Annotated in this window: 54 protein-coding genes and 1 tRNA gene; 23 read left to right on the top strand and 32 right to left on the bottom strand. The window is 36.5% G+C overall.

The genetic code is table 11. From position 1 onward, the window contains the following. The first annotated feature begins 3 nt into the window (after positions 1–3). Entirely contained in the window at positions 4–531 is a 528-nt protein-coding gene (scpB, locus tag ABDH28_06450) for an SMC-Scp complex subunit ScpB (GenBank protein MEN2998656.1), read from the top strand. A gap of 11 nt (positions 532–542) precedes the next feature. Here scpB and ABDH28_06445 read toward each other — a convergent pair whose 3' ends face one another. The 3 genes from ABDH28_06445 to thiS form a co-directional block, all read right to left on the bottom strand. Next, the gene (locus tag ABDH28_06445; GenBank protein ID MEN2998655.1) at positions 543–1,724 is read right to left on the bottom strand and encodes a pyridoxal phosphate-dependent aminotransferase; all 1,182 of its coding nucleotides are present in this window, start codon (positions 1,722–1,724) and stop codon (positions 543–545) included. Between the two features lie 90 nt (positions 1,725–1,814). After that, positions 1,815–2,594, bottom strand: coding sequence for a thiazole synthase (locus ABDH28_06440; protein ID MEN2998654.1), 780 nt, complete (start codon positions 2,592–2,594; stop codon positions 1,815–1,817). Then, positions 2,591–2,788 (bottom strand): sulfur carrier protein ThiS, encoded by a 198-nt coding sequence (thiS, locus tag ABDH28_06435; GenBank protein MEN2998653.1) that lies wholly within the window; start codon positions 2,786–2,788, stop codon positions 2,591–2,593. The genes ABDH28_06440 and thiS overlap by 4 nt, the downstream gene beginning before the upstream one ends. 542 nt (positions 2,789–3,330) lie before the next feature. Here thiS and coaBC point away from each other — a divergent pair. Next, positions 3,331–4,536 (top strand): bifunctional phosphopantothenoylcysteine decarboxylase/phosphopantothenate--cysteine ligase CoaBC, encoded by a 1,206-nt coding sequence (gene coaBC, locus ABDH28_06430; protein MEN2998652.1) that lies wholly within the window; start codon positions 3,331–3,333, stop codon positions 4,534–4,536. A gap of 334 nt (positions 4,537–4,870) precedes the next feature. Then, positions 4,871–5,389 carry a thermonuclease family protein gene (locus ABDH28_06425; GenBank protein ID MEN2998651.1) on the top strand — a complete coding sequence of 173 codons (519 nt, stop codon included), beginning with the start codon at positions 4,871–4,873 and terminating at the stop codon, positions 5,387–5,389. Positions 5,390–5,392: 3 nt separating this feature from the next. Here the strand turns inward: ABDH28_06425 and rodA are convergent, their stop codons facing one another. From rodA to ABDH28_06410, 3 genes are read right to left on the bottom strand one after another with little or no spacing between them, the layout of a single operon-like run. Beyond that, positions 5,393–6,700 carry a rod shape-determining protein RodA gene (gene rodA, locus ABDH28_06420; protein MEN2998650.1) on the bottom strand — a complete coding sequence of 436 codons (1,308 nt, stop codon included), beginning with the start codon at positions 6,698–6,700 and terminating at the stop codon, positions 5,393–5,395. A gap of 27 nt (positions 6,701–6,727) precedes the next feature. Further along, on the bottom strand, positions 6,728–7,537 hold the full coding sequence (locus ABDH28_06415; GenBank protein MEN2998649.1) for a hypothetical protein: 810 nt from the start codon (positions 7,535–7,537) through the stop codon (positions 6,728–6,730). Positions 7,538–7,540: 3 nt separating this feature from the next. Beyond that, positions 7,541–8,728: a PilZ domain-containing protein gene (locus ABDH28_06410; GenBank protein ID MEN2998648.1), complete on the bottom strand. Its 1,188-nt coding sequence runs from the start codon at positions 8,726–8,728 to the stop codon at positions 7,541–7,543. A 234-nt stretch (positions 8,729–8,962) separates the two neighbouring features. Between ABDH28_06410 and ABDH28_06405 the strand changes: the two genes are divergently transcribed. From ABDH28_06405 to ABDH28_06375, 7 genes are all read left to right on the top strand, one after another. Further along, positions 8,963–9,457, top strand: a complete 495-nt coding sequence (locus ABDH28_06405) for a sigma-70 family RNA polymerase sigma factor (protein MEN2998647.1) — start codon at positions 8,963–8,965, stop codon at positions 9,455–9,457. Then, entirely contained in the window at positions 9,447–10,028 is a 582-nt protein-coding gene (locus ABDH28_06400; protein MEN2998646.1) for a hypothetical protein, read from the top strand. Before ABDH28_06405 ends, ABDH28_06400 begins: the two co-directional genes overlap by 11 nt. 95 nt (positions 10,029–10,123) lie before the next feature. Then, positions 10,124–10,642, top strand: coding sequence for a Spy/CpxP family protein refolding chaperone (locus tag ABDH28_06395; GenBank protein MEN2998645.1), 519 nt, complete (start codon positions 10,124–10,126; stop codon positions 10,640–10,642). A gap of 259 nt (positions 10,643–10,901) precedes the next feature. Beyond that, complete coding sequence (gene dut / locus ABDH28_06390) at positions 10,902–11,366, top strand: dUTP diphosphatase (GenBank protein MEN2998644.1); 465 nt, start codon at positions 10,902–10,904, stop codon at positions 11,364–11,366. Beyond that, the gene (locus ABDH28_06385; GenBank protein MEN2998643.1) at positions 11,311–12,666 is read left to right on the top strand and encodes a hypothetical protein; all 1,356 of its coding nucleotides are present in this window, start codon (positions 11,311–11,313) and stop codon (positions 12,664–12,666) included. The genes dut and ABDH28_06385 overlap by 56 nt, the downstream gene beginning before the upstream one ends. 106 nt (positions 12,667–12,772) lie before the next feature. Continuing rightward, on the top strand, positions 12,773–14,509 hold the full coding sequence (gene lysS, locus ABDH28_06380) for a lysine--tRNA ligase (GenBank protein ID MEN2998642.1): 1,737 nt from the start codon (positions 12,773–12,775) through the stop codon (positions 14,507–14,509). Beyond that, positions 14,506–15,141 carry a hypothetical protein gene (locus ABDH28_06375; protein MEN2998641.1) on the top strand — a complete coding sequence of 212 codons (636 nt, stop codon included), beginning with the start codon at positions 14,506–14,508 and terminating at the stop codon, positions 15,139–15,141. Before lysS ends, ABDH28_06375 begins: the two co-directional genes overlap by 4 nt. A 272-nt stretch (positions 15,142–15,413) precedes the next feature. On the opposite strand, the gene ABDH28_06370 is transcribed toward ABDH28_06375, so the two are convergent. Further along, a tRNA-Cys gene (locus ABDH28_06370) sits at positions 15,414–15,487 on the bottom strand. Between the two features lie 62 nt (positions 15,488–15,549). Next, complete coding sequence (locus ABDH28_06365) at positions 15,550–15,672, bottom strand: hypothetical protein (protein ID MEN2998640.1); 123 nt, start codon at positions 15,670–15,672, stop codon at positions 15,550–15,552. Between the two features lie 20 nt (positions 15,673–15,692). Between ABDH28_06365 and ABDH28_06360 the strand changes: the two genes are divergently transcribed. Together ABDH28_06360 and ABDH28_06355 are read left to right on the top strand one after the other, a co-directional pair. Then, positions 15,693–16,976: an O-antigen ligase family protein gene (locus tag ABDH28_06360; protein ID MEN2998639.1), complete on the top strand. Its 1,284-nt coding sequence runs from the start codon at positions 15,693–15,695 to the stop codon at positions 16,974–16,976. A 189-nt stretch (positions 16,977–17,165) separates the two neighbouring features. Further along, a complete protein-coding gene (locus ABDH28_06355) occupies positions 17,166–17,609 on the top strand; it encodes a hypothetical protein (GenBank protein MEN2998638.1) in 444 nt (147 codons plus the stop codon). A 1-nt stretch (position 17,610) separates the two neighbouring features. Here the strand turns inward: ABDH28_06355 and ABDH28_06350 are convergent, their stop codons facing one another. From ABDH28_06350 to ABDH28_06305, 10 genes are all read right to left on the bottom strand, one after another. After that, positions 17,611–18,807 (bottom strand): type II secretion system F family protein, encoded by a 1,197-nt coding sequence (locus tag ABDH28_06350; protein MEN2998637.1) that lies wholly within the window; start codon positions 18,805–18,807, stop codon positions 17,611–17,613. A 339-nt stretch (positions 18,808–19,146) separates the two neighbouring features. Continuing rightward, entirely contained in the window at positions 19,147–20,034 is an 888-nt protein-coding gene (locus ABDH28_06345; protein ID MEN2998636.1) for a dihydroorotate dehydrogenase, read from the bottom strand. Between the two features lie 3 nt (positions 20,035–20,037). After that, a complete protein-coding gene (locus ABDH28_06340; GenBank protein ID MEN2998635.1) occupies positions 20,038–20,673 on the bottom strand; it encodes an outer-membrane lipoprotein carrier protein LolA in 636 nt (211 codons plus the stop codon). Between the two features lie 285 nt (positions 20,674–20,958). Then, positions 20,959–22,887, bottom strand: a complete 1,929-nt coding sequence (gene dnaK / locus ABDH28_06335; GenBank protein MEN2998634.1) for a molecular chaperone DnaK — start codon at positions 22,885–22,887, stop codon at positions 20,959–20,961. Between the two features lie 33 nt (positions 22,888–22,920). Continuing rightward, positions 22,921–23,724 carry a nucleotide exchange factor GrpE gene (locus ABDH28_06330; GenBank protein ID MEN2998633.1) on the bottom strand — a complete coding sequence of 268 codons (804 nt, stop codon included), beginning with the start codon at positions 23,722–23,724 and terminating at the stop codon, positions 22,921–22,923. 263 nt (positions 23,725–23,987) lie between these two features. Beyond that, complete coding sequence (locus ABDH28_06325; GenBank protein MEN2998632.1) at positions 23,988–24,698, bottom strand: HEAT repeat domain-containing protein; 711 nt, start codon at positions 24,696–24,698, stop codon at positions 23,988–23,990. A gap of 135 nt (positions 24,699–24,833) precedes the next feature. Further along, positions 24,834–26,897, bottom strand: a complete 2,064-nt coding sequence (locus ABDH28_06320; GenBank protein ID MEN2998631.1) for a MutS2/Smr-associated SH3 domain-containing protein — start codon at positions 26,895–26,897, stop codon at positions 24,834–24,836. Between the two features lie 9 nt (positions 26,898–26,906). Continuing rightward, positions 26,907–27,530: a Crp/Fnr family transcriptional regulator gene (locus tag ABDH28_06315; protein ID MEN2998630.1), complete on the bottom strand. Its 624-nt coding sequence runs from the start codon at positions 27,528–27,530 to the stop codon at positions 26,907–26,909. A gap of 1 nt (position 27,531) precedes the next feature. Then, positions 27,532–28,029 carry a hypothetical protein gene (locus ABDH28_06310; protein ID MEN2998629.1) on the bottom strand — a complete coding sequence of 166 codons (498 nt, stop codon included), beginning with the start codon at positions 28,027–28,029 and terminating at the stop codon, positions 27,532–27,534. A 1-nt stretch (position 28,030) separates the two neighbouring features. Then, the gene (locus tag ABDH28_06305; GenBank protein MEN2998628.1) at positions 28,031–29,185 is read right to left on the bottom strand and encodes a PilZ domain-containing protein; all 1,155 of its coding nucleotides are present in this window, start codon (positions 29,183–29,185) and stop codon (positions 28,031–28,033) included. Between the two features lie 105 nt (positions 29,186–29,290). Here ABDH28_06305 and ABDH28_06300 point away from each other — a divergent pair, with 105 nt between their 5' ends. After that, a complete protein-coding gene (locus tag ABDH28_06300) occupies positions 29,291–29,686 on the top strand; it encodes a CBS domain-containing protein (protein MEN2998627.1) in 396 nt (131 codons plus the stop codon). Here ABDH28_06300 and ABDH28_06295 read toward each other — a convergent pair. Both ABDH28_06295 and ABDH28_06290 read right to left on the bottom strand, forming a co-directional pair. Further along, positions 29,678–30,106, bottom strand: a complete 429-nt coding sequence (locus ABDH28_06295) for an ATP-binding protein (GenBank protein ID MEN2998626.1) — start codon at positions 30,104–30,106, stop codon at positions 29,678–29,680. The two genes, ABDH28_06300 and ABDH28_06295, sit on opposite strands and share 9 nt — an antisense overlap. 15 nt (positions 30,107–30,121) lie before the next feature. Beyond that, positions 30,122–30,463 (bottom strand): STAS domain-containing protein, encoded by a 342-nt coding sequence (locus ABDH28_06290; protein ID MEN2998625.1) that lies wholly within the window; start codon positions 30,461–30,463, stop codon positions 30,122–30,124. 402 nt (positions 30,464–30,865) lie between these two features. Between ABDH28_06290 and ABDH28_06285 the strand changes: the two genes are divergently transcribed. The 4 genes from ABDH28_06285 to aroB all read left to right on the top strand — a co-directional run bounded on the left by ABDH28_06285 (position 30,866) and on the right by aroB (position 36,991). Next, positions 30,866–31,507, top strand: a complete 642-nt coding sequence (locus tag ABDH28_06285; GenBank protein MEN2998624.1) for a LytR C-terminal domain-containing protein — start codon at positions 30,866–30,868, stop codon at positions 31,505–31,507. 200 nt (positions 31,508–31,707) lie between these two features. Beyond that, positions 31,708–35,262 carry a reverse gyrase gene (gene rgy / locus ABDH28_06280; GenBank protein MEN2998623.1) on the top strand — a complete coding sequence of 1,185 codons (3,555 nt, stop codon included), beginning with the start codon at positions 31,708–31,710 and terminating at the stop codon, positions 35,260–35,262. A gap of 107 nt (positions 35,263–35,369) precedes the next feature. Continuing rightward, positions 35,370–35,870 (top strand): acetolactate synthase small subunit, encoded by a 501-nt coding sequence (ilvN, locus tag ABDH28_06275; protein MEN2998622.1) that lies wholly within the window; start codon positions 35,370–35,372, stop codon positions 35,868–35,870. A 2-nt stretch (positions 35,871–35,872) separates the two neighbouring features. Then, positions 35,873–36,991: a 3-dehydroquinate synthase gene (gene aroB, locus ABDH28_06270; GenBank protein MEN2998621.1), complete on the top strand. Its 1,119-nt coding sequence runs from the start codon at positions 35,873–35,875 to the stop codon at positions 36,989–36,991. On the opposite strand, the gene ABDH28_06265 is transcribed toward aroB, so the two are convergent. Continuing rightward, positions 36,978–37,319: a hypothetical protein gene (locus ABDH28_06265; protein MEN2998620.1), complete on the bottom strand. Its 342-nt coding sequence runs from the start codon at positions 37,317–37,319 to the stop codon at positions 36,978–36,980. The genes aroB and ABDH28_06265 overlap by 14 nt on opposite strands. Before the next feature lie 232 nt (positions 37,320–37,551). Between ABDH28_06265 and ABDH28_06260 the strand changes: the two genes are divergently transcribed. From ABDH28_06260 to ABDH28_06250, 3 genes are all read left to right on the top strand, one after another. After that, positions 37,552–38,340, top strand: a complete 789-nt coding sequence (locus ABDH28_06260; protein MEN2998619.1) for a FlgD immunoglobulin-like domain containing protein — start codon at positions 37,552–37,554, stop codon at positions 38,338–38,340. Position 38,341: 1 nt separating this feature from the next. After that, positions 38,342–39,868 carry a BatA domain-containing protein gene (locus ABDH28_06255; protein MEN2998618.1) on the top strand — a complete coding sequence of 509 codons (1,527 nt, stop codon included), beginning with the start codon at positions 38,342–38,344 and terminating at the stop codon, positions 39,866–39,868. A gap of 217 nt (positions 39,869–40,085) precedes the next feature. Next, positions 40,086–40,961 (top strand): DUF2225 domain-containing protein, encoded by an 876-nt coding sequence (locus tag ABDH28_06250; protein MEN2998617.1) that lies wholly within the window; start codon positions 40,086–40,088, stop codon positions 40,959–40,961. Here the strand turns inward: ABDH28_06250 and ABDH28_06245 are convergent. Together ABDH28_06245 and ABDH28_06240 are read right to left on the bottom strand one after the other, a co-directional pair. Beyond that, positions 40,948–41,709 (bottom strand): TatD family hydrolase, encoded by a 762-nt coding sequence (locus tag ABDH28_06245; GenBank protein MEN2998616.1) that lies wholly within the window; start codon positions 41,707–41,709, stop codon positions 40,948–40,950. The genes ABDH28_06250 and ABDH28_06245 overlap by 14 nt on opposite strands. Positions 41,710–41,724: 15 nt before the next feature. Beyond that, complete coding sequence (locus tag ABDH28_06240) at positions 41,725–42,924, bottom strand: aminotransferase class I/II-fold pyridoxal phosphate-dependent enzyme (protein MEN2998615.1); 1,200 nt, start codon at positions 42,922–42,924, stop codon at positions 41,725–41,727. 447 nt (positions 42,925–43,371) lie between these two features. Between ABDH28_06240 and ABDH28_06235 the strand changes: the two genes are divergently transcribed. The 3 genes from ABDH28_06235 to mrdA are packed head-to-tail and all read left to right on the top strand — an operon-like array spanning position 43,372 to position 47,116. After that, the gene (locus ABDH28_06235; GenBank protein ID MEN2998614.1) at positions 43,372–44,313 is read left to right on the top strand and encodes a hypothetical protein; all 942 of its coding nucleotides are present in this window, start codon (positions 43,372–43,374) and stop codon (positions 44,311–44,313) included. Further along, positions 44,310–45,293 carry a phosphoribosylformylglycinamidine cyclo-ligase gene (gene purM, locus ABDH28_06230; protein ID MEN2998613.1) on the top strand — a complete coding sequence of 328 codons (984 nt, stop codon included), beginning with the start codon at positions 44,310–44,312 and terminating at the stop codon, positions 45,291–45,293. The genes ABDH28_06235 and purM overlap by 4 nt, the downstream gene beginning before the upstream one ends. Continuing rightward, positions 45,290–47,116 (top strand): penicillin-binding protein 2, encoded by a 1,827-nt coding sequence (gene mrdA, locus ABDH28_06225; protein ID MEN2998612.1) that lies wholly within the window; start codon positions 45,290–45,292, stop codon positions 47,114–47,116. The genes purM and mrdA overlap by 4 nt, the downstream gene beginning before the upstream one ends. Positions 47,117–47,126: 10 nt before the next feature. On the opposite strand, the gene ABDH28_06220 is transcribed toward mrdA, so the two are convergent. The 9 genes from ABDH28_06220 to rho form a co-directional block, all read right to left on the bottom strand. Beyond that, positions 47,127–47,558, bottom strand: coding sequence for a glycogen-binding domain-containing protein (locus ABDH28_06220; protein ID MEN2998611.1), 432 nt, complete (start codon positions 47,556–47,558; stop codon positions 47,127–47,129). Positions 47,559–47,581: 23 nt separating this feature from the next. Next, positions 47,582–49,360: a hypothetical protein gene (locus ABDH28_06215; protein MEN2998610.1), complete on the bottom strand. Its 1,779-nt coding sequence runs from the start codon at positions 49,358–49,360 to the stop codon at positions 47,582–47,584. Positions 49,361–49,372: 12 nt separating this feature from the next. Continuing rightward, on the bottom strand, positions 49,373–51,199 hold the full coding sequence (locus tag ABDH28_06210; GenBank protein ID MEN2998609.1) for a hypothetical protein: 1,827 nt from the start codon (positions 51,197–51,199) through the stop codon (positions 49,373–49,375). Positions 51,200–51,216: 17 nt separating this feature from the next. Continuing rightward, positions 51,217–52,932 carry a hypothetical protein gene (locus ABDH28_06205; GenBank protein MEN2998608.1) on the bottom strand — a complete coding sequence of 572 codons (1,716 nt, stop codon included), beginning with the start codon at positions 52,930–52,932 and terminating at the stop codon, positions 51,217–51,219. Between the two features lie 16 nt (positions 52,933–52,948). Beyond that, positions 52,949–53,851 carry a hypothetical protein gene (locus tag ABDH28_06200; protein MEN2998607.1) on the bottom strand — a complete coding sequence of 301 codons (903 nt, stop codon included), beginning with the start codon at positions 53,849–53,851 and terminating at the stop codon, positions 52,949–52,951. Positions 53,852–53,863: 12 nt separating this feature from the next. Beyond that, a complete protein-coding gene (locus tag ABDH28_06195; GenBank protein ID MEN2998606.1) occupies positions 53,864–55,288 on the bottom strand; it encodes a hypothetical protein in 1,425 nt (474 codons plus the stop codon). 305 nt (positions 55,289–55,593) lie between these two features. Continuing rightward, the gene (gene ybeY, locus ABDH28_06190; GenBank protein ID MEN2998605.1) at positions 55,594–56,064 is read right to left on the bottom strand and encodes an rRNA maturation RNase YbeY; all 471 of its coding nucleotides are present in this window, start codon (positions 56,062–56,064) and stop codon (positions 55,594–55,596) included. After that, positions 56,061–56,999 (bottom strand): homoserine kinase, encoded by a 939-nt coding sequence (thrB, locus tag ABDH28_06185; protein ID MEN2998604.1) that lies wholly within the window; start codon positions 56,997–56,999, stop codon positions 56,061–56,063. The genes ybeY and thrB overlap by 4 nt, the downstream gene beginning before the upstream one ends. Before the next feature lie 7 nt (positions 57,000–57,006). Then, the coding region (rho, locus tag ABDH28_06180) for a transcription termination factor Rho (protein MEN2998603.1) at positions 57,007–57,671 on the bottom strand (665 nt) is incomplete at its 5' end.

The raw sequence follows: 57,671 nt of genomic DNA, 5'->3' as shown, positions 1-57,671 counted from the left end.
GTAATGAATCCTGAAGGACTTGTAGAATCAGTCCTATTTTTAAGCGGTAAAAAGGTAAAAAAAGAATTTCTAGACTCCTTACTAAAAAAGCACTTTGGAGTTGCTGATATAGAAAACACTATAAGGAATCTAAACACTCGCTATCAAAATCTACACTCAGGTTTAGAAATAATATCAACTGATAACTACGTTGAAATGGTGACATCAAAGCTTTACCACAACATTCTAAAGGAAATCTTCCCTCCACAAGACGATGACACTGAATTGACAGATGCTCTGCTTGAAACTCTAACGATAATAGCTTACAAACAGCCCATTGAGAAAACGGAAATAGACAGAATAAGAGGTGTTTCCTCAAGTAGAGCAATATCAACCCTTCTGGAAAAAGGATTTATAAAGCCTGTAAGCAATTCTAACATCTCTGATAGAATTAGCTACATTACCACAGATAGATTTTTAGATTACTTTGGTATAAAGAGCATCTCTGAACTACCTGATATTGAGGAAATAAAATCTTCCTTATCAAAGTGAATACTAACAAGCTAAAGCGAGTTAATAAATTCCTTCAATCTCCTTATTCCTTCCTTTATTGAGTCCATACTAGCGGAAAAAGAAAGCCTTACAAACTTATCATCACCAAAGGCTATTCCGGGAACAACTGATAGAAGCTTTTTCTCTAAAAGTTCCGAACAAAAAGTCACAGAGTTTTTGATCTTGTCGTTAAAACACTTTGAAACATCTATGAAGTAATAGAACGCTCCCTGAGGAACAAAAATTCTTATCTTATTTTCTGACATAAGCTCATCTCTTATGTAATTTCTTCTTGCCGTAAACTCCCTCTGAATCACAGAAACATCTTCCTCATAATGCTCAAGAAAACCTAGTAACGCATACTGCACAATAGAGGAAGTTCCAGAAGATATATGACTCTGGATAGAATCCATAGCACTGACAATCTCTTCTGAGGCACAAACATATCCTATCCTCCAACCAGTTATTGAATGAGACTTTGAAAATCCATTTACTGTTATGGTCACCTCTTTAGCATCGGGGGAAAGCGATGCCAAGCTTACGAACTTACCTTCATACACATAGTTCTCGTATATCTCATCGGAAATTATATAAAACCTCTTCCGAATTGCTAAGCTTAGTAACTTTTCAAGTATATCCTGAGGATATAGAGCACCAGTAGGATTACACGGACTGTTTACGATTATAGCCTTCGTTTTAGGTCCTATGAGTTGCTCAAGTTCCTTCAAACTAGGAATGAAACCATCATCTATTCTTGTTTCAAGAATAACAGGCTTTGCACCCACTAACTTTATCTGCTCAACGTAGCTTACCCAGTAAGGAGAAATCAATATAACCTCATCTCCCTCGTTACACACAGATGCTAGGGCCAAGTAGATAGCCTGCTTCGCACCTATGGATATTACAACATTTTTGTAAGAATAGTCAACGTTGTTATACTTTCTATACTTCTCCGCAATTTCCTTCCTCAGCTCAGTTATTCCCGCAGTAGGCTTATAAGTGTTTGAGCCGTTTATTCTGATACATTTCTCAAGATTCTTAAGGACCCACTCAGGAACAGGCAGATCAGACTCTCCCGCCGTCAGGTTTATTACATCCAGACCCTTAGATATCAGTTCTTTCGTTTTTGCACCAATTGATAGAGTAGGCGAAGGCTCTATTTCTATAGCTCTTTTTGACAGAGAAAAACTCATCTTCCCCCCCTAGCTTTAGAAAATTTTAAATGAGGGTAGACAACAATTCAAAATAACTCCAGAAACCGTAAGATCACAAATCCCTCAAACCTACTTTCTCAAAAAACCCGTTAGATACTCATCCACTGGAGATGAAGGCTCTGCAAAAGTTTTTTCCAGTGGCAAACCTATTAGGAAAGCTTCCCTTCCAGCTTGAATTGCTTTCGCAAAAGCTACTGCCATCCCAACAGGATCTTTTGCAGTCGCTATAGCAGTATTTACTAATACTGCATCTACTCCTATCTCCATAGCCTCAGCAGCATGAGAAGGTCTTCCAATCCCAGCATCAACAATAACCGGAACATCAAGTTCATTTTTCAACATTTCAATAAAATACCTTGTAAGCAAACCTTTGTTGGTTCCAATAGGTGCTCCAAGAGGCATTATACAGACTGCCCCAGCTTGCACCATATACCTAGCAGACACTAAGTCTGGCATAACATAAGGAAAAGGCTTAAACCCCTCATTTGCTAAAAGTTCACATGCTCTTATAACTTCCCTATTATCCGGCATCAAATACTTAGTATCAGGTATTATTTCAACTTTCACAAGATCACTCCCTAGAAGTTCCCTTCCTATCCTTGCTATCTTCAGCGCCTCTTCAGAATTCCTCGCTCCCGAAGTATTCACCAACACCTTTACCCCCTTAGGAATATAATCCTTAAGCGGTTTTTGGATACCGTCTTTCGCCCTCCTAACCGCCACTGTAACCATCTCACATCCCGTCTTCTCCACTATATCAGGAATATAGGCATAATCACTAAACTTACCTGTGCCTATTATTAACCTACTCTTCAACCTCAATCCCGCTATCAGCAACTCGTCCATCAACCTCCCCCCATTATGGTCAGTATCTCAATATCATCATTCTCTTTAAGAGTAATCTCCGCTACCCTACTTTTAGGAATAATCTCATTATTGACCACCACAACATACCTATTCACATCAAATCCTAACTCTTCAACCAGCTCTCTCAAATTTGTAACACCAACTTCCCGCTCCTGACCATTTACTATCACCTTCATCAGGTAAATTTAACTAAACTTATCAACTTTTTCAAGTTCTCACCCGAGGCAACAATAAAGCTTACTCTCATCAAGTAGACAGAAATTTTACTACCCTCTCCAATTGATCCCGATTGTCAACGCAAACTTTCCGAAACTATCTTAGAAACAAGCACATCTTCCACTTCCATCACAGTTACTAGAAACTAGATAAGCTCTCACACAGCAAGAGAAGTAATCAGGTAAAGCCAGTTCCCAATCACTTGCTAACAAAACTAAACTTCAATGCAACTAAACAACAAATTACAATTTCCATCAGGTGAGTAGATGAGTTTAACCTTTGTCCACCTACATTATTTGGTTCTGGACAGCGTCTATCAATCACAGAACTTCACCTTATACCAAGTCTCTCGGGTACTTATCAAGAAGGGTGTTCACTTAGCTCCAACAGAGACCACGAGAACAGTAAAAAGAAAGGTTACATCCTAGGCGCAGATTTTGGAACTTATTGAAGATAAAAAATTAAGTAGAGATTTAGGTAGATGGAATATTAAATTTTTTCTATGAGGATAGTCATAGGTGTCACAAGTAGCGTAAGCATATACAAAGTGCTGAATGTGATAAGGGGGCTTATAAAAAGAGGTAATGAAGTCAAAGTAGTTATGAGTCACAATGCTACAAAACTCATCTCTCCATTGCTTTTTCAAACTATATCCCAAAACAAGGTATATGTTGACAATTTCAACAATGACGATCCTTTAATCCATATAACTTTAGCAAAATGGGGAGATGTCTTTGTAGTTGTGCCTGCTACTGCCAATATCATAGGCAAAATTGCAAATGGTATAGCCGATGATCTAGTCAGCACTATCGCATTAGCTTTTCCTTACTCCAAAAAGAGAATGATAGTTCCCGCAATGAATAAAGAAATGTGGATAAATCCTATAAACCAGAAAAACATAACAAAACTTAAAGAATACAACTGGGACATTGTAGAACCTGAGGAAGGACTCTTTGCTTCACCTCTAGAAGGCAAAGGGAAAGGAAGACTACCAAACGAGAAGACAATAGTATACTCTATACTAAGAAAAAACAACGGTATTTTAAAAGATAAGAAAGTAATAGTAACTGCTGGAGCTACAAAGGAATACATTGATAATGTAAGATTTATATCTAACGACTCATCGGGCCTTATGGGGCTATCATTGGCTCTAGTCTCCTATTTAGAGGGAGCAGATGTTTGCTTAATATATGGCGAGATGAAATATACTCCTCCTAAATTCATAAAATCTATCAAAGTTGTCTCCACTCATGATATGCTGGAGCAGGTGGAAAAGGAATTTATAAACTCCGACATTCTTCTTATGCCTGCTGCAGTATCAGACTTCAAACCTAGTAAGAAATTCTCAGGAAAACTTTCAAAGGACCAATTACTAGAAATAAAGTTAGAAAAAACCCCAGATATACTAAAGGAAATCTCAAAGAAGAAAAAAAGACATCAAATAGTAATAGGATTTGCATTAACAAGCAATAAAGCCGAAGAATACGCTATTGCAAAAATGAGGGAAAAAAAGCTTGACTTCGTAGTAGCAAATCAATTGGAATTGAAAGATGGCAAAATAACTTTCAACCCAATGGGAAGTAGGACAAACAAAGTAACCATCTTCAGTAAAGATGGTAGTAGAGTAGAATTTGAGGGAAGCAAGCTCAAAGTCGCAAGATCAATCATAGAGTACATTTCCAAAAATATAGAAACACAGTCTAGCTAGCATTCCTAACTAGTAGCCTCTAGCAAGATTCTTGAAATACTCAAGCACTCATTCCTGGAACCGGTCAATAAATTCCAATTTCCGCCAGGCAAGTAGATAAGGTTCAACCTTTTGTTTACTTACACTCTTTGGTTCTAGATAGTAGTCCATCAATCACAGAATTTCACCCTATGCCAACTCTCCTAAGTGTTTATTGAAAGAGTATTTACCCAGTCCCGTCAGGGACTGCGAGAATAGTAAAAGAAAAACTACATCCTAGTTACAAATTTTGGAATTTGTTGGGAACCGGTATCTAAATTTGTAAAGCATCCGCAGTAGTAGTTAAAATACGGTTATGAGAAAGTTAGTTTGGATATTAGTAGCTATTTTTATCTTCATTTCTTGTGCACTATCTGGAGTCACCATAACTGGTAAAGTCGTAGATGTTGATGACGGTGACACCGTTACAGTTAAAGCAAATGATGGGTATTACAAGGTCAGACTTTTGAGTATAGACACTCCTGAAACGAGAAGAAATGCAAAGTTCAAGAAGGATACAACTAAAGTTTACATTAACGGTGAGTTCAATGTTTTTATTAGGGTTCCCCCCAGTGAATTGTTAAGAATAGGAGAAACAGCAAAGTGGAAACTGCATAGTTTAGTATACAACAAAGTTGTTAAAGTTGAGATAGAGGGGGTTGATAGATACAAAAGAAATTTAGGATGGTTATGGCTGGATGACGTACTCATAAACGAGTATATGGTTGCTAACGGGTTAGCAAGACCATATATGGTAAAGGGTAAATACGCCTGGAGAATAAGACAGGCAGAAAGCAAAGCTAAGAAGAACAAAATAGGTATATACAGATACTAATTTTTAATACATAATGAATCTCTCTCTATAGATATTGTTGACAATTCCAATGAGAGCTAAGTTTGTTATTATTGAAGAACCACCATAGGAAACGAACGGTAAAGGTAAACCTGTTACTGGTGCAAGTCCCAATACCATCAGCATATTTATTGTGAAATTTATAAGAATCACTATAGTTACTCCACACAACAGAAAGTAAGACTTCATATTCTCCGCATTGCTTATTAGCCAAAGCAATCGTATAAAAAGTATTACAAACAATGTTATTACCACCCCTACTCCAATGAAACCCCACTCCTCCCCAAGGACTGAGAAAGCAAAGTCCGTATGTCTTTCAGGTAGTATATTGAGTTTGTTCTGAGAACCATTTAGAAACCCTTTGCCGGTAATTCCTCCAGAACCTATGGCTATCTCTGATTGAATCACATTATACCCAGCCCCAAGCCTATCAACTTCAGGACTAAAAAATACCATCAACCTATTTTTCTGATAAGGTTTTAGCGTGTTATAAGCAATATTGCCTAACAAAAATGCTAAAGAGAATAGGAATAACAAAATTCCCAAAATCAATCTAGTCTTCTCTCTTACAACTCTTGATACTACAAATGATACAAGGAAAATAAAAATAGACGAAAACAACAAAGCGTAAGCAAATTCTCTAGAAATCAATACACTCACAGTCTTTGACACCCTTTCAATCACTCCCATCTTGAGCAAAAAGTCTATATATGCGTTTAAAAAGGGGAAGAAAGCCAAAGAGAATCCCAAAAAAAGTAAAAGTAACAAGTATTTTGCATTTATTCCAGCAATCATAGAAAAAAGTAGGAAATACAAAAAATACGATATAGCCATCCCCAAATCCGGTTGGAGAAGAATCACACCAACAGGCAAGATGAAAATCATGGCAAGAACAACAACTGTTGACAATTTTTTAGGGTTAATTCCTTCAGCTGAAAGATATTTGGTTGCAAGTAGGAGCACACCAACCTTCAGAAACTCTGATGGTTGTATACCCATTCCAGCTATATTTAACCAGCTTTTCGTTCCTCTTATCTCCTTACCAATAAAAAGCGTTAATGCCGTGAGTATCAAGAAGACGATATATATAGGAATTGCCCAGCTCACAAGAACCTCGTATTTCGTGAAAAATAGAACTATCATCAAAGAAAATCCTACCACTACCCATATCACCTGCTTCAAGAAAATAGACCTATCAGAATAAAAGCTAGCACTATAAAGGTTCACAAGTCCTATAACCACAAGTAGTAACACTACCGACAAGATTACCTTATCAAACGGAATTCTGACCATGTTCCTCTTACTCCAGAATAAGTGTCCTTAAAACTTTTTCTTCTCTTTTGCTTTAAGATCCTCTTCCATCTTTTGAGACCATTTTTCTATGATTTTCTTTATTTCCTTTGACTCATCATAATACCCAAGAACATTGTTCATCCTCATTATCGCCTTAAGAAACTCTTGTGCCTTCCTCATATCAGAAACCTCATGTCCAGATACCTCATATTTCTCCCTATATTCATCAGCAGACCTCTTCAACAGATCTTTAGCGTAGTTAATTAGCTCAGTATAATATCTGTAGTTAGAACTAGTCGGATCCATACTCATATACTCTTTAAAGTTTATAGAATTTTTCACCACAACTGCAAATTTCCCAAACATCTCAAGAATCTTATATCTCCACTTACCTCCCTCCAATTCCTCCGAAAGCACCTTCAATGCATTTTCCATTTTTTTAAGAAGATAAAGCTTTCTGTAAGGGTTCATTCTTTCAGTGCCACTAAGCCTCTCACTTATTTCGTTAAGATCGCCATCAAGAGTATCGCTGACCAGCTTTTCAAGAGTTGCAATAGCATTATATATAGCTTTTCTGGAGTTTTCAAGAAGCTCATCCTGCTTCAAATCCATTAAATGCATACTAAGCCTATTCATCTTTATGTAGTTTAGAGCTATATCTACGTAGTAGTTTGCAACTAAAAAATGCCTATACTTTCCAATTGATGTATTACCACGCAATGCATTAACTTCTATCTCCTGAATCTTCCTTCTTATTCTCTCTATCTCCTCTTTCAACGGTTGTGATAGTCGTTGATAAACTTCTTTCTTTTCCTTTTCAATTCGCTTTATAGCCATACACTACCCCCTATTCTTATCTACAAAACTACTTATTACAATTTCGTCAGTCTTATCTAAATCCTCAAACTGTATAGCTGAGAAGAGTTTACTACCCTCAGTTTCAACTCTCAGCACTCTTCCCTTAACTACTATTGTCCTATTGTCATCAAACTTTATGCTTATCTTCACCCTTGTGCCTACATCTAGAAATTTTGCAAGATACTGCTCAATCTCTACTTTTAGTCCTCCCACACTTATATCATGTACAGGCAATGGAAACTCTGAAGAAGAAGTAAGTGAGAAAAGTTTATACTTCGCCAACGCTTCTGAGGTAATATCAGCAAGAGACTGGACATAGAACACATCCCTTAGGGATAAGGATCTACCTGTCTTATTCAGAAGACTCGCAACCCTAATATGTCCAACTACATTTTCAAATAAGAAGATTGGAGCATAAATTATGCTTTTTATATTACTCTTTTGGAAAAACGATATAAACTTCTTTATCTCTTCATCCACTTTCTCTCCTGGCCACTTTAGATCTTCCATAAACTTACCAAAAGCTATAGCTTCTTCCCCGAGATACTTTTTAAAATAAGACGCTTCTTCTTGAGTATTTTCTATAAGAATTGGCTTTTTATACTTCGTCAGAATAATCACTGGAAGCGGTAAACTCTCACCTTGTTTGTGTAAAAAGAGCTCACCTATATCAGACACATTGTTAAGCTCATCTTGCACCATCTTTATCACCGATGGAATATCAGGTACATCTTTGGAAACTTCTCTAAATATTGCTCCAAGCCTAGATGGCATAGAAAATGCCCTATTTTTCAGATCTTGAGACAAATCCTTTATGATGTTTATGTTGCAAAAAACTTTACCATAGCAATAACTCCTCTCATACTTCCTAACAGCCCATATTTCCAATTGCGAAGGAATGAGCACCATAACTTCCTTTGACAAAATTTTTACAACATCTCCCTTGAAATGATACGGCTCCTTATTCAGCTCAAAAGACAAATCTAAAGATTTGATATTCGGTGGCAACTCAGATTCAGTCTTTATCGTCAAAGTATACTCGGAAATATCAGAAATCTTACCAGTTACCTTACTGTTGTCAAAAATTATAGTGAGTCTTATGTCATACAATTTGCATAACCTCAGAATTGATATTATCTCACCATACTCAAGAATTACTCTATTAGCCATAAACTACACTTAATATTATAGCAGGACAAAGAAAAATTCTCAACACTTTTGACACTGAAGTTTGAAAACTCTGTCCATCTAAAACCTTCTCCCCAAACCCAGGCTAACTTCAACATTCACCACATCTATTCATCCAATCCTACTTCTAACCCCCAACACAATTACTACTCCCATCCTTCTCCAACCTTCCCACACTTTGTAACCTACCCTGAATAGAAATTATCATTATTTTAAATGGAGGATAAAGAATTCTTCTCCTCTCTGTTTGAAGAGGTTAAAGATATGCTAGTAGGCTATTTCCTAGCCAATGGGGTTCACAATAACAATGTATTTGACCTCTTAAATGAGACTTTTCTTCTTGCCTGGAAATATAGAAATAGCCTAAAGGAGAAGAGTAAAGCAAAAAACTGGCTATTTAGCATAGCAAAAAATGTCCTAAAGACACACAAAAATATCTTAAAAAAACATAGAAAAATCATAACCTCTTTAGATGATAATATCACAACACACCAAAATGGCAACCATCAAGAAGATATTGAATTTGCACTAAGTATTATAAATAAACTCCCACAACCTTACAGAGATGTATTTATTCTCTTCTATATTGACGAAAAAAGTATAAAAGAAATATCCGAAATTCTTGGCATTTCGGAAACAAACTGCAAGGTTAGACTGTTTAGAGCAAGAGAAAAAATCAAAAGTTTATTGGAAGATCCCAATGAAACATAAAGAATTCAAAAAGAAAATAACCGAACATCTTCTAGATAAAGTTTCTACCTCCAATGAAATACAGGACCATCTATCAAAATGTGAAGATTGCAAAAACTACTTTTTAAAGTCACAAAAATTCTTGGAAGGACTGAACAAAATAAAATTACAAGGGAAAATCATCTCAAAGAAGTTCAAACTACCACTTAATTTTCAAAATATACCAACTCCAGCACCTAAATATATGATGATATTCAAAAACCTTAAACCTATTACCCTAAGCATTCTTATGCTGACCATAATTGTCGCAATTGTATTACAAATATTCTCAATCAAAAGTTTATACCAAAAAACAAAAAATGAGTCCACAGTAGTCTTAAATAAAAACTACTCTAACAATATCTACCCATACCTTGAATCATATTACCGGTATTTCGTCTCGGTTGAAACTAATGATCCAGAAATTCCCCTAGGGGAAGAAATAAGATCTATCATCCTTAGTTACCAAGACCAAGATAACCCCGAAGGCATCGGAGATCAAGAAAACACTGACTTCTATAGATTATACTACTCTTTCCTTCTGGACAAATAGAACTACTTCTTATCCTACATAAGTTCTTTCAGAGAGTTATAGCAAATGTAACCTTAAGTGTTTCTAATGTATCTATATTAAGAAAGGAGGAATTTATGAAAGCCTACAAAATGATACTCAGGTTTTTTACAATAGTAGCAATTCTCTTTCTACATCTTCAAGGATTTTCTGAACCCTTTATTCACAAAGGGCTAGAAGAAGAATTGAACGAGTGGAAACGTTTTGACAAATATAGAGAAGGAAAACCTCTTTTTGCTATCCTAGAACATAAACTTATGAAAATACTTCTATTTGCAAAAGAACTAAATCTTTCCCAAGAACAACAAGATAAGATATTTAACGTAATCATACAAACCAAGCAGAAAAATGATCCTCTCTCAACAGATATCCTGAAACTGAAATACGAAATTCTGAAGGAAATGTCAAAAACCCAACCTGATTTTAACAAGATAAAGTCTCTAAATTCACAGATTACCAAACTAACAAGTGAGTTTGAACTTAACATCAAAAACTCGCTGGTTGAGATTTTGTCAATTTTCACTCCTGAACAAAGAGAAAAACTAGATAAGCTTTTGCCTAGAAAACGAATCAACAAAAACCTTCCTTCAAGATAAGAAAACTTTGCTTTACACCACAAAATTACCTACAGTCAAGAACAGTCTAGAAGCAAAATGTTTTAAAACTAAAAATTTAACTTCTACAATGCTACTTTACATCAGGTTTCAAGTGTTTATTGAGAATGTTCATCTAGCCCCAGCAAGAAGTGTGAGAGAAATAAAAGAAAGACTGTATTCAATCGTTAAATCTTGAAATCCACTAGAACTTCTCTAATTTTCTTGAAAGAGCAAGTTTGCGGTAATTAACATTTTTCCTATGCTTGAACTGAAGGTAAAACTGCTCAAGAAGAACGCTACTCTACCGAAGTATCAAACTACACACTCAGCTGGACTAGATCTTTATGCTTGCACAGAAGAAGATATTGTCATCAATCCTAGAGAAATAAAGCTAATTCCCACAGGTATAAGCATAGAATTACCAGATGGATATGAAGCACAAATAAGACCCCGAAGCGGACTCGCGGTAAAATATGGCATAACAGTCCTAAATACCCCCGGAACAATTGATCCAGATTATAGAGGCGAAGTAATGGTGATAATAATAAACTTGGGTGATAAGCCATTCGTGGTGAAAAACCAAATGAGAATAGCTCAAATGGTAATATCCAAATTTGAAAGGGTAGATATAAAAGTTGTAGAAGAGTTATCACCTACCACAAGAGGAGATGGCGGATTTGGTTCAACAGGACTTACCGAAAATGATAAACAGAATAATCACTAAAATAAGAACTGATAGATTCTACTTAGATTCACTAATTCTAACACTATTCACTATCCTAGGTAACCTATTTGCCTTTCTAGTGAATATAATCTACACTTGGACCTTACCACCGGGACAGTATGGTGCAGTTATGTCCATAAATTCTCTGATCAATATCTTAGGAACAGTTGCAATAGCTTTCAGGATGTTTAATGTTAGAGAGACCACAGAGCTTGCATCAAAAGGTCTATACTCCAAAGCAATAAATGTTTCCTATAAGTTTGCACTCTATTCCTTTGCCTTTTTGATGATAACATTCATTCTATTAACTCCTCTCTACTCACACCTAATTTCCTTTATGAACGTAGACTACTTTCCCCTCTTAATAGCACTCATCATAATAGCACTCACATACCTAATCAATATCACTTCGTCTTTGTTTCAATCTCTGAAGATGTTCCTCTTCCTAGGAATAGTATCTTTCTCCTATCCTTTCATTAGATTTGTTCTCACTTACCCTTACATAAAGGTGTGGAATGGATATATTGGAGCAACAGCTTCAATGCTTGTTGGAATAATAGCATCCTTCGTCCTAACTTCTATCATTCTACTACTCAACAGAACAAATTACAATCAGTCTACTTCCAACAACAATGACGAAAAGATAGAGTTATCTTACTTTGTTCCCCTAATACCAATAGTTCTCATAAACCTATCATACAGCATTCTGAATTTCGGTGACGTAATTTTTTCAAGAAGGTATTTTAACGAAATAGCTACAGACATATTTGCTATAGCTTCCACCATAGCTAAGGCAAACTTATTTGTTATAATCCCAATATCCTACGTAGTCCTACCAAGAATGATTGAGGATCTATCAACAAGAGGCTATAGAGCTAGTGTTATCACTTTGTTTAAAGGGCTTGCACTAGCTATTGCATCAAGTTTAGCATACGCACTTTTTATATTTCTCTTTAGCGATATTATCCTTAAGATATTTGGTGAAAGATATCTGGAAGCCAAGCCGATACTGTTTCTTTTCACCATAGCTTTTATACCAATAGGAGTATCGTTCATTCTGATAAACTATAGCATAACCTTTAAAAACTGGTATTTTATTATACCTTTACTCATCGCTGACCTTGCACTTATTGGCGGTTTTATGATTTTCCACTCAACTTTTGAGGAGATGATTATGGTTGATCTTGTAGTAGGTTTACTTCTATTCATCTCACTAATCCTCCTTGTAACCTTCTCCAAAAAGCCTAAACCTCTAACACCAGAGGAAGTTACTGTCTCTGAGAAAATTACACAAGTATAACATTACTTTCTCTTGTCTTACTCAAAACCCGAGTAAAAGCTGGGCTCTAACTAGGAAAGTCCAGCAAAGGTTCTTTAAAATATTCTTCTACTCTGGGAGAAAAAATATGAGTGAAAGCTTGAAGAACATAAGAATTAACAAGATCCAAGATCTTGAGCGAATGAAAATAGAAGCCTACCCCTACAAATTTACTACCAACACCACCATAAAACAAACAAGAGAAAGATACGAACTTGACCCAAAAGAGATATCTGTTGGAGTGATAGGAAAGATTAAAAGAATCTCAAATACGGATGATGGGCTTATGATAAGACTTGAAGGCAATGAAAAGCAAATCACAGTCTATGTGAATAAAGAGTACGCTGGCGAATTTACAGAGAAAAAAAGTGGCGATGAGATTTTCATAAAAGGCAAGGTAAAAAGAGTGAATGATAACCTATCCATAGAATATGACCCAACTCTAGAGATACCCTTCCAAACTTCAATAGAAAGCATAGTAAACATGTTTGACATAGAGCCAAGCTATGAGGAAATATCAATAGCTGGTAGGATAGTAGCCATCAGAGACCAGGGAAAGGCAATATTTGCACATATAAGAGACATTGAGAGCAAAATACAGATCTACGTAAAGAAGGATATCGTCGGTGAGGATAAATTTAAACTGTTCAAGGATTTCGTTGATGTTGGAGATATAGTTGGAGTTAAGGGACGGATCTTTAGAACTAAAACTGGTGAACTTACAGTTGAAGTTGAACACTTTGAGATGCTATCAAAATGCCTTAATGAACTACCAGAAAAGTGGCACGGAGTGAAAGACCCTGAAGTAAGGTATAGACAAAGATACTTAGATCTTATCGCTAACCCTGAAATAGGTCAGATATTCACTAAAAGAGCGAAAATAATCAACAAGATAAGAGAATATTTTAACTCCAAGGGATTTTACGAAGTTGAAACTCCTATTTTAAGTCATATTGCAAGTGGAGCTTCAGCAAAGCCATTTACTACATACCACAACGCATTAGACCAGACCCTCTACCTAAGAATCGCCCCAGAACTCTTTCTCAAAAAACTTATTGTCGGCGGATTCACCAAGGTTTATGAAATCGGCAAAAATTTCAGAAACGAGGGAATAGACACTCAACACAATCCTGAGTTTACAATGATGGAGTTTTATGTAGCTTACTGGGATTATAATGACTTAATGACGTTTTCAGAAGAGTTTCTAAGCTGGCTTGTTGCTGAGATAAACGGAAGTCACAAAGTCAAGTTCGGAGAGTATGAAATAGACTTCACTCCTCCATTTAGAAGGATAAAGTATTTCGATTACCTCTACGAGCAAACAGGCAAAACCAAAGAATTCTTCCTAAATGAGGATAACACCAGAGACTTTGCAAGGAAGTTGGGGATAAAAGAAGATAAACTTACTTTTCCCAAGGTCATAGACAAAATATTCTCACACTTCTCCGAAGGCAAATTTATAAACCCAACATTTGTGACTGATTTTCCAAAAATCCTTTCACCTTTAGCCAAAACCCATCGTAGCGATCCGGACCTAGTTGAAAGATTTGAGCTTTTCGCTGGTGGACTTGAAATTTCAAATGCCTACACAGAGCTAAATGATCCTATTGATCAGAGAAAAAGATTTGAAGAACAACTCAAGCAAAGAGAACTAGGAGACGAAGAAGCACAGATGATGGACGAAGACTTTATCACTGCACTTGAATACGGACTACCACCTACTGCAGGACAAGGAATTGGAATTGATAGACTGGTAATGATACTAACAAACTCACCATCAATAAGGGAAGTCATCATCTTCCCAACACTCAGGCAAAAGCAATGAACGTAGTTATACTAGGAGCATCTGGCAAAGTTGGAAGATACCTCTACAAAGAAATACTTAAGAATAATTTACTACCACAAACAAAACACCTATTTCTGCAGTTTAACTCAAACAAAATAGAAGCACCACAAATTAACACTACCAAGAAAATTGATCTTCTTGAAATGAATATCCTAAGTGTAAAAAGCATCAAGAGATTTCTAGAAAAACTCCCCCAAAAGATAGATATTCTAATAAATCTGCTCTCAATCTTCGATGAAACTCCTTACCAAACTACCAACAAGAGGATCAGAATTACTATAAAAGCAAACTTCCTTAACCAAGTATCACTCCTTAGCAAAATACTGCCAAGAGTTATTGGCGGAACCGTGATACAGTTTTTTGACTATTGTGTGAAAAAGCCCTTCTCAGGAAAATACTTCTGGTATTCAGTCTCAAAAAATGCAATTTACATCTTTTACAAGCACTTTGAAGATTTCGCTAAAGCTTCTGGACAAAACTATAGACTGATCTACTTCCTTCCAAAGTATGTAAAAGAAACAGATTACGAGAAAATAAAGGATATAATCAATACCTTTAGTCAAAGCAACCCTTCCTCAGTTGAGGTTTACGAGATCTACACCTTCTTTTAACTCACGGCTTTTCAGTCTGAAACCTAACGAGATCCAAAATCTACAACCAAGTGTATCTCTTCTACCTTTTTCACAGTCTCTGTCAGAACGAAAGCTCTCTACAAAACTTAGATGATACTTGCAACAACCACCTGAGACTGAGAAAACTGAGTAAGTAGAAAGTTTGAGATCTCGTCCTTACCTAACAAAAACTGAACATTATTACTCAAAATCCCTAGAAGGGGCAAGAGAAGTAAGAAAAGTAAAGACTATATAAGAATGAAATAATAATAAGGGGATGGTCGGATTTGAACCGACGAATAGCGGTTTTGCAGACCGCCGCCTTAGGCCCCTTGGCTACATCCCCATTTTCTCTCTCTGGTATTTTAAATAATCATCTTCAGCTGTTTCAAAATCACAATGATGTGTTCAAAAATCAAAACAACAAAGTATTTCTAGGACAACTTCTTCAATTCTCACATAAAAGGTGAGAACTTCCATCAAGGTTATCATCTGCCTATTTTTTCTGTATGTAGCTTCTAGCACTATCACATAATTAAAATTATAAAAATATGAACCAAGCTGGAAACAAGGTCCTATCTATCACACTAGCATTAACCATATTTCTACTTCTAACCTCACAATTGGTACTAATTCCCATAATAGCACTTCTTACTTTATTTACCATAACCTCACTAAAGTTCAAACCGAACTTGTCAATAGAAGATCTTTTATTCTTCTTGTTTATAGGAGTCTCCACAATCTCTATTATTTTTGCAAAAAACAAAGAATTAGCAGTAGGTGGTGTTTTAGTTCTTGTTTTATACTACTTCGTGTTCAATCTCGGTAAAAACTGGCGATGGGAATATAGTGGAATATACTGGGGTGGATTAGTAGCAGTTATAATCCTTACCATCTTTGGAGCAATATTCTACCTATTTCCAGACTTAGCTCTATTCATTAGAGTAGAGAACATAAACCTAATAGAAATCCCATCTGCGAAATTTTTTTCACATAACTCGGTTTTAAGAAGCCCTTCTATCACTCCCAATCCTGTAATCTTCTCTTCCTCCGTTTTATACATAATCCCAGTCATCCTATCCTGGTTAATTACAAAACTCAATGACAAACCAATAGCTTTTTGGATATCCATATTGGCTCTTTCAATTATTGAAGTGATGGTTTTAGTTTTATCAAATTCTCGCAGTTTTCTAATTCTTGCTCCATTAGCAACATTAGCAGTTCTATACTTTTCTAGACAGCATAAAAGTATCTTTGTCTTTACGGTAGTATCAATATCCGTATTCGTAATCTTGCTAGGTTACATATCAAACTTTATAATTGAGAGAATAAAACTCATCTTTGAGTGGAAGGATTATACAAGTTTGTTCAACAGACTGGATGCCTACGGACTAGGTCTTAATCTGTTCCAAACTAACCCAATAGTTGGAATAGGACTTATAAACTTCAAAGAACATGTAGCCCCATATTTTGGCAATTATATCCACAACTTATATCTAAGTATTCTTGTTGAAACAGGAATTCTAGGGCTTACTGCATTCACAAGCTTACTAGCAGTGTCTCTACACAAAGCGATAAAAAACCTAGTAGCAAAGTTTGAAATAACTAAACTTGGTTACATGGTAAGCATATTCTCATTTTTGACTCACGGACTAATTGACAACACCCTCTATGTAGTTCCCTTAGGTTTACTATTTTGGTTGTTCCTAGGAATATCTATCCAAAGTTTGCCCAAGAAAGAAAGTGAAAGCTACAATTCCCAACGATGTCTCCAGAACAATAAGGAGTTCACACTTTCACCCAATAAATCAAACAACCTTGATACTTCTCAATAGATTCCAAAGTTCACAATTAGGAAGCAGTTTCTCTTTTCACTATTCTCGCAGTCCCTTTCGGGACTGGGTAAATACTCTTTCTGATAAACCACCAAGAGGATCGTTACGAAGTTTGGAATTTATTAGAATACTCCCTAGTTAAGTTGACTCTAGGAAACAATCTAGTGTAACATTCTTAGAGAGGTCAATATGAAAAAAACAATTTTTTCTTTTCTAGTGATAATCTTCACCGTTTTCGGCTGTGTCCAAGAAGACGAAGGTAAAAAACTAGAGGAAGACATATTAGCTATTCTTAACGAAATAGTACTTGAACTAAAAACACCTAAAAACATATCCCTAACCCCAAGAAGATTCATAGAACTTAATGCCATACTGATGGTTAGTAACTACTTCTGGACGAAGGATATAATCAAAACTGAAACCAATGTCTCGTCTGAATTTCTTGAGCAGTATAGAATAGAAAAGAAAAAAGAACTTCTCTCTTCATTCGGACTCACAATAGAAGAGTTTGAGAATTACTCCATTGGTAACTACAAGAATCTACAGGAATTTTCTGAAAAAAACCCAGACATTATGGAAAAATACAATAAGCTTTCACAGATGCTTCCAACGCTCTTTGAAGATTTCAACTAAACTATCTCAAAAGTAACTGTTGTAAGGAAAACATTGGCATAAAGATTGACACTACTAGAAAAGCTACAATCAACCCAACAATCACTATCAAAACTGGTGAAAGTGAGGAAATTAGAACCTCAGATTGTCTTTCTAGCTCAAAAGAGTAAAAATCTGCAAGCTTTTTTAACGTTTTATCAAGTTCCCCAGTTTCTTCACCTACCTTTATCATATGTATAAGAAATGGGGGGAAAAAATGATAGTCTGCCAAAACTTCTGAGAGAAGTTTTCCCTTTTCCACTTCTGAGATCGCAAATCCTATTGCTCTCTTAAGAAAAACTATTCTCATAACACCCAAAGAGGTTTCAAGAGCTTCAAGAATCATAACCTTATTAACCAACATTACAGACATAACTCTTGAAAACCTTTCTATCTCACTTTTAAGTAGAAAATTACCTAAAACGGGAATAACTCCTATCAGCAACCTTTGGAGTAAATTCCTAAACTCTTCAAAATTTCTGTAAAGATAGCTAAACAAAAAGCCACCTACCCCCAAAACAAAAAGAACGTAAAGTGCATTAGCTTTCATGAAGTTTCCAACACTTATCGTTATTTGAGTAATCTCTGGTAATTCCGTAGCGTAATAGGAGTAGATCTCCGAAAACTTTGGCACAATTGAAGTGAGAAAAAACATGACAACTCCCACCGCTACAGCAAGAATGATAATAGGATAAGTCATTGCAGACTTTATTTTTGATGCAATGTTAAAAGATTTTTCAAGATATTTGGAAAGACTATCAAACGCCTGACTAAGCTCCCCAGAGGATTCTCCAGCTCTAACAACACTAACATACAGAGTATCAAAGACATCCGGATGCATAGATAACGCTTCAGAAAGTAGTTTTCCACTTCTAACCGCCGAAATAATAAGATTTGAAACCTCTCTAAAAGTTTTATTTTGAACATTAGCTCCAGCAAGCTCTAAAGCCTTAACTATTGGTAAACCTGCGTTTATGGAGATACTCAAAACATCAGTAAAGGTTATAAGATCCTTCTTACTAATCCTACGAGCTCTTCTTATCACCTTCTCTTCCTTAAGCTCAAGAACAAGAGAGAAAATTTTCTTAAGCTCAATAACTGCACTACTTCTATCACTTGCCTCAATAATACCCTCAACCTTTTCACCACTATCTGAAATACACTTATATCTGAAAAACATATTCTAATTTTAGACCCAAATCCAAACTTTTCGCAAAATCACTACACTAGGATCTTACAAATTTCCCTTCAGCCACTTCTTACCAAAAACATATCCTTCAAAAGAAAACTCCTTATCATAAAAACCTTCAATAAACAGCAATAGAACTTAAAACTTACAACTAACTATGCTCTACTCTTCACTTCTTCCACAACCCCTGTTTGGACAAAGTAAATAATCCTCCAACAATAAGCACCCAAAAACAAAGCATAAAACGAGTTTTACGAACAACAAACATTACCAAAACCAAAAAGGTAATTAGGTAAACTGTTCAGAATTCGTTAACCTTTCCTAAAGAAGTCAAGTTTCACCGTGACTTAAGCTATCCTCAAACTCACGTATTTTCTCAATTATAGTTTCTGGTAATGTTGGATCCACAAAGTTTGAGGTACCTATCTGCACAAGTTTTGCCCCAGCCCACATAAACTCCAAAACATCCTCATAAGATGAGACTCCTCCTACACCTATCACTGGTATTGACACTTTTCTACATATCTCATAGACATACCTAAGAGCAATAGGCTTTATACACGGCCCAGAATATCCAGCAAATATGTTCTTGAAGACAGGCTTACCACTCTCTGGGTCTATCTTCATACCCAATATTGTATTTATTGCGGTTATTCCATCAGCCCCCTCTTCTTGAGAGATTACCGCATTCCTAACAATATCAGGAACATTTGGACTGAGTTTAACCCAAAAAGGCTTCTTACTAACCTTTCTAACAATCCTAACAACCTCTCTAACATTCCCCTCTTTGCTATCAAAAGTAATTCCTCCCTCCTCAACATTCGGACATGAAAGATTTAGCTCAATGACACTGACTCCCTCTAAAGTAGAAACTTCTTCCACTATCTCTCTAAATTCACCAACACTTTCACCAGCTACGCTAACTATAATGTTGGTACTTACACTCCTAACAACCTCGGGCAGTATTTCCTCCTTGAACTTTCTAAGCCCAGGATTAGCAAGCCCTATAGAGTTCAACATTCCTCCACTACACTCTACAATCCTTGGAGGCTCATTTCCTACTCTTTCTTCAAGAGTTATAGTCTTAAGCACAATTCCGCCAACAATGGAAACATCGTACAGCTTCGTAAGTTCTATACCAAAAGATGCAGTTCCTGACGCTAAGAGTATAGGGTTTTTAAAATATACTCCGCTAACAGTTGGTGAAAAATCCAACATAAGCTACTCTTGAAATATATCTGCAAGAACCTGAGCATCAGCCGGAGGAGTAAAGAAGAATTCCCTATCATCAATGTTAATATTGACACCAGTGTATTTAATCTCTATTGATAGACTCTCACGGGTTATAGTTATACCAGAAATTGAAGAAATTAATCCACTTTTGTAGGCTATAAGTTTGGCAGTACTAAATGTAGTAAAAACATCAGGTTTTGCCTTGAGAGTAAATGAAAAAGTTTTATCATCATACTTATCTAGAACAATTATGTATTCATTGTCATACTTCTCGTAAGGATTTATCACCTCAGAAGCATATATTAGTTTACCACCCTTTTTAGAAAGAATAGGCTGTTTAATGACAGTATTGTTACCTTTGATGTATATCCATATGGAAGTACCATCGCTTATCATATCTATTACGGAAGGAGAGTAAAAACTTATTTTCAGTTTGTTAGGAACTTTGTATTTGATAGTCCCACTATAGGTCTTACTACCTATCTTTATCGTAATGCTCCCTGAGAAAGAGAAAACAGAGCTGTAAGCTTCCCTAAGTTTTCTTATAGCAACATCAGCGGTAGTTGCAGGAAAAGCTATCACACAAGCAATAAGCAATATAAAAGCTACTGATAATCTCTTCATATCAGAAACTATTTTAAAATACACAAACCTTCTGTTAAAACTTAAGTAAAGCACAATAAGTTAAAGTTCACAATTAGTGTAGTTTTTTCTTTTTCCTCGCACTCTCCGGGCCGAGTAAATACCCTTTTTAATAAGCATCCAAGAGGTAACATTATGTGGAGACTGAAGTTTATTGAAGTGTAATCACCTTAATCTTTTTATATCAGGAAAAACAAAGAGCAAGAATATATTAGAGACAAGCTAGCAACAAACTCAAAAGAGGGGATTAAAAACCCCCTACTAATTCTATCTCTTATCTTCATCAACTACCTTATAGTCTGCATCAACAACTTTTTCGTCTTTCTCAGAAGAGGTTGCACCAGAAGAAGCTGAACTAGAAGTAGACGCAGAAGAAGTAGGACCAGCATGTCTATAAAGCTCTTGACTTATCCTATAGGTTACATTAGTAACTTCCTCCATAGCCTTCTTTATAGTATTAGCATCCTCTGAGCTAATAACTTCTCTCAGCCTGTTTATAGCTCTTTCTAGGTCAAGTCTATCTTGTTGAGACATTTTATCCCCTTGCTCCTTAAGAAGTTTCTCAGAAGCGTAGACCACGCCATCAGCTTGATTTCTAAGATCAATAAGCTCCTTTCTCTTCCTATCTTCCTCCGCATGTTTTTGAGCCTCCTCTACCATCCTCTTTATTTCCTCTTCAGTAAGATTGGTTGAATTAGTAATTCTTATACTCTGCTCTTTGTTAGTGCCAAGATCCTTTGCATACACCGTTAATATACCGTTAGCGTCAATATCAAACGTAACCTCTATCTGAGGAACGCCCCTAGGAGCTGGTGGAATGCCATACAGCTCAAACCTTCCTAAACTTCTGTTTTGTGAAGCAAGAGGTCTCTCTCCCTGTAAAACATGTATTGTAACAGCAGTCTGATTATCCTCAGCAGTAGTAAAGATCTGGGATTTCCTCACAGGTATGGTAGTATTTCTTGGAATAATAACAGTCATCACCCCACCCAAAGTTTCAACCCCAAGAGAAAGAGGCGTAACATCTAGTAGCAATATATCCTTAACTTCACCCTGTAGTATACCAGCCTGTATAGCAGCACCAACAGCAACAACTTCATCAGGATTGACCGATTTATTAGGCTCTTTCTTGAAGAAATCTCTAACAAGGTTCTGAATAAGTGGTATCCTCGTAGAACCACCAACCAGTATAACCTCATCAATGTCATTGATAGTAAGGCCTGCATCTCTAAGAGCATCTTCACAGGGTTTTAGAGTTTTCTCCGCAAGGTCCCTTATCAATGCTTCAAACTTTGCCCTAGTCAGAGTTCTTATCAAATTTTTAGGAGTAGAGTTTACCACCGCAATAAACGGAAGGTTGATCTCCGTTTCCATCTTTGAAGAAAGTTCTATCTTAGCTTTTTCCGCCGCCTCCTTTATCCTCTGAAGAGCAATTCTATCCTGAGAAAGATCTACCCCTGTCTCCTTCCTAAATTCATCAATAAGCCAATCCATTATTCTTCTATCAAAATCATCTCCCCCAAGGTGAGTATCACCATTTGTCGCTCTAACCTCAAAAACACCCTCTCCTATCTCTAGAATAGATATATCAAAAGTTCCACCTCCCAAGTCATAAACAGCTATTTTTAGCTCCTTGCCCCTTTTTGAAACCTCTTTATCAAGGCCATAAGCAAGTGCTGCTGCAGTAGGCTCATTAAGAATTCTCTCAACCTTAAGCCCAGCAATTATCCCAGCATTCTTAGTAGCTTGCCTCTGAGCATCGTTAAAGTAAGCAGGCACAGTAATAACCGCCCTCTCAACCTTTTCTCCAAGATAATCCTCAGCTGCAGACTTGAGCTTCATCAGTATCCTTGCAGAAATCTCTTCAGGCGAAAACTCACCAGCTATGGTCTGAACCCTAACACTATCCTTATAAGGAATTACCTTATACGGAACTCTTCTCCTCTCCTCTTCAGTCTCTTCATATCTTCTACCCATAAACCTCTTTATGGAGTATATCGTATTTTCAGGATTAACAATCATCTGATTTTTAGCAGGAGCTCCAACTAAAACCTCGTTTTTCTGTGTAAATCCAACTATGGAAGGTGTAGTCCTACTACCCTCCTGATTCTGAATAACAACAGGTTTGCCACCTTCCATCACAGCAACAACTGAGTTTGTTGTCCCTAAATCAATACCTATAATCTTACTAGCCATACATAACCTCCTATAAAAATAAAAACACCCCCTCTACGAAGAAGGAGAAACATTTTCATCTCCACCACCTCCTACATCCTCAAATTTATCTTCTTGCTTATTCTCTTGAAAAGAAATATCACTCTGCTTCTCAGTCTTTCTCCTTCTCTTCTGAACTTTAACTTTAGCATGCCTTATAACCTGATCATACATCTTGTATGCCTTCAAATACTCCTTAACCACCACATCCTTATCCTCACCTTCATTAGACTCAACCTCCTCAACCTCTATAACCTCACTAATATTAGGATCAAAGATCTTACCCTCTACGTCAACACTCACAACGCCATATTTAAGAAGAACATTCATAAGCTCCTTGCGTATAAGCTTTATTCCAACAAACAGATCTTTAGCACTATTATCAAGATTAGAATTTTCTATAGCCGAAATAGCTCTATCAAAATTGTCAATTATAGGAAGCAAATCCAACACCAAATCTTTATTAGCAAATCTAATATACTCAACCTTCTCCTTACTAACCTTCTTCTTGTAGTTATCAAAGTCTGCAGCTATCCTTCTTACCAACTCCTCATACTCCTTTATCCTTCTATCCCTCTCCTCTATCTGCTGCTTTAGCGAAAGTATAAACTCTTTAATCTGCTTAACCTTATCACTCACATTCTTATCCATACTATTCTCACCACCCTCCCCACCTCCAAATCTCTCACCATCCTTACCAACTTCCACATTAACACTATCCACTACTTCAGAACTACCCTCCATATTACCTTTTCCTACCTCTTTTTCACTATAAATATACCCAGTTTCATCCCTAACTTCTTTCTCCATCCCCTCCATATCAGCCTCCAATATTCTTAGTGATGCAAACAACGTGCCAACTTCTTCAAAACAAAAACCACAAACAAAACTTTATCTTCAGAAAGAAGATCAAGAAATACCTTAATAGTGAACAAACTAAACCACCCCTCCAAATACCTAACTCCAAACAAAGCGCAAAACAAGAACCTTAAATAGAAAATAAAACTTTCTCAACTCACCACTGTGTAACTTATAGGATGTATAAAAAGTAACTACTATATAAAAAATACACACATTATGTTTTATCTTATAACTTCTTCTGGCTCTTCAGCCCATTGTATTTTTTCAAGAGACTCTTGAGCCATTTCTTTGACTTTAGGCATGAAATTTCCTCGTATGACTTTAATTAGAGCACCAAAGGCTCTTCTATCGCCAATTTCTCCCAAAGCCTTAACAATATCTGCTGCAAGTCCCTGATCAGGAGTTGTTTCTAGGACATCTATCAAAGCTGGAACTGCCTCCTTAGCTTTCATTTTCCCTAACCCCAAGGCAACATTTCTTTTTACTATTGGGTCTTGATCATACCTAAGAGCCTTAATCATGTTTGGCACTGTTGATGGGTCATTTACTTTCGCAAGAGCATTAGCTGCAGCCGACCTAACCTCCCAGAAAGGATTTACCTGTCTAGCCCCAACCCTGACTATCCTATCATTTCCTTCCTCAAGGCCTGCAATAAGAGTATCTATAACCTTCTTATAATGCTTCTCAGAAATACTTTTTTTAGCACCTTTCTCAAACATATCACCGAGCCTTCTTATAGCCAAGGTTTTGACAACTTCATCATCACTATTCATAGCAGCATTGCATAGCTCGTCAATTGAATTTTCGTTAATAGGAAGGCTCTCAAAATATTTTTCCAAGTCCTTCTTTTCAGGGTAGTTGTGAACAGCAAATCCAAGAATACTCAACAAGAGAAGACTTACAACAACGATTAAACAGTAAAGTTGCCTCATATCCCTACTCCTTGTATAATAAAATTATTTATAAATCTTCTGCAATTGTCAAGCATCCTTTCAAACAAAAATCTCTTTTACAACTCCTTCGCTATAACAACCATTACAAAGGATCGTAAAATCCAACACCAAACTTTAAGGCTCAAAGAGATCACTTACATCTGTAATCATCTTAAGCTTACCTACATGTACTTCCACTTTCCCATCTCCATATATTTTGGATATAGTTCCTTCTTGCCCAAATCTACCCAAAAGCACCCTATCACCAATCTTTGGCTCTTTTACTTTCACAAGTTCCGATACCCTTCTTCCTTCTCTCATCTCTAAGTCAACCCTCATAAGTTCCTGATTCATACTCTCAAGCTCCTTTTGAGAAACCTTCTCAGAAATCAACCTCTCCCTTATTTTTGAAACCAAAGTCTTTGCCTCGTAAATGTCAGAAAGTAGTGAATTTACCTCTTTTCGCCTTATCTTCTCAAGTTTTTCCTCTAGCTCACTTATTTTCACCTTGTATTCCTTTCTCAACTTTTCAAGCTCATCTATTTTTTCCTTAAGTTCCTCTTTCAACTTCTGTATCTCTCTTCTCTCATTCTGCACCTCAATTACAAACTTCTCATAAACATCTACCCCCTCAACCATAACTCTCAGCGCATTTTGCACTATCTCATCTTTCAATCCCAGCTTACTAGCTATAAGAATAGCATTACTACTACCCGGCATCCCAAAAACAACCCTATACAGCGGTTTGAGAGTATTACCATCAAACTCCATATAAGCATTTCTAAAATATTCACAAGAGAGCGGAAGCTTTTTAACCAGCGCATAATGTGTAGCAACCGCTATTTTTGCCTTCTTTTCTGAAAGAAATCTGAGAATAGCAACTGCGAGTGCTTCTCCCTCCCTAGGATCAGTTCCCGTCCCTAGCTCATCAAGTATCACCAAAGAATTTCTATCAGCAAGAGCTACTATCTCATTCACTCTAGCAATATGTGCCGAGAAAGTTGAAAGATTTTTCTCAATACTCTGCGAATCACCTATATCGGTAAGAATCTTATCAAAGTAACCTATGACAGAATCACCACTTGCAGGAATAAGCATACCTGATAAAGCCATAACTGTCAAAAGACCCAGAGTCTTTATAGAAACCGTCTTACCCGAGGTATTGGGACCAGAGATAATAAGTCCCCCAAAACTTTCTTCACCATCACCGATCTCAACAGTAATAGGAACCGGATCTCTTAGAAAAGGATGTCTGGCATCTATAAGCTTCACAACTGGCTTTGAGGATAATCTAGGTCTATTGGAGTTTGTAGTATTTGCATACCTAGCTAATGCCTGAATCTCATCAAACCTCCCTATAATCTCAACAATTGAATCAGCAAGCTCTGAAATCTCTCCTATCCTTGACGTAATCTCTCTAAGAATCCTCTCTACTTCCCTCCTCTCCTCATCTATAAGCTCAAGATACCTAACCGTATAAGACTGCACAAAACGAGGTTCTATAAATGCAGTATGACCCGTTGAAGAAATATCTTGCACAAAACCATCAATAGCATTAATATATCCCATCTTAACTGGTATAACAAACCTGTTATTCCTGATAGTTACAAACTTCTCTTGCAGAAATTCCTCGTTCTCTGGCTCGTTTACAAAATTGGTCAATAACCTAACGACAGTAGTTTCAATCCTTTCCTTCTCTGAGAGTATCTTGTCAAGCCTAGTACTAGCGCTTCTTAGTATCGCACCATCACGATCTATACTCCTTCTTACTACATCCTCTATCTCACCAAATTTCTCGTAAAAATACTCAAGATCAATTTCAACAAGCTCTTTGAGAACTTCAAACTCATCACTCAAGTTATCAATAAACAACACCAGTTCTCTAAACGATCTCAAAAACTCGTATATCTCGTATATTTGCTTAGGTAAAATGATGCTTCCTTCCTTTGAAGCCTTTTTCCATATTTCTACAATCTCGTAGGGTATTGAAGGAATCCTTATATGACTACAAATCAACCTAGCCTTAGATATAACTGAATGCCTATAGTTTACCATTTGTATTGCATCGGAATACTTCATAGTGAATGCAAAGGGTCTCAAGGATAAAACTTTTCTTCTACCTTCTTCAGTGAAACAATATCCTGCTACAATTTCTAGAAGTTTATCAAACTCCAAATCTGTGAAATACTCCTGTTTCATAAAACTAAGCTATAACTTCTGCTTGTTCTGTGACAGCCTTTTAAGGTCATTTATGTTATTAATTCTTATCCCCTCCTTCTCAAAAGAAATCTTTGCCATCCTAGCATACCTACTTAGAATATCCTCAGCTTCCCTAATTGAAATACCACACCAATGCGCAATGTCTTCGGCAGAAGTATTAATAACAACAGTTTTTTCATCCTCCTTAGCTATTCCCTCCGATAACATAATCAAAGTCTCCAAAACCCTGGTATCCACATCCTTTATGCTAAGTATTCTTAATTTTCTTCTAGCATCATAAATTCTCCTTGAAAAATTCTTGATTAACTTCAGTGCCCATTGAGGATTGTTCTTTGCAAGCATCTCAAAATTACCCTTATCAACTCTCACCAATACAACATCAGTCTCAGCAATAACAGTTGCTGTTCTTTTGTCGTTGTCAATAAGGGCCATTTCACCAAATATCTCACCAGGGCCTATCACATCTATGGTTTTTTCCTTGTTGTTCTGAATTTTGGTTATTCTGACTTTACCCTCTTTTATAACATACATCTCCTCACCAGGCTCAAACTCGCAAAATATTATATCACCCTCATTGAATCTAACCTCAAAACGCTGATCCGCCTTATCCATACTACTTCACCTCATACAAAGTAATTTTCTCCCCATCTTTAAATATTATAACATAGTTTTCACCTATCTCAACAATTTTCTCACCCATCACTTCTTCTCCCTCCGCAACATAAAAAGTTCCACTTACTCCAAGATCTTGTCTTCCTTCCAGTATTGCCACCATTTTGTTATTGACAGTAAGAGTTCCTCTAAGGTTAAAAAGAGAATAAGTACTACTCCTAGAAACTTGCGTTGCCGAGAGTGGCTTTTTACTACCTCTAGCAACTCTACTCTCACCTTTATCTACCCTAGCAAAGGGGTTTCTTATGTAATTTATATCAACTTCCTTTTGATAAAAACCTGGAGACTCTGCAAAATTACCCTCAACCCCAATCTTATGCTCTTGACCCTCTTTATAGGTAAAATATTCCATCAATACCGGTATAGAAACTCTTAACATATTTGCCCATATACCGACAACAATCACTACAAGCAACCACTTGACTAACTTACCACCCATCTCACCACCTTTCAAAACCACCAAACCATCTCTTTATAACTAAAAACTCACTTTTGTCCATGTTCAAAAACTTTATAGCAGATATAAAGTTACCACCTTCATACCCCACTCTTATAACCTCACCAATAAACTCAAAAAATTTACCCCCTATCTTAAAATAGAGCTTAACAGTATCCCCAACGTTTATAAAGTATGAGATATGCTTGTCTATCTTAATTTTTACGCCACCAAAGCTTATGTCAATTACCGGTATAGGATAGTCTCTATGCTCGTTAAGAACAAAAAACCTATTATAACAAAAAAACTGCTCAACCAAATCCACTATTCCTAAGATCCTCATAAGCTTAGAAATGTCTTCAAATCTTTCAGTGCTAATAGTTTCGTTACTGCCTATCATTATATACCCAAGTAAAGTATCAACAACAAAAATAGGAACATAAATATAGGCTCTAAAACCTTTGAAAGTGTGGTAGTTAACAAAAACCTTTACCTCGGCATCAAGAATATTCCTCCTCTGAGGCTCAAGAAAAAAACCATAGCTCGCAAAACCATACACTCTCATAGGTTCTAAAAACTTTCCTGACTCCATATCCGGCACAATCAAACCAACCCTATTATACCTACAATACTTCAACCAAGGCAGTTGAGAAAATTCCTCTATAAACACAGCAGCACCAAATTGAGCGCTCAGGATCTCTATTGCTTTCCCCAACATATCCTCATACGAAACACTACTCAGCCCTTGAGCAAACATAGACCTCATAGCTAAAGGAAACCTATTTATAAAGTCCTTGTCATCTATCTCTTTAACAAAATTAAGGCTTGCAAACAACATACCCTCAACATTATACCTCTCATACTCCCTGTGATGCTTCTTGACGATACTAGTCGGGAGCATTACACATATCTCATCACCCTCTATCTTAACAGTCTCAGAATTGAAGAAAAATAAGTCTTTACCATAAGGGATCAAGCAACTAACACCATAGGGAAACTTTTGTACATCTGGCAACACAGTAGGTTTTAAATAGAAATATACATCGTCCATTCTAACAACACTACCCTTTACCTTCAGATCATCTATTATCAAAACTACTTCTTTGCCGGAAGATACAAAAAACTTCATTATGTTTACAACATTTTCACTACTACTCACAACAGAAATATTAAATCCCAAGTAGTTTCTTTTCAACAAAACTCACAAGTGAGTTGTAACTTAATATTATTCTCTATTATATTTTCTAACTAGGAGGTCACAGGTATGGAGCTATCAAAAATGAAGGTAAAAGATCTTATGGTCTCACCAGTATACCATGTAGGACTTAAGGACCCCCTAACAAAAGCAGTAGATAAAATGATAAAAACGAAAACAAGCGGAGTTATAGTTATGGACAAAGATAAACCTGTGGGAATAGTATACGCTACTGATCTTGTAAAGTATATATTCGCTCCAGAGAAAGCTAAAGACATAACAGTTGAAGAAGTAATAGAAAAACAAGAGGAGGTAGTATTGCAAGAAAATATGCTTATAAAAGATGCCTTAAAAATCATGCTATCCAAGAATAAACGTAAACTACCCGTCATCAACGACAAGGGAGAAATTGTAGGCGTTTTCAGTATGGTAGATGTTGTGAAATACTTTGTGGAGCTACTTTAAACCTAAAGAAAACTTCTTCTTCAAAATAACCCTATTACCCTCATCATAACTAGAATCACGGACTATATCGTCAACAAAAGTTAGGATCATTATCAAGCCTCTGCCTCTAAAGCTCTTGGAGTCTGCTTCCTTTATTATCTTCTCCTTGGATATCTCAAACTTTGGTGCTTTATCCTTAATCACCACCTCAATCTCAAAAACCCTATCTTTCTCTACAATAACAGCCTCAAATTCTATCTCCTTGTCCGTAGCCCAGTGATACCCATGCTCTATGACATTAAGCGCATACTCATGCACTGCCATCTTCAGATCATAAATTATATCACTAGGAATTCTATTCACTTTCAAAAAACTTTCAAAGTCCTCCTCTAATTCTCTAAGCTCAGAAAAGTTTGAGAGAATCTTTCTTCTAAATATCATACCCTAATACCATTCTCATTTAGCAAAAAGTTTTAACGCCTCTTCCTCATTATCTACAATCTGAATAACATCATGTAACCTTGAAACATTGAGTGTATATCTTATCTTAGGATTAGTCACTATAACCGCAACTTTCTCACCCTTCTGATAAGCATTATTGGCAGCAATAGAAAGAAGACCTATCCCCATAGAATCAATGTATGTAACCTCAGTTAAATCAAATATAAATCTCACTTTGCCCTCTATTATATTCTTCTGAACTATACTCTCAAAAGGATCTATGTAGAATATACTAAGTTCTCCCTTCACCTTAACCTTAACTACATCGTTGTTCAGTATCTCGCTAGTTACTTCCATATCTTCCTCCGTTTCCGAAATTAATTTTATATAATACCTTTCCCAAAAACAACATTTTTCATCACCAGAACAATAAATTCTAAAAATTTACACCAGGATGTAGCTCTTCTTCTTACTACCCTTTCATTACCCTTGCAATCACTATCAGGACTATAAATATCTCCCTTGATAAGTACTCAAGTTGTTGACCATCAGAACCTAACAAAGATCGGAAATATCTCTCAAACCCAATGTAGAGAAAAATCCTACTACATACTTTCAATGCTACTCAACCCCATTACCCTATCAAAGCCTACAAAGAGAGTCTTCAATCCTCCTTTACTACCATCGTCATTCTTACACAGTACAACACAAAAAAGCAGAAATTGAAGGTCAGAGCTATACCCTATATACTTTTGGTATATGATAACAGTAAACGAATATAGAAAGAGATCAAAACCTAAAAAGAAACAACTAAGAAGTTGGGTTTCTCTGCTTTTCATCTTCATTCTATCTGCTATACTAGTAGTCCTACTATCATCTCTGACAAATAACAGAACTACTATCTCCTTCAACAACATCTTTCTAAGAGATAATGAGATACTCGTATTCTTAACTGATACAGATACGAAAAATAGCTTTCTATTTGATTATGTAACGAATAAAATACTTGAACTTTCACAAAAGGTATCTTCAACAGATCTAGTAGTAAAAATGTTCCTAGACAGCAAACTAATCTCCTGCTATTCCTTCAGCTCTCCTGATGTAACGGTGCTCAATGGAAAGGGTGAAAATAATCTAGCCATGAATGTCTCAATAACACTTATCAGAGAAGGATTCAGAGTAAGAAACTACCACAACTATATCTCAAATATACCAAAATCAATTATCCTCAACAGGTCACATAACGATAAACTCGTAAAAGAGATATCCAAAACTCTTGGAATAACAAATATCTCTAACTTCATCTTTGATGAATCACTGAAGGATAACCTAAGCGGAATAGTTGTTATACTAGGGCAGGATTTTAGCCTAAGAAGAAGTAATACAGAACCGAAGTATTAATCTACTAATTTTGCTCCAACGAGCTTACTAAAAGTGAAACTTGAAAAGCTTACACCGCCAATTATAGTATTCTTACATTCCAACTTGGGAAAGTTTAAACTCCCCTAGAAACTAAAGCAAAAGGGAAAATAAAAGTGAAAGAGAGAATTCTAAAAATACCTAACATAACCTTCTTAAAAAATACCTGAGGTAACTAACCTATGCAAGTCCACAGTATTTATAAAAGAGGTTGTATCTCCTGTGGTGGTGAGATAACAGATGAAAGATTGGCTACTCTAGGCGTCTGCAGTAAGTGTTACCCTAAAACAACTACTAACCTTGAAGACATTCTACCAGAACTACATTCCAGACAAAAAATCAGTGAATTAGTCGCCATAAGAAATGAAGTTAGAGAATGGGTGGAGCTTTTCAGCAAAATACTAGGAACAACTCCTTGGAATACCCAAGTAACATGGGCAAAAAGAGCAATCTTAGGAAGAAGCTTCTCCCTAATAGCTCCCACAGGGGTAGGAAAAACCACCTTCGGCCTAGTAACCGCAATAAACTTTGCTATCAAAGGTAAAAAGTCAATAATCATCCTCCCTACTACAAACTTGGTAATCCAGACTTTTGAAAAATTGAAAAAGTTTTCCAAGTTAGCAGGTAAAAAAATAACCATCCTTATGTATTCCTCAAAGTTTACACCTAAAAAACAAAAAGAAAAATTCAAAGAGGATATCACCAAAGGTAGCTACGATATAGTTGTGATCACTTCTAATATGGTGAAAAACCTTGTTTCACTCAAACCTAACATGAAATTTGACTTTATATTTGCAGACGATGTTGACTCTCTTCTGAAACGCTCAAAAAACATAGAATATTTGATAACACTATCCGGACTTACAAAAGAAGATATCAAAACAGCCTTAGAGTTTATAAAACTAAAATTCCTCCTTGCAGTATCAAAAGGTAAGGACACGTTTGAGAACAATCTAGAAAAGTACAAGGAAATTGAACCCGAGATAGGAAAAATCAAGAGTAAAGATAAAGGTATAATCGTTGTATCTAGTGCTACTGCAAAACCGCGAGGAGCTAGGGTAAAGCTATTTAAGGAGTTATTCAACTTTGAGATAGGAAACAAGTCAGAAGTCGTAAGAAACATCGGAAACTATTACATAGTTTCGGAGAAGACCGAAGATGAACTCATAAGGGTTTTGAATCTCTTGGGTGACGGTGGAATTGTGTTCGTCCCACCGGAAGAAGGAATAGAATATGCTGAGAAAGTCTCATCACTTATAAACTCAAAAACCAAGCTAAAAAGTGCAGTCATATCCTATCAAAAAGGAGCAAAAGAATTAGGAATGTTTAAAAGCAGAAAAATAAATGTTCTCGTAGGAGTATCAACATACTATGGAACCCTCGTCAGAGGACTTGATATACCAGAAAGAATAGTTTACTCTGTTTTCTTGGGACTACCAAAGTTTAGAGTTACCGTAGACCCCAACAATCTAATTGTCTCACCCTACCAAATACTGAAACTTCTCTCGGAAATAGTTGGAAACATTGATGATACTAAAAAGAAAAGAGAAGTAGAGTCATTTATAAGAAAGTTTAGACAAAGGACGAATCATGAGCCTTTCATTACCCAAGGAAAAGATTTCCTTAGAGAATTCTTAAAACAAGAGAAATACATAAGCACTCTTAGAAACGCAACTGACATTGTTTTTGAAAGCTCCGAAAATGGTAACTTTGTTCTTATCCCAGATATAAACACTTACATTCAAGGCAGTGGCAGAACTTCTAGGCTATACCCCGGAGGTATGACCAGAGGAATTTCAGTAATAATTGAAAGCAATAGAAAACTTCTAGATGTTGGAGCAAGAAAATACAAGTGGATAGAGGAAATTGAGTGGAAAGAATTTAGTGAGAGTGAAGTTTTGAAAGATCTTAGTATAGCTAGAGAAGACAGGAAAAAGCTAAAACTTATAGTGGAAGGCAAAGCAGAAAGCGAAATAAAGCAACTGAACAAAACAATCCTCATAATCGTAGAATCTCCAACAAAGGCAAAGACAATATCAAGAATATTGGGAACTCCTGCCGAAAGGATAATAAAGGGATTGAACTGCTATGAAGTAACAGCAGGTAACATAACCTTCATAGTCACATCATCAAAAGGACATATCTTTGAGCTAACAACTGACAGCGAAAATCTTTATGGAATGAGAATAGTAGACGGCATTCCTATTCCCATCTATGATACAATAAGAAGGTGTCAGAAGTGTAACAGAACCTTTGTTAGTATAGAAAATAGTTGCAAATACTGCAAATATGAAAAATATGTGGACAGATTTGATGACATAGTTGCACTAATTGAGCTTGCTAAGGAAGTTGATGAAGTTCTTCTGGCATCCGATCCTGATACCGAGGGTGAAAAAATAAGCTACGATATCTTTGTCTTCCTCAACGCTTACGTAAAATTCTTCGGTGGTAAGGTAAAAAGAATGAAGTTTCACGAAGTTACCTATCACGCAATAAAAAACAGCATAGAACACCCTGAGGAGATCAACATCAACCTAGTTGAAGCTCAACTGCTAAGAAGGATTCAAGACAGACTAATAGGGTTTGGATTAAGTGATTTTCTTAAGGATAAGCTTGAAGAGAAGAATGTTTCGGCTGGAAGAGTTCAATCTCCTGTGCTTGGCTGGATTGTTGAAAGATTTAAAGACTACAGAACTCTAATATCACACTTTACAAAGTTGACATTCTCTAGCGAAAGCGGTGAAGAAATACTACTTATAGTTGAAGGTAGAAGGGAAGAAATAGGTCTAAGGGAAGGTGAAGAGACTGAAGTAGAGGTAGCTAACCAGAAAGAAGTAGAACTTTCCCCACCTCCTCCATTTACCACTGATACTGTACTCATCCAAACAAATAAGCTCTTTGGAATGCAATCCGATGAGACTATGGCCATACTTCAGGATTTGTTTGAAGAAGGACTAATAACCTACCACAGAACTGATTCTACTACTGTATCCACATTGGGACAGAATATCGCTAAAGAGTATTTGCACATTAGAGGACTTGAAGAGCTATCGTTTCCAAGAGGATGGGAGTCCGAAGGAGCACATGAATGCATAAGACCCACGAGATCCATTGACTCACTGACATTGTCACAGCTCATAAACGAGGGGGTGATAGTAGCACCAACAGTAAAGAAATCACACCTCATAGTATACGATATGATATTCAAACGATTCATTGCATCCCAGATGAAACCCACACTCGTTAAAAATGTGGATTTCATTATAAGAGTTGGCAGTAGAGAAATTACCATAAGTAGGAACATAGAGGTTATAGAGAGAGGTTGGAGTGAGATAGGGTATCTGCAGATTGAAAAACAATTACCGCCAAAGCTTCTACTGAAAACAGTAACAGAGATCAAAAAACCTAAAGTCTCTCTTTTCTCAGAAGGAGACATAATCCAGATGATGAAGCAAAAAGGTATAGGAAGACCTTCAACTTACTCAAAAACAATTTCTATCCTCATTAAAAGGGGATATGTTGTCCGGAAGAATAACAAACTTATACCCACCACAAAAGGCATCATGGCCTATGAGTCTCTTAAGGAGGAATACGAAAAATTCGTATCCGAGGAAAGAACAAGATATGTGGAAGAGTTGATGGACAAAGTTGAACAAGGATATGAAAACTACTTCACAGCTGTAAGGGATCTACTTGAAGAATACAATACTCTGTTATCCTCACAGGAGAAAGTTTAGACCTAACTTAACTGCTAAACTTTGAACTTTACCGAACACTACCACTTAAGATTGAAATTGAGAAAACTCTAGAATAATACTAAATATACTTTTCCAGAGAGGTGGATATGGAAAGAACAATTATAGTTTTGGTTGAGAACAGTGTTGGTGTTCTAGCTAAAGTCTCTGGACTATTCAGTGCTAGAGGTTTCAATATAAAAAGCTTATCTGTTGGTGAAACTGAGGACCCAGAAGTCTCAGTTATGACAATAGTAGTTGACGAAGATGAAAAAACCGCGGAACAGGTGAGGAAACAATTAGCAAAACTAGTTGAGACAATAAAAGTCAAGGATATAACGGAATCCCAAAGAGTAGAAAGAGAACTTGCCTTACTCAGAGTATCAATACCAAAAGAGAGAAGAGGTGAGATAATTGAAATTGTTGATGTCTTTAAAGCGAAAGTTGTTGATGTGTCTCATTCTTCCTTAGTTATTGAGATAACGGGAGCTAGTGAAAAAGTTGAAGGATTCATAGAACTTATGAAGCCCTATGGAATAATAGAAATGGCTAGGACTGGTAAAGTTGCACTTGAAAGAGGTTTATACCTAGAGAAGAAAGAAAAGAAATAGGTATGATAAAATTGACAGTTGAGATACCCAGAGAAACTCTTTTCTCCTATCCTATATACATCGGCAGAGAGACCCTAAAGTTTCTGGTAGAAGAGATAAACAAATTATCTCCCTCTCAGATTGTTATTATCACAGATACAACAGTCTCATCACTACACTTACCGAAGGTTGAATACCAACTGAGTATTCTCAACTTACCTACTCTCAAAATAGTTGTTCCCTCTGGTGAGAAAAGCAAGAGTAGAAAGATGAAAGAGCGGATTGAAAACCAGATGCTCAAGTCTAAAGTTGACAGGAAGGCAGTTATTTTAGCATTTGGAGGAGGAGTAATAGGAGATCTGGCAGGTTTCGTTTCAGCAACTTACCATAGAGGAATCAACTTCATTCAGTTACCTACTACCCTTCTAGCAATGGTTGATAGCTCAATAGGCGGTAAAGTAGGTATAGATACCCCCTATGGCAAAAATACAATAGGTGCATTCCACCAACCTAGAGCAGTCGTATCGGAATTAATGTTCTTGGACACTCTACCAGAAGAACACTTCAAAAACGGACTAGCCGAAATTTTGAAACACTCAATAATAAAAGATGAAGAGTTTTACAAATTCTTGCTTGAAAACTCCGAAGGTGTGAAAAATAAAGATGCAGAAATTCTATCCAAAGTGATAGAATGGAGTTGTAGAATAAAAAAAGAAATCGTTGAGAGTGATGAAAGAGAAGAAGGACTCAGGAAAATTCTAAATTTCGGCCATACTATAGGACACGCTATTGAGCTTCTTTCAAACTTCAGAATCCTACATGGGCTTGCAGTAAGCGTAGGAATGATCTTAGAAGCATTCATTTCACTGAAAATTGGAATCCTTCCGAAAGAAGAATATGAAAAAATAGTTAGTCTAATATCCAAATTTGAACTACCCATCAGTCTAAGAGAAATTGGATTAAAAGGAACACAGAAGGTGTTTGAAAGGATGATAGAATTTATGAAAGGAGACAAAAAGTCCGTCTATAGGGAAATAAAGATGTCCTTACCAAAAAAAATCGGTAAAATGACTGACTCTTTTGTTGTTACAGTAGAACCGAGTGTGATCATGAAATCGCTTAAGGAAATCAATGCCCTTTGAAAGTCTCACTTGCAAAAAGTTCAAAAAATACCATCATCCAAGAAAGCGAAAACGATACTACTGCTAAGTACAATAATACTAGCTTCACAGAGCCCACAAAGAAGAAATTAAAAGGAAAAGCGAGAGAGAGAATAACAAGCCATGATGATGTAATAGTAAAAAAAGTTCTTCTCTTACCTATTACATAGACATTAACAAAGTAAAAAAATATAAGAACTCCACTTACCACTATTCCCCACAAGACAAAGTTTAAGTTCCAAAAGACAAAGTAAGATAAGGGAAAAAATACCATTCCAACAACACCCAAAACGATATTCTTTATAAACATACCTCTCCCCTCCTTTATGATTATTATAACCTTCCCTAAGATCCTCAAGCAAAATCAGATCTCTATAGATTCCAATTCTCATTGAGTGAGTGAACAAGACTCCAAACTTTTTGCTTGCTTCCAATAGATTCCAATTTCCATTATGTGAGCAGGTAAGGTTTAAAGCTCCATCAATCGGAAAAACATCGCTTTTTGTTTTAACTTTTACGAAAATTTTAGTATAATAATTATTATGAAACGCTTTTTTGTACTAGCATCAATATTGGTGGTGTTAGCGGTACAAAGTTCTGGAATTGATATGACAAATAAAAACCTGATTATTGACTTCTCTCCACCTACTACTAACTTGATCTATGACCGGGTGAATGCAATAATTACTTCTCCTCCAAACCAATGCTTACTCCTTAGTAGTACCTATTCTTCTTTCAAGGTAACAAATATTAGGATAGATAAGAAGAAAAACGAATTCTTTCACAACCTTTTTATAAATGTTGACCTTAAGCCATCAACAACAGTGGAGTGCTACATAATGGATGGTAAGAGTAGAGCAAACCTTAAAAGGCTTTACCTAAATTCTTCTCAGAAAAGCTACTTCTTTGATCTCTACAAAGCTCTACCTAAGAACACCGAGGAAATATACTTCATCTTTCAGTCATACTCTTCATACACTGATGCCGGAAAGATAAATCTCATCGTTTTGACTAAAGAGACATTTTACGACACTGTAATTGGCGAAAATGAAGTCAAAGTATACCCAAACCCCGTTTTCACTAGCTCCGGAACAGAACCTAAGATTGTAGTTAATCTTTCTAGCGATTGTTACTTGACTTTGATAATATTTGATAGTGCTGGAAACATAGTTAGAACCTTGGTTAAGGAGAGCTTTTATGAGAAAGGCATACAGAGTTTCACTTGGGACTTGAAAGACGAGAAAGGAAAAGATATCTCTTCCGGGAAGTATATAATCTTCTCAAAAATTGGCGAATCAACTTACACTACATCTCTACTAGTCATAAGATAGTATGATTGAGTTTTTAAATCCTTTCCTCTGGGGACTGGTATTATCTCTTATACCTATACTTATCTACCTATTCAAGTTCATTACAAGAAAAACCTATCTTCTGCCAACTCTAAAGCTGATTGAAGAGAGCAAGAAAGCAAGGGGAATTAGTATAAACCTTGAGCTCCTTAGTGTTGTACTTAGAGCCCTAATGATTGCTCTAATAGTCCTTATCTTCTCACAACCTCTCCTCTCGGATAAGAAGAAAGGTGAAATCTTAGTAATTCTGGACACTACTTATAGTGCAAAAGCAAACTTCAACAAGTATATCAAGTACTTGAAGGAGTATATCACTTCTATTTCAGAGAACACATACATTAGAGTAATTGATCTCTCTGGGAATGAGATAGTAGGCATAAGAAAGGAGGTTGAAGAAAAGATCAGATTCTACGTTCCTAGGGTTAGCAAACTTGAAGATAGAGTGATAAAAAGAATCCAGGATTATAGCAAAAAGGCGGATGTTATTATTCTCACCGATGGGCAGAAAAGTTTTCTTGACGCCTTAGAAAAGGTTGGAGTTAAAGGGAAAGTTATAACTTTTCCTTTCGCACTGCCTTACGGCAGTGTTAAATTCCATATCTGGAAGAAGTTTGGTAGTGCAATTGAGTTTAAATACGAGATCAATACCGAAGAAGAATGCTTTGCTGAAATACTTCTTGAGTTTAACAAAAACTCAAAAGTTCTACTCTCTTCAAAAGTTAATGGTAGAAAAGTAGGAGAGATGAAAGTAAATGCAGTTGGGGAAGGAATGGGGTTTATAAAGAGTATTCTCTCAAATAGCAAAGGAACCAACGAATTCGTTGAACCTGTGTATTTCTTTGACGATAATGTAGAAGTGATTCCAAGTGAAGAAATCGGAAATATAAATTCTGCTCTAAAAAGCCTAGGAATCAAGACTTCTAGGAACTCTAGATACAAAATTGTCATTGGTAAGACAGTAAACTCCGATACCTTAAGAGATTCAATAATAATTCCTTACGACGACAAGAGCAGAGTAATTGTGAGAGGGGAAAGCATATTCACATATGGAGATAACAATGGTAGCTATGAGGTGAAAGAGCATAACTTCTCCACGATCTCTATAATTCCATTTACAAACTTCCGTATACCCGCAGAAATTGAAGTATACGGAGTCAATGGCAACCCCATAGCAATATTTGATAGAAGTAGGAATAACATTATCCTTCTTGGCAAACTTAACTACAGTGATATTGAATTACCCTGGTTCATAAAAGAAACCCTTGAACTATTGTTAGTTGACAGCAAAGTTGAGTTCGTATATCCTTACGATGTTGATTCTGCTAATGTTTCAGAAGGTGATGGAAAACTCAAAATCCTTTTAACACCCAATGAAGAGGTTTCAGAAGTGATTAAAAGTAATAGTAAAGATGAAGATAAAGTTCTAAAAAAAGAAAACTGGATCACATTGCTACTATTTTGTATTTTTGCAATCATCCTGCTAACCGAGAGAATAATATCAGCCTCGTAAGAGATTCAAAATCTTGCTAAAGCTTATCTCTTAGCAAGTATCTAAGAACCTTGGCGTGAAGTTAAGTTTTATAACTGACGAACACCATCCGGAACCGAAGGGAGTAAGTAAACAGAAGTTTAGAATCCTGCTTACTCATCTAGCAGAAATTGAAATTTATTGTAGCCTAGGCAACAAAAGTTGAAAAACTAAACTTGCATTGTTTAGATTGTTGCTTATGCCAGATATAACCTTTTTCTCTAAAGAAACTATAGAATGTCCTATTTGCGAATACAAATTTAGAAGAGAGGAACTGATGACAGGTAGTGGAAGACTGAACGCTGGTAGACTTACTGAAGAGCTTAGGAGGCTATACATTCCTACCCAGAAATGGGGAAAGGTTAATCCACTTTTATATCCGATAACTGTATGTCCAAACTGTTTGTATGCTACATTTAAGGAAGACTTCAGAAACAAGTATTTAACTCCTGATGAGTTGACAAAGCTAGAAAGCTATAGGAAAATTAGAGGGGAATATGCTATAGCCATTGTTAGAAATGTTGACTTTGAGAAACCTAGGGATCTCAAGCATGGTATTCTAAGCTACATCTTAGCTATAAGTTCTTACTCATTTCTTTCAAAGAAACTTGCCCCATCGTTTAAAAAAGCTTTAGCTTCACTCAGAACTGCATGGCTACTTGGTGACCTATTTGAAGAAGAGAAAAAGCACGAATATGCTAGACTTCAGCTTTTGTTTTATAAAAAAGCTCTTGAGTTTTACTCCGCATTCATAGAGAAACAAGCAAAGGGAGATGAAACCATTGATGGGGTGAAGTTTTTCGGTCCTGATACTGATAAAGATTTCGGATTTGATGGGGTGTTCTACATATATGCTGTGCTTAGGTATAAATTACTCTTTCTAGAAGAGGAAATAACTAAAAAACTTGAGATAATTTCCGAAAGCAAAAGATACATTGCTAAATTTGTGGGAATAGGCAAGAAGAGTGTAAATAAACCAGCAGATGTTCTTGAACTTGGCAGAGAGCTGTATGAGAGAATGTCCAAAGACGAAGAAGAGCTGAAAAAACAATTGGAAACACTTAACCAGCAATAAACTCGTTCCAGTTTTGGAGAACCCTATGGGATAACTCTTCTAGGGGTATACCCAGCAAATTTGATGCAAACTCATAAATATACCTAACCATAAACGGATAGTTTTTCTGACCTCTGAACGGAACTGGAGCTAGAAAAGGAGCATCTGTCTCAAAAAGTATGCGATCAAGAGGAACATACTTTATTGACTCGTGTAGATCTAATGCATTTTTAAAAGTCAGATTTCCAGCAAATGATATGTAATAGTTGATGTCTAAAAACTTCTTTGCTATTTCAGGTGTTCCCGAAAAGCAATGCATCACACCTCTCACCGATGGATAATTTTTCAATACCTCCAGAGTGTCACTGTACGCCTCTCTAGAGTGGATTATCACAGGCTTACCATACCTTTTAGCTAACTCCATCTGAAGATCAAAAAGCTCAATCTGCTCTTTCTTAGGTCTATGCATTCTGTAATATTCTAAACCTATCTCTCCTACTGCAAATATATCATTCTCCTTTATTATGTTCTCCAACTCTTCTACCATTTCTTCTGTTGGAGAATATTCCGGATACCAACCACAAGCTATCTTTATACCCTTCTCAAGCAGATACCGAGCAATCTCTACATTTTCTAGGAAAGCTTTAGGAGAAGTATAGATGTTAACTCCACCGGAAAGTCCTTTTTCTATGGAATCAACCACCACCTCTTTCTGTTTGTCAAAATCTTTCTCTATCATGCTAAGGTGAAAATGCGAGTCTATGAACATTTACAGTTCTCCTAATTAATCCTCTCTTGAGAGGAATCTAGTTATTCTAATTACTGCTTCTTTTATCCTTTGTTTGTTTTGGACCATAGCAAACCTTACAAATCCTTCACCATACTCTCCAAATCCGCTTCCAGGAGAACACACAACTCCTGTCTCCTCCAGAAGCACTTTTGTGAACTCAAGCGAGGTAAGAGCAGAATACTTCATAGGAATCCTAGCCCATACATAGAATGTTGACTTCGGCATCTCAATTCTCCAACCTGCTCTATTTAAACCTTCAACAAACGTTGTTATCCTGTCATAGTAAGTTTCCTTCACCTCTTGGATGAAATCATCACAATACCTTAAAGCCTCAATTGCAGCCAGCTGTATAGCCTTAAACACTCCAAAATCAATATAACTCTTAGTCTTCTTAAGAATTTCCACAAGCTTAGCATTTCCTGCTGCAAATCCAACTCTCCATCCTGCCATGTTATAACTCTTGGACAAAGTATTGAATTCTATACAAAAGTCTTTCGCACCTTTAACCTGAAGTATGCTTGACGGTTTCACACTCTCATCATATATTAAGTCTACGTAAGTTATGTCACTTATGACTATAACCTCCTTATCCTTGAAAAAACTCACTAACTCTTCATAAAACTCCCTCGTTACCACCGCAGTAGTAGGATTCTGAGGATAACTCACTATTACTATCTTAGCAAGTTTCAATATACCCGGATCTATTTTCTTAAAGTCTAGGACGAAATTATTTTCCTCAAGAAGCGGAACATAATAAACAATCCCTCCAGAAGCAATTATTCCATTAAAGTGCGCAGGATAAGTCGGAGATGGAACTATAACAATATCCTCACTATTTATCACACCTAATGCAAAATGTGCTATTCCTTCCTTAGAACCTATAAGTTGTAAAGTCTCCCTATCAGGATTAAGCAAAACATTAAATCTTCTCTCATACCAATTCGCAACCTCTTTCCTAAATTCCCTCTCAATCTCACCATCATGCCTTGAGTAGTTATGCACATCATCTCTATCCAAAGCCTCCTTAAGCTTTTCAATAACCCTCTGAGGAGGTTTCATATCAGGACTGCCCAAACTAAAATCAATCGTATCCACTCCTCTCTTTTGAACCTCCAACTTCATATTATCAACAACAGAGAAAATATAAGGAGGTATCCTCTTCAACCTATGTGCCTCTGAAAATTCATACTTCATAAGAAGCCTTCAATAAAACTTGTATATATTATAAGACTGAAAAACCATCTATTTCAATAAGAGTTTCGGAATTTCAATACATTCTAAAATATTTTCTCTCAGACTCACATTTACCTTTGTTGGGTAGACTAAAACTACTCTCTTCGCAGAAATCCTCCTTGATGAGTTTTTGTATCTTTCTCAACATTCCTAAATGGGGAAAACGTTATCCTCTAGGCTTGTCTACTTAAAGGCTTAGTGTGAAATGAAACTCGTGATTGATGAACGCTATCTAGAAAAATAGTAAGCATCTAAGAGGCTGATACAAAGTGAAGTGTGACTGACGGAAAACCAAAGGGTAAGTGAGAAAAGTCTAGAATTCTGCTCACTTGTCTAACGGAAGTTGGAATCTATTGACTGCCTCACTCATCTTTGATAAAAAAGTTCTTCCTTGTTTATAATGTGTATATGCTACTAGAAATAACTAAACCTCAAGGAGAGTATATAGCAGAGTTTAGCTACGATCCTTGGGTAAGCAAGATCATTCTATGCCTAACAAATAATGAAGAATTCAAGTCTTTTGTTCTTGAAAACTATATTTCAGCAAACAAGAACTTTCTTGAGTTAAAAAACGTACTTCATCATAGGATAAACGACAATCTAATCATACTAGATGGCAAAGAAATTAATTTCATAGCAAACGATAATATATTTCTAGGCAAAATAACACTAGTTTCTGAAAGCTTCTCCTCTCTTCGCCTAAAAACAGAAATTAACACATCACTACTACCACAGGATTACACTATGGAGATAAAGAATAACAAAGTTGAAATAACTTACAGAAATCCAGTCTATTCCCTAAAAATCCTCTCCTTTTTACTACTCAGGAAGATAGGAATAATACCGTCAGAGATACACATAGAGTCTCTATACCCTTCTCTCTTTGAAGTCATTCCCCTTGATTCAAAATTTGTAAGGGTTGATATCGTCAAATTTAGCAGATACATTTTACCTCACAAAGTAACCTTTTCTATAAGTGTCTCAACCGATACCACGAACTACTACTCTCTAGTTTACTCAAAAGGCAAATGGAGAATAAGAAGCTCTAACTTTCAAAAAGGTGCTGTAAATCAATTTCACAAGTTCATTCTAAATCTTTACCATAGCATAACAGAGCTCTGGGAAAAGACCTTAGAAAAATGGAAGTGGTTAAATACCATTCAGCAGTTTTTAAAACAAGTCAGAAAGAAAAAACTTGTGAAAATGTTTTTCATATTAGCATCAATTGGCTTCCTAACATACCTTATGTTAAAATCAAAACTAGTATTCATTTTGGTAACTATGTATTTTCTCTATTTACTACTCATAAGGATCTCACTATACATAAATTTTAAGGGGAAAGTGATATGAGCACATACAAAGAAGCGGGCGTTGATATTGAGAAAGCCAACACACTTATAGAAAAGGTAAAAAGAGAAATTTCTAGAACTTATAACCCTAGTGTTATAGCAGGAGTAGGAGGCTTTGGTGCGTTGATTGATATAGATCTAAGAGAATTTAAAAACCCTGTAATATCAATATCAACCGATGGAGTTGGAACAAAACTTTTGCTTGCTAGAGAATACGATAAACTTGACTATATAGGAATTGACTTAGTAGCAATGAATGTAGATGATGTCATATGTACTGGTGCTAAGCCAATAGGATTTGTTGATTACTTTGCCTGTGGAAAACTTGAGGAAAAAGTATACGAGAGGGTAATAAGAAGTATAATAAGAGGCTGTGAAATTGCAAAGGTGCCACTTGTAGGAGGAGAAACAGCAGAAATGCCTGGAATGTATGGAAATGGCGAATTTGATCTAAACGGCACAGCAATAGGAGTAGCAGAAAAAAGCAATATTTTGCCAAAGAATGTAAAAGAAGGAGATACAATTATAGCTTTAAGCTCAAGCGGATTCCACAGTAATGGCTATTCACTCATAAGGAAAGTGCTGAAAGATAAGAAGATAAACCCAGAAAAAGAATATGGTTTCAGCAAACCTCTGATAGACCTTCTTTTAGAACCAACGAGAATCTACTCTCCAACCCTATATCCATTAGTGAGAAACAACCTAGTAAAAGCCTTGTCACACATAACCGGTGGAGGAATAATGGATAATACTCTGAGAGTAACACAGGGAAGAGGTATAAAAATATATGAGGACAAAATCATCACACCAGAAATTATGAAGTTTATAGTCAGAGAGGGAAACATACCTAAAGATGAAGCATTCAGAGTGTTCAATATGGGAGTAGGAATGACAATAATAACTGATAAAGAAGACGAAGTGATTGAAGTTTTGTCAAAGTCTGTAGATTACGAGATTTATATTGTCGGTAGAGTCATATGATAGATTTTAGAGTAACTGAAAACAACATAGGTATCTCTAGGTTAAGACTTTTAGCATTCTCTGGGATTATAGCACTAGTGTTAGGAATAGTGATTATAAGAGTAGTAGATATGCAAATCTTAAGCAGAGATAGATTTATAAAGTTAGCGTTTATAAACATGGCTCAGCAGATACCAATATCTGCGCAGAGAGGAACCATTTATGACAGAAACCTCACCCCACTAGTCTCTAGTGATGATACAATAGGAGTTTTTGTAATACAGAAGTATCTACCTAAGGACGAGTCAGAAAAAATCGCTGTCTTATCAAAGCTTTCAGGAGTAATAGAAAAGGATCTAAAGTTCATCTTAGCAAACATTGAAAGAAGGAAGTGGGACATTTTTGGCCCAATATTCATATCAGAAATAACAAAAGATCAAGCAATAAAAATTCTTGAAAGACAGGAAGAATTCCCCGGAGTAGTAATTGACACCATATATCTTAGAAACTACAGATACCCCTATGAAACCGCTCACCTATTAGGATACCTAGGACCCATAGATCAGCAAGAAATAAAAACACTTTCCGAGACTGACAAGGAAATATACCACTCCGGAAGCTATATAGGAAAGGATGGAGTAGAGAAAGTCTATGATAAAATATTAAGAGGCAAAGATGGGAAATTGCTCAGATACATAGATGCTAAAAACAACATAGTAGGCTCGGAAGTAGCAGAACTACCAGTAGAAGGTAATTCCTTGATGTTATCAATAGACATAGATATCCAAAAGCTAGGATACGAGCTTTTAAATGAATACCGAGGCAGTTTGGTAATGCTAAAACCTACAACAGGTGAGATAATAGCAATTGTGTCCTCTCCTTCATTTGATCCTAACAAACTATCTCTAGGAGATTTCTCGTATTTTCTATCACTGTCAACAGACGAAAAAAACACTCCTCTTTTCAATAGAGCAATTCAAGGAACATACCAACCAGGTTCTGTATTTAAACTTATAACAACCACTGCTGGAATCATAAGCAAGAAATGGAATCCAAACAGAGGTGAAAACTGTCTAGGAGCACTAAGAATAGGCAAAAGAGTTTTCCAGGACTGGGCATCTCACAGCTATGTAAAAGATATAGTCAAAGCAATAGAAGTATCATGTGATGTTTACTTTTACAAACTAGGGTTAGCACTAGATCCAGAGGACTTAATAAACACTTCAAAAATTTTCGGAGTAGGAGAATTAACCTTCGTTGATCTACCAAATGAGAAGAAAGGCTTCAGAACCTCGGTATCCTTTCACAGAAAAAGATACAACAGAGATATAATGGGAGGAGATATGGCCAATCTCTCAATAGGCCAAGGTGATTGGTTACTCACTCCTCTTCAGTTTGCAGTAATAACATCATTAATATTCAATGAAGGAGTAACTTATAGACCACACATAGTAAAAAAGATACTCTCACCAGATGGTAAAGAAACAATAAAAGAAATCAAACCAGAAATTCTTCGCGAAACAAAAGAGATACCAAAAGAAGCGTTTGATATCATAAAGAAAGGAATGATAAAGGTTTTTGAAGAAGGAACTGCACGAGGACTAAAGTATATAACGAAATACCCCATAGCAGGTAAAACTGGCACTGCAGAAAACCCTCACGGTAAACCACATTCCATATTTGTATGCTACGGCCCTACTGATACAGCAAATCCCGAGGATACAGTAGTAGTAGCAGTTGTAGTTGAAAACGTTGGAGCAGGATCTGCTTATGCAGCACCTATTGCAGCAAAACTCATTGATGCATATTTTGATAAATATGGTTACTCAAAAGCCCAAAAATAAAGTAATCTTATTACTCACTGAGAATCGCAACAGAGTTATACCCTCCAAACCCATCATTCTCCTTCAATGGATTGGCCTGATCCTCCGACCAAACGATACCACCATCTATGATGTACTTATATTGCCATCTACCAGGCTTTATTTTCCACTCAACAACCCAATACCCAGTCTTTGGATCTTTTTGCATTGGAATTGAAACATTGTCAGTTCCTGGTGTATCTCTTCCCGGCTGTGTCCAATTATTAAATTGCCCAGCTAGATGCACAGTAGTAGCAGCGGGCCTATCAAATGTAAACCTAACTATAAGCTTACCAGTCTCAGGATCCTTACCAATAACCTCATAGGGTATATACCTATCCTTAAGAGCATCCCAAAGTAAACATGAACTTAACCCAACCGCAAAAACGATCAGTAACGAAACTACCAACCAAACTCTCGCCATAATTTCCACCCCCTAGAAATTTATTAAAAACTTATCTTCAAATCAACATAAACTCTCGGAAGATTCTGCAAAACATACCATCCATAGATTCCTTCATACAGACCATCCAGATTCTTATAGAAACCCATCGGCAAAGAGTCAGCTATTAAACCATAGTCTATGTCAAAAACATTTCCAAAAACAGGATAACCATAACCTATTCTGAAACTAACTATCTCAGAAGGACTGAAAAGAAGATTAGGTGAAAAAGTGTAATAGAGCAGATTACTATCATATTTAGCCATTGTAAACCTTGAGCTTCTTAGGTTGTCATTCCAGGTAAAAACCCCACCATCAATGTTTAGTCTAAGTCCCTCAACTAAGAACGAAGAAAAATCAAATCCTATTCTACCTCTAACACCAATCTTAGTAACATTTGCAAATTTATTAGTATCAGCAGCTAGCATAAGGTCAATAGACTCATAAGAACAAACAAGATTCAAATCAACAACCTCAAAGGCATTTAGAGCAACTCCTACCTTCCCAACTCTTCCACCGAAAAGGAAAACGTTGAAAATAGCAGGTGCCTCAGGTAACCCAAAAAACCTATTCAATTTGTTCTCATTAAACAGACAAGCTTCTAAAACGAACTTTGAAACTCCCACTATGGTCTCATATTCACCAAACGCTCTAAGTGAGAGATCAACTCTTTCAGCAGACTCAGGCTTAACATTCTGGTTTGTGTTAGTTACGAGGTAGTAGGAAGCATAACTAAAATTCAGTTGAACGAGCATACCAGGAATAACATCGGAAAAACCTCCTCCACTAATCCTATATCCACCACCCTTCAAAACCTCATTGTAAGCATTTTCAAATAACTCACCCTGGGAGTTCATAACAAACTGAAGGTAAGGGTCAACAATTTCTGTATCTCCCATCAAATAGGCTCCGTAATTATACAATGCTGCAAAAGGTCTCATCTCTGGAATAGTAGAGATGTGAGAATTCAAAAACTCAACAGAAGCTAAAGCAGCAGAAAACCTACAAAAGTTTGCAAGGAGTCCTAAAGAAAGAGAACCAATATCCTCCAATTCAAGCAGATCAATCTTTACGTTACCAAACCCATTCAAACTCAACCTTCCCTCACTACCATCTATGAAATAAGACCCCATAAAAACTTGCCACAAATACCCTTTACCCCTTTGCTCTGCATAGAATCCACCCAAATCTCTACCAACCAGCGAAAGATTAGTAGTATCCTCACCCATACCAGGCATATTAACTATCGTTCCATCCATAAACTCAACAGGCCTTAAAATATAAGGTATCCCTCCAGCTCTGGCAGTAGAAGAAGAATCAAAGTAAAATCCGTTTGCATCAACCTTACCCCGCATTACATTACTCACGCCCATAACACTTGAGGAAATAACCCAAGAATTAAACCACCCTACACTGTTTTCAGGATCATCAAACCTTACAACCCTATACCTATAGAAGGGCACAATCTTAACTTTAGAAGCTTTATGAAAATAACTTATCATCAAGCTATCAAAAATAAAATGCTTAAACTTAACAGTAGGCTGAACAATCAAATTTGCAATTCCATACACATCAGAAGTAAGCTCAAGTTTTGTTTCAAAGTTAACTATAAATTCAACATTATCCATCGCAAAATACGGTTCCGTAGGTCTGTTGTTATAAACAAAGTTTGACTCCATATATTTAAAGTCACCAATACCTATCAAGTCACCCTTAAACTTAACAGCCCCAAAAGCAACACAGTAAGCCAACAAAAATACCAAAACAACTAGAACCTTTCTCATAGTCTCCCTCCTTTAATACCTAATGTATAAATCAAACCTAATCACAGGCTCAACAGACAGCTTATATTCTCCAGTATTTATATACCTACCATCAGAATACAAAGTAGACCCCATATTATCAGAAACAACAAGTCCCCTGCTCCAATCTCTTCCACCATTATACATAATCAACACTGACTCAAGCCCTCTACCTAGGTCCAAGTCATTAACATCCATCGCACCATACCAACCATAAGACAAAACTATGTAAGAATCAACTTTTGGAATCCTATACCACAAACCTACATAAGGAGTAATAGTCGTATTTTCCCCAACATTACCAACATTCACATTTCCTACCTGAACTACTCCTCTTCCCCCTACTTTAATCCACAAATCATCACCAACTTCCTTCCTAATCTTTTTGTCTAGAAGTGAAACAAGATTATATCCAACATATAGTCTAAGATCACTGTATAACAAATTAGTAGCCAATGCAACGGAAGAATTGTAAACAACAGTATTATTGGCATACCCTAAGATATCCACTAAAATACTTTCAGCTTTGTATCCAACATTTCCAACACCGACTATTGAGGTAGCAATATGTCTTGGTTCTAAAACTTCCATATTTCTCACCCCCACCTTAGCTAAAGTTTTAACCTCATCTTCTGGAGAAAACAACGAAATATAATAGTAGGACATTGTTTTTAAATCTCCTCCTAGTATTGAAAGATTAGACTTGTTCTCAGTCAACAATCCTACCCCACTTATCTCAACCTTCAGTCCCTCTACTCCCTTAAAAACCAGCCCTCCAACAGCGTAAATATCCCTACCTTCCACTTTGTTTGTGCCAATATAGGTAGTTTTCATAAATAAACCACCCTCAACATTTACATATAAAAACTCAGTCATATCAAATGCGAGATACCCTCCTAACAACGAGTAAGAAGAATATTCTCCAATAAGCATAGCTGGTAAAGAAACAATACAAGTATTACTCAGGCCTGTGTTAGCACCAGAAGCAACTGTCAAAAATAAAGAATACCTATAGTCAGATTCCTTCACATACGGAGCAAGAGTGTTAGTAGTCATCTGTTTATAAGCTGCACCTATGTATAAATCTCCGATTCCAAGATTTCCCGCTACCCCTAACCTAGCCCCACTGTAGTTGCCTGTCATAAGATTAGAGAGAGACGAAGCATTTTCTAGATTACCAATACTATCGTAAATATTCTTGGAGAAGTATCCTTCCACATCAAACACCCCATCAAAGTAACTAGCATATATTCCGTAATAATCCCTACCACCAAGCACAAGATTAGTAACATCTTCATCAGCAGTAGAAAATGCTTCAACTGAACCATCCAAAAACTCTACCGGATACAGAAAGTAAGGAACAAACCAATGTGCTCTACCAAAGGTAGAGGAAAACATCTGAAGAGATGGAAGAAAGTTAAAGAAAACCTCGGAAGGTAAGTTTCTCATCTTAATACTTCTACTTTTAAAAAAGCCTTTAACCGTAAAAACATCGTCCGAATATCCAACTTCAGCACTATTGATATCCAGAAGAGTAGAACCATCAAGGAAAGAATTTCCATAAAAGTCAACTGATCCAAATAAACCCTCTTCCTTCACCCCAAGTCCAAATATAAATGACAGCCTACTATCCCTAAGATATATCCTATTGTCCCCATACTGTTGCCCATACTTATATGGGCCATAGTGCTCTCTAAGATACTTATCATCAACATTCTGGAACAAAGAAGTAGAAAAATAAGCTTCAACAAAAGGTTTCACTCCCGCAAAAGATATATTTACGCACAACACCAAAAAAATCAAAACTAAACCTTTCCTCATAATACACCTCCTTAAATTTAGAAATACATCTCTGCTTCTATTCTAACCCTATTGTCAATTTCAGCACCTTTAACAAAGTCAGGATCTCCCACTAAACCTTTGTCCATGTCACCTCCGTTACCATATGATATGAAGATCTTAGCATTATTTGCAGGATAGATCTGGAGCTGCCCAAAGAAAGATGTCCACGCCAAATTACCACTTCTTGAGACTCTTTCTTGATATCCTCTCATAACTCCCAACCTTGAATAAAACTTAATCCATGAGAGAAGATTAACCGTAGCTTCAACACCAAAGCCTATGAAAAACTTCTCAAGATCCTGCAGATTAAACATCTTTACCATAGGCCTAAGTTTAGCAAATTCATCTTCAAAATCCAACGAAAAAACCAGATGCCTAAACCAGTTTGTTGAATTTACCTGATCCAAATAATCCCTACCAAAATACTGCTGAAACTCACCTATGAATTTAACTCCTCCTTTGAACGAAGCATATAACTCTGATACCCATTCTAAGTAATGCGAAGTATTTTTTGACTCCATTTTCTCCTGGAACAAGAACTGCCAAATATTGTAATCATTGTGTTCTTTCCCATCACTACCAACCCACACTGGCCAGTCATAACTATGACAATATTTAAGGTAGGACTTGATGTTAACAAATTTCACAGGAAATGCGTAGGAAATCTGGATGAATTGTTCAAAGTAATCATACTGTCTTCCACTACCCGGGTCCGCATTTCCTCCTAAATACTGCCTATAATTTGGTTGAAGCCCAACAACAACGTAAGTAAGCTCTATACCACCGATAGTTGCTGGTGCATCGTATCCAATCTTACTGACAAACTTATAAACCATTGCATTATCATCCCCAAGCAAAAACCTATGCAACATCCAATCACTCTCAGTCCAACCCACAGGAACAGGAAGAGAAATATTCTCTGGAGCAAAGGACCTCCCTACCTCACCAGAGAGATTAAAAGACAACCCCCTAACAAACGGAATACTACCAGAATAAGAGAGATCTAATCCCAAAACATTGTATTGTCCTTTCTTCCAAGATTCTTCCACATACAAGGACCAGTTATCACTCAATCTCGGTAACTGATAGAGTAAAAACCCTCCGGTAGTGCCAATACCAAAATTATTACCCAAAGGATCTTTTATATCATACCTAGCTATTCTATACATCAAAAGAGTTTCATTTTTGTTTTCTTGAAAAGACTTCTCAAGAACTTCATTTGCATAATCAATAAAAGTAGTTTTAAATTCAAAACCACTTCCTAAAAAGTTAGGTAGCCTTATATGTATCCCAGCATTATAACCCGTTCCCACCCCCGCAGAAAACTGTAAAAGTGGTTGATACATATTAACTCTCCATCCTTCATTATAGAAAAACACCGCTTCTCCCCACTTCTGCCAAAACTGCACATGAGAAGCAAAATCATAACTACCTAAATATGAAGATAGATAACCTCCACTAGAATAAGTTGAATTAAAACTAGACTTGAAAATAGTCCAAAAGTTTATACCACTTGCAGCTGCTCCCTGTAAGTTTAACTCAAAGTTTCCATAAGGAGAATTAGCATCTATAGACCACAACCTTACATCGTTTGTAACAACAGAAGAGTTTATTTCCATACCGATCCTAGCATACGTTCCAAACTCAACACCAGCAAAAACAAAAGAAATACAACCCACAATACCCAAAACAACTAAAATTACCCTTTTCATACACAACACCTCCTAGCTAGAAAAGTTTAACAGAACTAACCAAATCTATCTGATAATACCAACCAAGATTATCTCTGTTTTGAACACCAAAGTTTATCTCAAAGTTAGGAGCTTTAATCCCCAAACCCATAGTAAGCTTACCTTCATTTAAACCTATCCTTGTAAATATAGTATCAGCGTAGGACAGTTCTGTTCCCACTGAAAGCGAAGATGGAGAAGCAGAATTTAGACCCATACCATACGCACCAAATATCTTCATATAAGGTCTTACAAGATAAACAGATACTCCAAACTTAACAGCAGAATAAACTTCAGTTACATTCGTAGAATCAGAAAAGAAACTAAAACTATTAGGCACCAAGTTATATCCTACAACACCTACTTTTAAAAATTCTTTCATCAAAGAGACTCCTACTCCAGCATCAGCACTAAAGCCCATCTTGCTTCCATTCACGCTAGTATCAAGCTCATACCCCGCAAGGGATATCATCAACCCCTTTGCAGACAAACCAACTCTAAGATCATCTACAAAACTAATAACATCAGATAAACTAAAACTCCTACCAACTCCCACTCCCACAACAAGATACCTTAACCCACTAGTGCTATTCAAATCAGCTCCGTAATACGACACATTAACCCCTAACTGCAAAATATCAACCAAGTTCCCAGCTAGATTAGCATTAATAAGATTCATTCCAGGCGTTCCAAAAGGTTCGGAGTAAGAAACGGAAACAGAAATACCATCTATATAAGAAAGACCGGCAGGATTATAAACCATAGCATAAGGATCTTGAACCTCAACTATATTAGCACCACCTAATCCCACATACTTCCCACCAACAAACACAGGCTCAAACAAAGCATTTGCACTAAAAACAGTCCCTAATACAAACAAAACAGACAAAACTTTTTTCATAAACCCACCTCCTTAGTGAATAACCGTAATTAACCTAGTACCTACCATATCAAGGGCCGATATATTCTTACCAGCTACCACCAAAATATAGTTGCCAATAGGAACAAAATTTCCTTTATCATCCCTACCATCCCAAACAAAGGTATAAGGAAACTCATACACACCAGGCTTAGCATTAGGTCTAACCTGACCAGACATATCCTTAGCCAAATTTATGTTATCAGCAAGAGTTCTAACTAAGTTACCCCTTTCATCATATATCTTTATATACCCCTGCGCAAAAAAGTCAGTTGCCTCACGGATATCTATTCTTATCTTTACTCTATCTCCCCTAGAAGGAGCAAAAACCTTCGGAGTGGCATCCTCTTTAGTTTCAGCACCTCCTCTCACAACTTTGGCATAGAACCTTGGAGATTTTTCTGCCTGTATTTTAAGCCCAGGATAAAAGTTTACATAAGCCTCATTTCTAACATTTATACCTAACCTAGGTTTCGCATCCTCATCAGTTACTCTTATCATAACAAAATTATCTTCAACAGACTTAAACGAAGGATTAACCGGCGTTGAGTTATCGGGCATATATTCATAATTATAGTTCCCACTATCAGGGCCAGTTGTAGCAACTGCTATCTTCAACCACATATTTGTAGGATTAACATTTGTGAAAAAGAAGTTCCAACTTATTCTACCCACAACAACCCTCTTAAACATATCGGGCTCAAACTCGCCATTAAAAAAGAAATTAAACACATCAGTATCCATATTAGCACTATATGTCCCATCACTGTAACTACTAATAGCAGCATCCTCATCATTACCAACTATAGAAAAGAGCTGAACTCCTCCTTTACTCTTATCAGGCAAGATGTCAAATTCTACCTTATCATTAGGATTCCAGAACCCTATATACATATCTGGATCAAAACCTGAAAAGAAAACACCTCTATTCCAGTGAACCCCACTTTCAACAAAGCTGGTTCTTCCCTTACCAGCTTCTCTGTCAAAATAGATCATTAGATTATTATGCCTACCAGCTGTCTGTCCCCTAACGGCAAAATATATGTAATTTGCATCCCAAGTAAGCCATAGCTCAGAAAGCTCAGCCTTTGTTAAAGGATCTGTCTCTCTGCCAGGATACGCAGAGTCATTTGTAGGTTCACATTTGTTTTGATATGGAGTGCCAAAATAGGTAAGCATTCTACCACCAGCATTTGTTAAATCGTTATGATCAACAATAGCTCCATACGGTTTATTAAGAGTATTGGTTGGCGAGATAAGAAGCTCATCAGCTTCCCAACCCATTGTAAACGGATCCCAACTACCCAATACCCTGATAACTATATTCTTGTTAGAAGAAGTAACTCCATAGGACCAAAAAGCAATCACAAAAATCAAAAACACACTTACCAAAAACCTCCTTACACCACTTACTTCCATATCATACCTCCCTTTCTAAGGGTAATCCAATTATAAAAAAACAAAATACTGTTTTCAATAGTTTTGGGACTGAAGTTTGGTCAAGAGTTTGGTATTTTTTTGTGGAAGAGTATTCCGATTGCCTTTATTCTACGAGGCAAGAGGAGGTTTTCGTTTAATTTCTACCAAACTCTACTACAAACTTCAGTTTTGGGATGAAAGACTGAAGTTTGATAAACCCACATCAGTAGGCAAAATCAAAAAAGACTTACAAAAATGCAGGCATTGAACCTAAAAATCTCTATCAAAGTTACCAAAATACTCCTTTATCTTTTTTGCTCTTTTTCTCTCCAAGATCCAAGAAACTTCCCTAATACTCTGTCCACTATCGTTTCCTGTAATTTCATCATCCTCCTTTCGTCACTTTCTGATTTCTCATGATCATATCCCAAAAGGTGTAAAATCCCATGAACTAAAAGTCTTACAAATTCCTCAAGAGGTGAGATACCTTCCTCTACACTTTGCTCGTATACCTTATCAACGGAGATTACAACATCCCCCAGATACATATACCTACCCATCTTTTCACCATCAGGAAAGGAAAGTACATCTGTCGGATAGTCTTTGCCTCTGAACATCCTATTGTATTCTCTCATCCTATCGTTTCCGCATAATACCACACTTACCTCCACCTTATCCTCACCCATCTCACTCAAGATAAAGCTAGAGACATCTTCAACGAAAGATTTCTTAACGAACCTCTTCTGGCAATAGTTTACGAAGTTTATTTTCCTCATATTATCCTCGCACCCGAGTTATCCACAGAAAGAATCTGCAAATCGTAAGGTATATCAGTTCTCTGAGATATTATGCTCCTTAATTTCTCAATCTCGTCAAACGATGGTTGGTCGCTAAAAACACAGCATATTGTAGGCCCACTTCCCGAGACAAAACTTCCAACAAAGTTTTCAGAGATATCACCTCTACCAAGTTCCAAAAGTTTCTCAAAACCCTTGTATAACTTTGCCCTATAAGGTTGATGTATTCTATCCCTAAGTCCTAAGGATACCAAATTTATGTCGTTTTTCGTTACTCCCAGAACCAGACTAAGTGATGATCTTATGTTGAAAATAACATCTTCCCTAGAATATGTCTTTGGCAGGACCTCTCTAGCCTCGCTTGTTGGAATCTCAAATTCCGGTATCACAAAAACTAGATGAAAGTTAGAGGGAACCTTTAATTTCTGGTAGGAGTTTTTACCATCTATGTTGGATATTGTAAATCCTCCAACAGTTGACGGAGTAATATTATCAGGATGACCCTCTACCTCAGTTCCTAAGGGAATTATAACCTTTTCCTTGAAAACTTCAAAATCCTCAAGATTACTAGGTAACAACCCTTTATACTTAAGGTATATATAACCAAGAGAGAGACCACCAATTATCGCAACTGAGCTACTTCCTAAACCCCTCTTTATGGGAATATGGTTTTTTATCCAGATTCCAAGATTTGGAATACTTTGCTTAAACTCCTTCAATACCCTTGAGAGTGAAGTAAACACAAGGTTAGTCGCCAACTCTGTATCTATACCATCTTTGCCTATGTAAGTAACTCTTTTCTCCTCTTGAAAGGAAAAATAAGAGTATATCCCCACAGCTATGCCAAATATATCAAAACCACTCCCAACATTTGCGCTACTACCCGGAACCATTACCTTACTGTAAATATCCATAAATACTCTAAAACTGCTGTAGGTTGTTCAGAAATTCACTATTACTCTTAGTCTTCATCAATACCTCAGAAAGTTTCTGAATTACCTCTTCATTGGAATAGTCATTTAAAGCTCTTCTCAGTAGCCACATTTTGTGTAATACATCCTCCTTAAGCAATAGTTCCTCCCTTCTTGTTCCCGAAAGCTTTAAATCTATAGCAGGGAATATTCTTTTGTTTGCAAGATTTCTATCAAGATGAATCTCCATATTGCCAGTTCCCTTGAATTCCTCATATATAACCTCATCCATTTTGCTACCAGTGTCTATGAGTGCACTCGCAATAATGGTTAGGCTTCCTCCTTCTTCAACCTTTCTTGCAGATCCGAAAAAGTGCTTAGGCTTATAAAATGCTCCAACCTCAATACCTCCAGACATCACCCTACCGGTAGGCGGAGTAATTATATTGTAAGCCCTTGTCAACCGTGTTAGACTATCAAGAAGTATGACAACATCGTTTTTCTCCTCAACCAATCTTTTTGCCCTCTCAAGAACCATCTCTGCAACAACACCATGCCTTGAAGGCTCTTCATCAAAAGTAGAGCTTATGACACGAACACCCTTTAAAGATCTCTTCCAATCTGTAACTTCCTCAGGCCTTTCATCTATAAGTAAAACAAATATTATCACCTCAG

Source organism: Brevinematia bacterium (assembly GCA_039630355.1).
Taxonomy (GTDB): domain Bacteria; phylum Spirochaetota; class Brevinematia; order DTOW01; family DTOW01; genus SKYB106.
Note: the sequence above shows the minus strand (reverse complement) of the source record. Positions and strands in the feature narration are given on the sequence as shown.

Bases quoted from the DNA above. Each gene is read 5' to 3' on its own strand.
- ABDH28_06215 (MEN2998610.1), bottom strand. From the start codon at position 49,360: ATGAGAAAGGTTCTAGTTGTTTTGGTATTTTTGTTGGCTTACTGTGTT.
- ABDH28_06300 (MEN2998627.1), top strand. From the start codon at position 29,291: ATGGAGCTATCAAAAATGAAGGTAAAAGATCTTATGGTCTCACCAGTA.
- ABDH28_06445 (MEN2998655.1), bottom strand. From the start codon at position 1,724: ATGAGTTTTTCTCTGTCAAAAAGAGCTATAGAAATAGAGCCTTCGCCT.
- thrB (MEN2998604.1), bottom strand. From the start codon at position 56,999: ATGGATATTTACAGTAAGGTAATGGTTCCGGGTAGTAGCGCAAATGTT.
- ABDH28_06200 (MEN2998607.1), bottom strand. From the start codon at position 53,851: ATGAAAAAAGTTTTGTCTGTTTTGTTTGTATTAGGGACTGTTTTTAGT.
- ABDH28_06310 (MEN2998629.1), bottom strand. From the start codon at position 28,029: ATGGGTGGTAAGTTAGTCAAGTGGTTGCTTGTAGTGATTGTTGTCGGT.
- ABDH28_06265 (MEN2998620.1), bottom strand. From the start codon at position 37,319: ATGTTTATAAAGAATATCGTTTTGGGTGTTGTTGGAATGGTATTTTTT.
- ABDH28_06235 (MEN2998614.1), top strand. From the start codon at position 43,372: ATGCTACTAGAAATAACTAAACCTCAAGGAGAGTATATAGCAGAGTTT.
- ABDH28_06210 (MEN2998609.1), bottom strand. From the start codon at position 51,199: ATGAGGAAAGGTTTAGTTTTGATTTTTTTGGTGTTGTGCGTAAATATA.
- ABDH28_06350 (MEN2998637.1), bottom strand. From the start codon at position 18,807: ATGTTTTTCAGATATAAGTGTATTTCAGATAGTGGTGAAAAGGTTGAG.
- ABDH28_06340 (MEN2998635.1), bottom strand. From the start codon at position 20,673: ATGAAGAGATTATCAGTAGCTTTTATATTGCTTATTGCTTGTGTGATA.
- ABDH28_06240 (MEN2998615.1), bottom strand. From the start codon at position 42,924: ATGAAGTATGAATTTTCAGAGGCACATAGGTTGAAGAGGATACCTCCT.
- ABDH28_06330 (MEN2998633.1), bottom strand. From the start codon at position 23,724: ATGGAGGGGATGGAGAAAGAAGTTAGGGATGAAACTGGGTATATTTAT.
- ABDH28_06325 (MEN2998632.1), bottom strand. From the start codon at position 24,698: ATGAGGCAACTTTACTGTTTAATCGTTGTTGTAAGTCTTCTCTTGTTG.
- aroB (MEN2998621.1), top strand. From the start codon at position 35,873: ATGATAAAATTGACAGTTGAGATACCCAGAGAAACTCTTTTCTCCTAT.
- dnaK (MEN2998634.1), bottom strand. From the start codon at position 22,887: ATGGCTAGTAAGATTATAGGTATTGATTTAGGGACAACAAACTCAGTT.
- coaBC (MEN2998652.1), top strand. From the start codon at position 3,331: ATGAGGATAGTCATAGGTGTCACAAGTAGCGTAAGCATATACAAAGTG.
- ABDH28_06320 (MEN2998631.1), bottom strand. From the start codon at position 26,897: ATGAAACAGGAGTATTTCACAGATTTGGAGTTTGATAAACTTCTAGAA.
- scpB (MEN2998656.1), top strand. From the start codon at position 4: ATGAATCCTGAAGGACTTGTAGAATCAGTCCTATTTTTAAGCGGTAAA.
- ABDH28_06205 (MEN2998608.1), bottom strand. From the start codon at position 52,932: ATGAAAAGGGTAATTTTAGTTGTTTTGGGTATTGTGGGTTGTATTTCT.
- ABDH28_06410 (MEN2998648.1), bottom strand. From the start codon at position 8,728: ATGGCTAATAGAGTAATTCTTGAGTATGGTGAGATAATATCAATTCTG.
- lysS (MEN2998642.1), top strand. From the start codon at position 12,773: ATGAGTGAAAGCTTGAAGAACATAAGAATTAACAAGATCCAAGATCTT.
- ABDH28_06290 (MEN2998625.1), bottom strand. From the start codon at position 30,463: ATGGAAGTAACTAGCGAGATACTGAACAACGATGTAGTTAAGGTTAAG.
- ABDH28_06355 (MEN2998638.1), top strand. From the start codon at position 17,166: ATGAAAAAAACAATTTTTTCTTTTCTAGTGATAATCTTCACCGTTTTC.
- ilvN (MEN2998622.1), top strand. From the start codon at position 35,370: ATGGAAAGAACAATTATAGTTTTGGTTGAGAACAGTGTTGGTGTTCTA.
- mrdA (MEN2998612.1), top strand. From the start codon at position 45,290: ATGATAGATTTTAGAGTAACTGAAAACAACATAGGTATCTCTAGGTTA.
- purM (MEN2998613.1), top strand. From the start codon at position 44,310: ATGAGCACATACAAAGAAGCGGGCGTTGATATTGAGAAAGCCAACACA.
- ABDH28_06220 (MEN2998611.1), bottom strand. From the start codon at position 47,558: ATGGCGAGAGTTTGGTTGGTAGTTTCGTTACTGATCGTTTTTGCGGTT.
- ABDH28_06415 (MEN2998649.1), bottom strand. From the start codon at position 7,537: ATGGCTATAAAGCGAATTGAAAAGGAAAAGAAAGAAGTTTATCAACGA.
- ABDH28_06285 (MEN2998624.1), top strand. From the start codon at position 30,866: ATGATAACAGTAAACGAATATAGAAAGAGATCAAAACCTAAAAAGAAA.
- ABDH28_06425 (MEN2998651.1), top strand. From the start codon at position 4,871: ATGAGAAAGTTAGTTTGGATATTAGTAGCTATTTTTATCTTCATTTCT.
- ABDH28_06395 (MEN2998645.1), top strand. From the start codon at position 10,124: ATGAAAGCCTACAAAATGATACTCAGGTTTTTTACAATAGTAGCAATT.
- rodA (MEN2998650.1), bottom strand. From the start codon at position 6,700: ATGGTCAGAATTCCGTTTGATAAGGTAATCTTGTCGGTAGTGTTACTA.
- ABDH28_06250 (MEN2998617.1), top strand. From the start codon at position 40,086: ATGCCAGATATAACCTTTTTCTCTAAAGAAACTATAGAATGTCCTATT.
- ABDH28_06295 (MEN2998626.1), bottom strand. From the start codon at position 30,106: ATGATATTTAGAAGAAAGATTCTCTCAAACTTTTCTGAGCTTAGAGAA.
- ABDH28_06400 (MEN2998646.1), top strand. From the start codon at position 9,447: ATGAAACATAAAGAATTCAAAAAGAAAATAACCGAACATCTTCTAGAT.
- ABDH28_06245 (MEN2998616.1), bottom strand. From the start codon at position 41,709: ATGTTCATAGACTCGCATTTTCACCTTAGCATGATAGAGAAAGATTTT.
- ABDH28_06260 (MEN2998619.1), top strand. From the start codon at position 37,552: ATGAAACGCTTTTTTGTACTAGCATCAATATTGGTGGTGTTAGCGGTA.
- ABDH28_06405 (MEN2998647.1), top strand. From the start codon at position 8,963: ATGGAGGATAAAGAATTCTTCTCCTCTCTGTTTGAAGAGGTTAAAGAT.
- ABDH28_06375 (MEN2998641.1), top strand. From the start codon at position 14,506: ATGAACGTAGTTATACTAGGAGCATCTGGCAAAGTTGGAAGATACCTC.
- dut (MEN2998644.1), top strand. From the start codon at position 10,902: ATGCTTGAACTGAAGGTAAAACTGCTCAAGAAGAACGCTACTCTACCG.
- ABDH28_06360 (MEN2998639.1), top strand. From the start codon at position 15,693: ATGAACCAAGCTGGAAACAAGGTCCTATCTATCACACTAGCATTAACC.
- ABDH28_06385 (MEN2998643.1), top strand. From the start codon at position 11,311: ATGGCGGATTTGGTTCAACAGGACTTACCGAAAATGATAAACAGAATA.
- rgy (MEN2998623.1), top strand. From the start codon at position 31,708: ATGCAAGTCCACAGTATTTATAAAAGAGGTTGTATCTCCTGTGGTGGT.
- ybeY (MEN2998605.1), bottom strand. From the start codon at position 56,064: ATGAGGAAAATAAACTTCGTAAACTATTGCCAGAAGAGGTTCGTTAAG.
- thiS (MEN2998653.1), bottom strand. From the start codon at position 2,788: ATGAAGGTGATAGTAAATGGTCAGGAGCGGGAAGTTGGTGTTACAAAT.
- ABDH28_06315 (MEN2998630.1), bottom strand. From the start codon at position 27,530: ATGGATAAGGCGGATCAGCGTTTTGAGGTTAGATTCAATGAGGGTGAT.
- ABDH28_06345 (MEN2998636.1), bottom strand. From the start codon at position 20,034: ATGTTGGATTTTTCACCAACTGTTAGCGGAGTATATTTTAAAAACCCT.
- ABDH28_06195 (MEN2998606.1), bottom strand. From the start codon at position 55,288: ATGGAAGTAAGTGGTGTAAGGAGGTTTTTGGTAAGTGTGTTTTTGATT.
- ABDH28_06255 (MEN2998618.1), top strand. From the start codon at position 38,342: ATGATTGAGTTTTTAAATCCTTTCCTCTGGGGACTGGTATTATCTCTT.